Consider the following 57,671-nt stretch of genomic DNA (forward strand, 5'->3'; position numbering starts at 1 on the left):
GATGGCTGCCCTGAAATCGCTGTCTGGATAAGATTATAAAGTCACCGTAACCTGAACAGTGCTTTCCTTGTACTGGCCCAGTGCATTTCCAACGACTAACCTGAACACATATACGCCGCTCACCATATTGGTAACGGCAGTAGCCGCCGCGTTCGGCGTAACAATAACAGATGCTCCTGTTACAGGCTGGGGGCCTACAGGTTTGGTTTTCCTGAATCCTTGTGTCACGGAGGCGTTGTTGGGCAGATAATAGTTGTTGGTATCTACGTTTGCTATCGCCATTGTGAGGTACTGAACATTTGCATCAGCGCCTGTCAGTGGCCTTGTTACAATGTTGTTGTATCCGTAATCCTGAGGGTTTTCTGTGTATACGTAGTAGCTGTCATAATTGTCACCACCGGCATTATTCCGGGGAGCCATCAAAATATTGCGTTTCAGGATTACCTGTAGATTGTCGGTGCCGGATACACCACCGGATTTATTGTTATATCCGTTGACCCTTACCAGTGCCCCGTTGCCACATCTTGCAAATGTATTTGCTTCTACCGTAACCTGGCCGGGGTGATTTTCTGTGTTATTGGAACCGCTCCTTGCAGCAATGGAGGCCATATCACCGCTCACGTTCGATGCATCTGTATTGTAGCATAGATTGTTTTTGAAGATATGTCCGGTACCGGTGCCATAGAACTGAAAATGTTCTCCCCAGGAATCATGGGTGATATTGTCGTGAACGTTGCTGGTTTCAGATCGTCCACCGATTAGAATCCCACCGTTATGATTGGCTCTGTCAGGAACATTGACAGATGCCCAGTTGACCACTTCATTCTGAAAGACTTCTATATTCTTACAGGCTGAAATCTGGATACCATCTTTACCGGTATTTAGTATTCGGCCGTTCCACACCCTGACATTACTGATCATAATGGGTTGCTTGTAGCGGTTGCTGTCGGCCGGAGGCGCATCGTATGGACTCTGATTATAGGGCGTGTTACTGATTAAGTCCCAATAGGTAGCGGTGTGCCCGATGTATAGTCCTTCATTGTAGGGGTTGTCGATGATAAAGTCGTGGATCAGTATATCCTGCAATGTTGTATTGGGATACCATGTCGCACTTTGTCCGGATACGGGATCCGTCTTTGCCACGATGCAGGTGCCTCCCTGTGTCGCGGTAAAATAACAGATCTCGAATTTCTCGGAAAATGCATCAAATGACAGGTTCCTGTAAGCAGAGCGATAAGGTTCGCCACCGCCGTCGGTATTGATTTCAGATCCTGTAAACAGCAGATTGTTCCAGTGGGTGCCGGCAAAAATGAAGTGTTTAGCGTTGGAGGTTTGCAAAGCATAAGCTGGTCCTCCATTGGCGGCCCAGGTAGTATTACCGATCCGCGTGACCTGGCCGGCCGGATTCCTGAATACGATGGGATTGGCCGGTGTGCCCTGCACATTGTCTAATCTTACAGACCTGAAATTTCCTTCCAGTATGATCAGATCACCGGGCAGGGTATTCGTATTGTCAAAGACGATATCTCCGGCTCCGGAGGGAGTGAAGGTCCTTGTCCTCAGCGGAGTAAATGATCCTCCGTTAAACCCGGTGCCAATGGGCTCTACGGGGCCGGATTGTTTCGTCCAGAGATACGATGTAATGGTGCTGTTCGGATCACTGGCGGTTGCCTGTAAGTTGGTATTCGCTACAGAGATGGCTTGATGCTGCCCTGCATCCACTACAATGGCGTTGGTAGTATCATTTGCCCAGGCGGGGAATCCGTCTGCGGCAACTGTCAGCATTTGCCCGACCGTTCCGATCGGGATCCGGCGCATACTTCCGTCTGCCGCACGGGCGTACATATCGCCATAGGCATCTTCGCTGTTTGTCTCTGTAATTAATGCGTCCATCAACGCATTTGTAAATTGGAGGGTGTCGGTATGGGACATGTCTTCGGATTCTTCATGCAGCGCTTTCGATGGCTGCTCTTTCTTTAGGGTCATTTTGTTCGGAATTTAGTTTGAGGTTATTCCACTAATATACCAGACGCCTACGCACCCTATTTACGCAGCGTGAAACGTTCCATACAGCCGCATAAAAGCTAAAAACACAAAGGGACAGACTTGCGTCTATCCCTTTGTGGCGGTGGGTATTCACCGGTTCATTTACAGCGGTACGGATTCATTAATCCTTCAGTCCGAGGTAAGCTTTTACTTCCTGGTAGTTGTTCCAGTTGATCGCATTGCTTTTCCTGGCAGCAGTGCCGCCCGGTATAAGGATATATCGGTATTGATGCAATTTTGTACCAGCATTATTTTGCACGGTACTAATATCCCCGTTGGAATCTAATTGTATGGTTTGTTGATAAGCAACGTACTTGATGTAAAGGCCGCTTTTTAAATCGGTATATGGCAGAGGTGTGATCACCGGATCAGCAGCGGTGCTCAGGTTGATATATACCTTCAGTTCACCTTTGGTCAGAATGTTGGTCGTTAACTTAGGAGCTGTGATATCCGCGTAGTAACCTAACGTATCAATTTTACCACCGGCGAGATGGACAGTATCAGGCTTATAGGCAACATCGAGCCAGTCGGAATAGATAACATTGACAGTGCCGGTATCTCCTTTAGGACCGGTAGGGCCGCCGGCGCCGTTATCGCCCTTGTCGCCTTTATCGCCTTTGGGTCCCTGCTGACCAGCAGGACCGGGATCACCGCTTTTACTACAGGATGAAATAGATAATACGGCTGTTGCTATTAACAACAGAAACGAGAGGGAATACATTAAACGTTTCATGGATCAGATAATTTAAATTTTGGAGGTTTATATAAAAGTTGGCAGAAACGATCTGAACAGGTTGATTCGGTATAGGGCTCTCTGATTGCTAACGACACCGGTGTAAATATAAAGAAAAACACCGATGGCCGGTGATTATCAGGACAGGGGAAACTTCCTTCAGGGTGGCAAACCCGGTATGTGGGAAAAATCATCGTATCTATTTCTTAATACAACACCAGGCTATCATCCTGTGGATGACCTTTCTCATCTTCATAATACGTATACGCGCCGGTTAATTCACCTGAAACATACAGCTGCAAACATACTTCTATAACATATGTTTCGGCTTTCGTTTCATAAAAGCTGATTTTTACTTCACTATCCTTTACCATGACGGATGTCCAGGGCACGCCAAGTTCTTCCTGCAAAAATTTATTTTCCTCAAAGCCAACACATGTTGACAGGCTCTCTCTGGCTTTTATATAAAGAGCATGTAGTTTTTCTGTAGAGCATTCAATTTGCATACCTGTTGTTTAATGAAACATGATTCGTTGAGGTCAGACAGCGGGTAACCGGGGCAAGGATTTGCATTCAAAAAAAAAGAGATGATCGTAATGATCATCTCTTTTAGCTGGCGGAGAAGAAGGGATTCGAACCCTTGATAGGCTTTCACCTATACACACTTTCCAGGCGTGCCAGTTCAACCACTCCTGCACTTCTCCGTGACTATCTTTGAAACGTTGCTGAAGGGGTTGAGTCTTCCGTTTCAGGGTTGCAAAGATAATCCTTTCCTTTTATTTTCCAAGTTTTTTTTAGGCCTTGTCATAGAGCTTCCAGATGAATCCGCCGATAAGCCCGCCAACAATGGGTCCTACGATGAATATCCAGAGATGTGCCAGTGCGTCGCCACCAACGAAGAGGGCTGGTCCGATGCTACGGGCGGGGTTTACAGACACGCCGGTGATGGGGATGCCCACGATGTGGATCATGGTCAGGGAGAGGCCGATGGCCACGCCTGCGAGTGCGCCGTTGCTGTTGTTTTTGCTGGTAGCGCCATGGATCACTACCAGGAAGATAGCGGTAAAGACGATTTCAAAGATCAGGCCGCTGGCTACATTGTAGTGGTCCTGATAGTTGTCGCCGATGCCGTTCTGCCCCAGTCCGTTGGCCGCGAGGGAATACTCGGCCCTGCCTCCTGCGATGCAGTAAAGGAGGCCTGCAGCGACGATCGCACCCAGTATCTGTGCAACGATGTAGGCGCCGGCATCTTTACCGGAGATCTTGCCGGTGGCCAGCATGGAGATGGTGATGGCCGGATTGATATGGCATCCGGAGATATGCCCGATGGCATATACCATCGTGAGCACCGACAGACCGAAGGCAAAAGAAATGCCCAGAAGACCTACATGACTACCGGCGATTACGGCGCTGCCGCAACCGATCAGCACCAGCACCAGCGTGCCGAAGAATTCTGCAATGAACTTTTGCGTTAACGAAACATTCATACTTTGGAGTTTTGTGGTGATAGAAAGCGTTTACAGATAAGGGATGGAATAGGCTTGATAATTAAATATAGAAAAAAAATTACAATAAAAAAGCAGAAAGTATACTGTTTCAATACTTTCTGCTTTAACTCTCTTTTATATTCGTATTAATACACTTCTATCGGCGTCAGTTCACCACGCAGGGACGTTTCGATCATTTTCCTGCTTTCTTCTTTGGTAAGGCCCTGTCCCAATACAAACATCAGCTTGGTCACCGCGGCTTCGAACGTCATATCGTGACCGCTCACTACGCCCGCTTCTACCAGGTGCTGGCTGGTTTCATATTTGCCCAGTTCTACGGAGCCGCCATCACATTGCGTGATGTCTACTACGATGGCACCATTGTCAATTACTTTTTTGATGCTTTGGATAAACCACGGTTGGGTGTTGGTATTGCCACTGCCGAAAGTCTCCATGATCACGCCTTTCAGGCCGGGAACACTGAGAATGGCTTCCACGGCGCTACGGGTAATGCCGGGAAACAACTTCAGCACAGTGATATTGGTCTCCAGTTCCTTATGCACTTTCAAGGGTGCGGCAGGCGTTGGCAGGATGAATTGTTGTTTGTATTTGATATCGATGCCTGCTTCTGCCAGCTGTGGATAGTTCATGGTATAAAACGCCTCAAATTTTTCAGCGTTATATTTTTTGGAACGGTTGCCACGGAACAGGGAGAAGTCGAAATAAATACATACTTCCGGTACCATCGATGCCCGGCTGCCGTTGTTATGCCGGGAGCAGGCTATTTCCATCGCGGTGATAATGTTCTCCTTCGCATCGGTACGGATTTTACCGATGGGTAGCTGTGAGCCGGTAAGGATAACGGGTTTGGAGAGATTCTCCAACATGAAGCTCAGCGCAGAGGCGGTAAACGCCATGGTATCTGAGCCGTGAAGGATCACAAATCCATCGTAACGGTCGTAGCGGTCTTCAATGATACTGGCCAGTTCCACCCATATCTCCGGCTGCATGTCAGAGGAGTCGATAGGTGGGTTGAACGCATACACGTAAAAATCGATCCCCATCCGGTATAGCTCCGGTAAATTGTTTCTTATTTCATTGAAGCCGATCGGGCGGAGCGCTTTGGTTTTGTCATCGTAGATCATGCCTACTGTGCCGCCCGTGTAGATTATCAGAATTTTACTCATTGTCTAACTGCCAGTTGCCTGCAAAGGTACCCTCTAAACAGTTAGAGCGTTTTGAATAATTTCCGCGCATTGCTGCTGGTAATAGCGGCTACGTCTTCTATTTTTAGATTTTTTATATCTGCCACCTTTTCGCCGATCAGCGGGATATAGGCACTTTCATTGCGTTTGCCACGATAAGGCACCGGTGCCAGGTAAGGAGCGTCTGTTTCCAGTACAATGTGCTTCAGGTCAATGTTTTCGATGATTTTGTCGAGGCCGGATTTTTTAAAAGTGACCACTCCCCCGATACCCAGACAGAATCCCAGGTCGATGATCTCTCTGGCTTCTTCCAGCGTGCCGGAAAAACAGTGGAATACACCGCTGAGATTGCCGTCCTGCAGGGATTTTACTTCGTTTATGCATTCCCGTGTGGCCTCGCGGCTGTGGATGGATACCGGCAGCTTGTATTGTTTCGCCAGTTGCAGCTGCTCCCGGAATGCCTGGTACTGCTGCTCTGCCAACGACTTGTCCCAGTAAAAATCCAGTCCTATCTCCCCAATGGCTTTGAAAGAGCGGTGTATCAGCCAGTCTTTGACCAGCCGCAGCTGGTTTTCCACGTCGGGCTTCACATAACAGGGGTGCAGCCCCATCATGGCAAAACAGTTTTTGGGATACGCAGCTTCCAGCTTCAACATGGCGGTAATGGAGGATTCGTCAATATTGGGCAACAGTAAAGTCGTTACCCCTGCATCCAGGGCACGCTTTACCATCTCCTGCTGATCAGCCAGAAATTCATCCGAGTACAAGTGTGCGTGCGTATCGATCCAAAACATGATAAAAATATTTATTAAATTTTTATTTTTTATAATATTTAATAGGTACCTTAGTTTCGCAAAGGTAAATCCTGAAAAACCTAATTTAAAAAAACTATACCATGAAAAGCTATTTCAGTACAAATCGTGTGCTGGCAGGTACCATTGCCGTTGTGGCGGTGGCAACCCTTTTCTTCGCCTGCAAAAAGGAAGTGACCACCGATGCGGTGACCAATAACGAAAACGATAACAATACCCTGGTAGTGGCTTCTCATGAAACACAGGTACAGGGCATGTACAGCGATCTGTTTGAAACGGCTGCTATCGCGGCGGTAGACCAGAACGTGGCCGGCAACGTCCGTAAAGCGGATTATGCTGATTATGCCAACGTGACCGGCTGCCCTTCCATCCTCATCAGCAGTGCAGATCCCACCGTATGGCCCAAACAACTGGTCATCGATTATGGTGATGCCTGCCGGGACAATTACGGCGTTACCCGCAGCGGTAAGGTATATATCAATTTTACCGGTTTCCTGTTTAGTAACGGTACCCGCGTAGAGATCACCCTGGAAGGATATAAATACAACGGTATCCCCGTTGCCGGTAAGAACGTGATCTCCGGTATCAGCTATAATACTATTACCGGTGTTAAATACACGTCAGAGATCACAGATGGCCGTGTAAGCTACGCTGATACCCTGATTGTAGGCTATGCCAGCAAAAAGACCGTAACACAAACCGCCGGAGGAGGCACGCCCACACCGAATGATAACGTATATAGCCTCGAAGGTAATGCTGCTATTACTTACGTAAAAGGTGGTCCTGCCGGCAGCGCTACCATCACCACCCAATCTCCGTTGATAAAGGCAACAGCCTGCAAATGGGTCAGCCAGGGCAAGTTGCTGGTGGCTTACAACAGCCTCTCCGCGGTGATTGACTATGGTAACGGGGTTTGTGATGATAAAGCGACTATCACCATCAACGGTGATAAGGTAAGAGAAGTGACCTTAAAATAATTTTTACAAAAAGATAATATCGTAGCCCGGGGCTTTGGGTCCCGGGTTTTTTATTTAGCGGATGGCTGCCATGTTGTAACCCTGTTTTTTGCAGTGCTCCAACACCCGCGGCAAGGCGTAAGACATCCGGTCCCAGGCCTTGGTGCTGTCATGAAACACCACAATGGAGCCAGGCCTCATTTTAAAAACCACGTTCTGTACACAGGCTTCGCCATCTATCTCCTGATCAAAATCCGCGCTCAGCACGTCCCACATGATGATCTTGGTACCGGGAACGGTCTGCTTCAGCTGTTTTATCTGAAAAGGCGTAATTCTGCCATAGGGCGGCCTGAAAAGCGGAGAGGTAATGTATTTGCGGGCTTCCAGAATATTCTCTATATACTTGTCGGTACTGGTTTTCCAGCCGTTCACATGATTATGGGTATGATTACCCGTGCTATGCCCCGCTTCCAGTATCTGCTGATAAATATCGGGATGCTCCACTACATTTTTACCGATACAGAAAAACGTGCCCTGGGCATCGTATTTTTTCAGCTGCTCCAGGATGAATGGCGTGGCTTCCGGATGGGGGCCATCATCGAAGGTCAGATATACGGTGTTGTTTGCCGGAGAAAGGTCCCAGATGCAGCTTTTGTACAAAGCTTTCAGGATGCCGGGTGTTTTGGTAAGATAGAACAAGCGCTTTGACTTTTAGCAGTGAGCTGATGACCGCAAGATAGGTTAAAAGCACTAAAGCTGATGACAGAAACCTAAAGGCTATTTCCTTACCTTTGCGATCTATGGATAACAAAAAAGTAAGAGTGCGTTTTGCCCCCAGTCCTACTGGTGGCCTACATCTTGGAGGTGTACGCACTGTATTGTTCAACTATTTGTTTGCAAAGCAGCATAAAGGCGACTTTATCCTGCGTATCGAAGATACTGACCAGACCCGCTATGTACCGGGTGCGGAAGAATATATTAATGAAACGCTGCGCTGGTGTGGCCTCTCCCCTGACGAAAGTCCTGCTGTAGGTGGTCCTTACGCCCCTTACCGCCAGAGCGAACGTAAACCGCTGTACCGCCAATATGCGGAGCAACTGGTGCTGTCCGGTCATGCCTATTACGCCTTTGACACACCGGAAGAACTGGAAAGCATGCGTGAAAGGCTGAAAACGCCTGAGAACCCGCAGCCTCAGTACAACCACAAGATCAGGGAAAAAATGCGTAACTCCTTCTCCCTCTCTGAAGCAGAAGTGAAGGAGCTGCTGGCCAACAATACCCCGCACGTTATTCGTATTAAAATGCCTGCCGACCAGGAGATGACCTTTACCGATATGATCCGCGGTGAAGTGACTTTTAACACCGGTCAGGTAGATGATAAAGTATTGCTGAAAGCGGATGGTATGCCTACCTATCACCTCGCCGTGGTGGTAGACGATTACCTGATGAAAATTACCCACGCTTTCCGTGGCGAGGAATGGCTGCCTTCTGCGCCCGTTCACATCCTGCTGTGGAAATACCTGGGCTGGGAAGCAGACATGCCGCAGTGGGCGCATCTGCCGCTGATCCTCAAACCAGACGGTAACGGTAAACTGAGCAAACGCGATGGCGATCGCCTCGGTTTCCCGGTATATGCCATGAACTGGACAGATCCGCGCTCCAATGAATTCACCAAAGGTTTCCGCGAACTGGGATTCCTGCCGGAAGCTTTCATCAACATGCTGGCGATGCTCGGCTGGAACGACGGTACAGAACAGGAGATCTTCTCCCTGGAAGAACTGGTCAACAAGTTCTCCATCGACCGCGTACACAAAGCCGGCGCTAAATTCGACTATGAAAAGGCGAAGTGGTTCAACCACCAATACCTGCATCATAAAGACAACGAAAGCCTGGCCCGTCTCTTTGCTCCCGTGCTGGAAGAAAAAGGCGTCAAAGCCGCACCTGAATATGTTGCCACTGTAGCCGGACTGGTGAAAGAACGCTGCTATTTTGTGAATGAAATATGGGACCACGGCTTCTTTTTCTTCGAAGCGCCTGCCGCTTACGATGAAGCTGCGGTAAAACCCAAATGGAACGCAGACAAAGCCGCTTTCTTCGCTGCCTGGGCAGAAAAGCTGGATGATGTTTCCGCCTTTACTGCACCTGAGCTGGAAGCCAGCTTCAAAGCGCTCGCAGCAGAGAAAAACATCAAAATGGGCGAACTGCAGCTGCCATTCCGTATTATGCTGACCGGTGGCAAATTCGGCCCTCCGGTATTTGATATTGCGGCCACGATAGGCCTCACAGAAACCCGCACCCGCATTGCCAAAGGTGTAGCGGCTTTTAACAGCTGACTGAATGAATGACCATAAAGAGAAACGCCCCGTTGATAGCATATCAACGGGGCGTTCTCTTGTATAATACAGCTTTTAGGCTTTGCTTTTCTCTTTAGCCCAGGCGTCTTTCAGGGTAACGGTCCTGTTGAACACCACTTTTTCAGGCGTGCTGTCAGGATCTACGGTGAAATAACCCTTACGCATAAACTGGAAGCGGTCGCCTGGCTTTGCCTGCAGCAGAGACGGCTCTACATAGGCTTCTTTGATCACCTGCAGGGAATCCGGGTTGAGGAAATCTTTGAAATCGCCTTCTTCTGCGCCGGGGTTCTCTGATTTAAAGAGACGGTCATACAGCCGTACTTCCGCAGTAGCGGCATGTTCAGCGCTTACCCAGTGGATGGTGCCTTTTACGGTCATGCCGCTGTTGTCGCCGCCGCTTTTGGTGTCCGGCAGATAGCTGGCGTAGATGGTGGTGATGTTGCCATCAGCATCTTTTTCCACGCTTTCACCTTTGATGATGTAGGCGTTTTTCAGGCGTACATGCAAACCGGGGCCCAGTCGGAAGAATTTCTTCGGAGGCTCTTCCATGAAGTCTTCCCGCTCGATATAAAGCGTTTTGCTGAAATGCAGGGTACGGCTGCCGGCAGTGGCGTCTTCCGGATTGTTTTCGGCGTTCATTTCTTCCACCTGTCCGTCCGGATAGTTAGTGATCACCAGTTTAACCGGGTCCAGTACGGCCATCACGCGATTGGCTGTTTTATTCAGCTCTTCGCGGACACAGAATTCGAGCAGGCCGATGTCGATCATCTGCTCGCGCTTCTGTACGCCCACCCGCTCGCAAAACTGACGGATGCTGGCAGGGGTATAGCCGCGGCGGCGCAGGCCGCTGATAGTAGGCATGCGGGGATCATCCCAGCCGCTTACATATTTCTCTTCCACCAGCTGTTTCAGTTTTCGTTTACTCATCACCGTATAGTTCAGGTTCAGACGGGAAAACTCATACTGATGGCTGGGGAATATTTCCAGTTCTTTGATGAACCAGTCGTACAGTGCACGGTGGGGAATAAACTCCAGCGTACAGAGGGAATGGGTAATATTTTCAATGCTGTCGCTCTGGCCATGGGCGAAATCGTACATCGGGTAGATGCACCATTTGTCGCCGGTACGGTGGTGATGCGCATGTTTGATCCGGTACATAAGCGGGTCACGCATGTGCATATTAGGAGAGGCCAGGTCCACTTTAGCGCGGAGTGTTTTCTCTCCGTCTTTGAATTCGCCGGCGCGCATCCGGGCAAACAGGTCCAGGTTCTCTTCTACCGACCTGCTTCTGGCAGGGGTAGGCGTACCTGGCGTGGTAGGCGTGCCTTTGCTGGCCGCAATTTCTTCGGCAGTAGCATCTTCCACATATGCCAGCCCCTTTTTGATCAGCGTTACGGCAAATTCATATATCTGCTCAAAATAATCGGAGGCATACAGTTCCTTGTCCCACTCATAGCCCAGCCAGCGGATGTCTGCTTTGATAGAATCCACATACTCGGTGTCTTCTGTGACAGGGTTGGTATCGTCAAAGCGGAGATTGGTTTTGCCATTGTATTTCTGGGCCAGGCCAAAGTTCAATGCAATAGACTTGGCATGTCCTATATGGAGATAGCCGTTGGGTTCGGGCGGAAAACGTGTCAGCACACGTCCGCCATTGACGCCGTTAGCAATGTCGTCTTCTACGATCTGTTCTATAAAATTGAGTGACCTTTCTTCGCTCATAAGAAAAATTAAATATGTCTGCAAAGGTAGCAAAAATAGCGCTTAGCTTTTAGTTACGGCTAATCCTTATCTTTACGACCTTAATTTTTAAGAATGGTCAACCAGTTAAATCGTCCTGTTCGTGTGTTGGTAGCTAAAGTCGGCCTCGATGGCCACGATCGCGGCGCTAAAGTGATCGCAGCCGCCCTCCGCGATGCCGGTATGGAAGTTATTTACACCGGATTAAGACAAACCCCCGAAATGGTGGTCAATGCCGCCCTCCAGGAAGACGTGGACGCTATCGGTATCAGTATCCTTTCCGGTGCACATATGACTGTTTTTCCTAAAGTGATAGCCCTCATGAAAGAAAAAGGGATGAACGATGTACTGCTCACCGGCGGCGGCATTATCCCTGACGCAGACATGCAGCAGCTGCAGGAAATGGGCGTCGGTAAACTGTTTCCGCCGGGGACCCATACCAAAGACATCTCCGACTATATCACCACCTGGGTGGCCGGTCACAGAAATTTTTAACTTTTTTTTCGTGTAGCCGTAACATTTCCACGGGCGGGTCGTCTTCTCGGTATAAATCACCAAGAATCTAAGAAACCACAACCGCCATTTTTATGAGATACAAGTTATACCCGTCCCTGTTACTGCTGCTGTTATGCACTATCGGCGCATTCGCCCAGGAACAAACAGATTCCACGGACAATAAAAAGACTGCCGATGGGGCGATCTCCATCTCTTTTGGAAGATACCCTAAGAAGCGGGACAATATCTACGTTACCAGCGGCCTGTCGGGCATGCTCTCCTTTGCAGACATGAAGCAGAACGGAGAACATATGCGTAACATCCCGCGTTTCAGCTTCATCTTTAATTATCATGTGAACTTTAACAAGGATTTTACCCGTCACTTCGGGGCATTCACCGGCCTGGAATTCAAAAACATAGGGCTGATCTCCAAACCTACGGATTCCCTGAAGCTGAAACAAAGGGTATACACCATGGGCGTACCACTCGGTCTTAAAATCGGAGACGTGACCGGAGGTACCTTCTTCTTCTTTGGCGGTGAGCTGGACCTGGCCTTCAACTACAAAGAGAAACAATTTGTGGACGGCAAAAAAGTACACAAATTCAACGAGTGGTTTAGCGACCGTACCCCGCTGATCATGCCGTCCTTGTTTGCCGGCCTGCGTGTTCATGGCTTCGGGCTTAAAGTACAGTACTACCCGCAGAACTTCTTTAACCGCGATTTCAGCTATGGGTCCGGCGCTAATAAAGTATATCCATACAGAAACACAGATGCCAACCTGGTATTCGTCACCTTCGGTTATAACTTCAATGGTGTCAAGTATTTTAAAGTGCCCAAGAAAAGACACTACATGAGAATGAAAAGTGGAAAAGCACAAATTGAGGTGAACTATTAGCCGTTAAAAACGTTATTCTTCATAAGTCCCGTAGCAGGCCCCGGTTTGCTACGGGATTTTTTTGTGCAGTGATCAACCAAAAAAACCTCAAATACAGGCTATATGAAGAAATACTTACTCCTCTTTGCCACCTTTTTACTGTTAACCCTGTCCGTCCGGGCGCAGTTTGAAATCGGTGTTTCCGGCGGGTATGTCAATAACTATGTACATACGAATGCCGGCTATCGCGCTTTTACGCAGTATCGCCAGTACGGCGGCTTTGTGGCGGGCCTGGTGCTGCAGTATCGTTTCAACGACTGGCTGGCTATACAGGCAGACCCGTCGTATATCCGGAAAAGTTATGAGCTTCGCCGGGATCATTTTTTCGCCGGTATTTACCAGTATAACCTCAACGGCTATCTGCAATTACCCATCATGGCCCATTGCTCGTTTGGCGGACAGAAGTGGAGAGGTTTCGTCAATGCCGGCGGCTACGGCGCCTACTGGATCAGCGGGCGCATACAGGGCGCTATGGCCAATGTATTTAGCAACAGCCCCGATGTTCCTGCCAACCAGCAAACATCAGATTATTACCGGTACAATGAGGCTTATCGCTACGATGAAAAGTATACTTTCGACAGCCGCCGTGACCGGCGGATGGAATGGGGCCTCGTAGCGGGTGGCGGCGTGGAATATCTGCTGGCGGAGCGTTTTCGCCTTTTCGTGGAAGCCCGCTATTATTACGGGCTCACTGATCAACAGAAAAATTACATGATAGATCAGGTGCCCCGGTATAACGATAGTTATGTATTGCAGGCCGGATGCCTGTTTAACCTCCGCCGCCTTTTCCATGGCGATGCCCAATAATTGTTACTCACTTTTAATTTTTTATGAAGATGAAATCTCCTGTCAGCTATATACTGCCTCTCCTGCTGCTGATGACCATGGCCTGCCGGAAAGACCTGCCGCAGCTCAATGATCCGCAGAACTACGTCAACGCCAATTTCAACGAGGTGTTCGACGGCTTCTGGACCGGCATGAACAACAATTATGTTTTCTGGGATATCGATACGGTCAACTGGGACCAGGTGTACCGCACCTATAAACCTCTCTTTGCCAAACTGAATGTCAATGATTCCAACGATGTGCGCAAAGCGTATACGTACTTCAAACAAATGACATCCGGGCTGGTAGACTCCCACTATAATATTTCTTTTGCTGATACATGGCTCAAAGATTCCAACTCCGTTAACCCGGCTTTCCAGCGAAAGATGCACAGCCCGGACTTTCATCCACGCATCAGTATTTTTCATTTTTATGATACTATCCCCAGGCACTACCTGGATGCGGGGCGCCGTGGATTTACCAATACGCCTGATAAACAGTATGTGGCCGTTTCCGGCACTATCAATCAGAATATCCTGTATCTGTTTTTCAACGGCTTCAGCCTTAAAACGCTTTTTAATACAGATACCATCAACGGCGTAAAGCTGGTAGAGCAGTATTTCTTCAATGCCCTGGCCAACCGGACAGACCTGAAAGGAATTATCATTGACGTACGTGGTAACGGGGGCGGGGACCTGGATGACCTTAACTTCCTGCTGGGAAAAATGATCACGCAACCGCTTCAATTTGGTTATACCCGGTCCAAGCTGGGCAACGGACGGCTGGACTATACCCCCTGGGCACCGGCTTATGTGGGGCCGCAGCCAGGCAGCAAAGCCATTACCATCCCCATTGTGATGCTGGCCGACGCCTGGTCCATAAGTATGGCCGAAATGACTACTATGGCCGTAAAAGCCATGCCCAACGGGCATTTTGTGGGAGAACGCACCTGGGGCGCCAACGGTCCGCTGACGGGCAACAAATTTTATAACGGCGGTCAGTTCAGCACCGGCTGGCTCAATCTTGTGTATACCTCCTCCCTGATGTTTAAGTACAAAGACGGTAATATCTACGAGGGAGTCGGATTCCCGCCGGATATGGCCGTGCCTTACAACCCGGCAGCGTTGAAAGCGGGCCGTGACCTGCAACTGGAGGCAGCCCTCAGCCTGATTCATTAGTTATCGAATATTGCTTAATATTGGTAAACTAAAAAAGAAGGCCATGTACCAGACATTAAGTACACAACTGGATAATAATATTCTGATCGTGACGATCAACCGCCCGGAAAAGATGAATGCGCTCAATCAGCAGATGATGGGAGAACTGGGTCTGGTGATCGATGAAATTTACCGGAATAAAGATATCAAAGGGGCCATCCTCACGGGGGCTGGCGAAAAAGCCTTTGTGGCAGGCGCTGATATCAGCGAATTCCTCACCCTTTCCCCCAAACAGGGTGAAGAGCTGGCGAAAAGCGGCCACGTGGTATTTCAGCGGATAGAATACTCGCCGAAGCCTATCATCGCGGCTGTCAACGGTTTCGCGCTGGGCGGTGGCTGTGAACTGGCTATGGCCTGCCATTTCCGCCTCGCCAGTGAAAACGCGAAATTCGGCCAGCCGGAAGTGAACCTGGGCCTGATACCCGGCTATGGCGGCACCCAGCGGCTTACCCAGCTGATTGGCAAAGGCAAAGCCACAGAGCTGATGATGACCGGCGACATGCTGACCGCCGCAGAGGCGCTGGCATGGGGACTGGTGAATCATGTGGTGAAACAGGAGGAACTGCTGCCCAAAGCCATGGCCATCCTTCAGAAAATACAAACTAAAGCCCCGCTGGCCGTAGCCCGCGTGGTAAAATGCGTGAATGCCGCTGTAGACAAGGACGTAGACGGCTGGGAAACCGAAATACGTGAATTCGCGGCCTGTTTCGCTACCAAAGACCTGCAGGAAGGCGCTGAAGCTTTTATTCAGAAAAGACAGGCAAATTTTAAGGGAGAATAGCCAGAACAGTTTACTTTTGCTGCATTAATTCATAAAAGCTTAAGCCATGGAATTTAGAATAGAGAAAGACACGATGGGTGAAGTACAGGTGCCTGTAAACGCCTATTACGGTGCTCAAACACAGCGCTCCATTGAAAATTTCAAGATCGCCCAGGATATCAACAAAATGCCGAAAGAAATTATCAGGGCATTTGCTTACCTGAAGAAAGCGGCAGCGCTCACCAATCTGGATGCAGGCGTGCTGCCAAAAGAAAAAAGTGATCTGATTGGTCAGGTGTGCGATGAAATACTGGAGGGTAAACTGGATAATGAGTTTCCGCTGGTAGTATGGCAAACAGGTTCCGGTACCCAGTCCAACATGAACGTGAATGAAGTAGTGGCTTACCGCGCTCACGTTATTCACGGTGGTCAGCTCACTGATAAAGAGAAGTTCGTTCACCCGAATGACGATGTGAATAAATCTCAATCTTCTAACGATACCTTCCCTACTGCGATGCACATCGCGGCGTATAAAATGCTGGTGGAAACAACGATCCCCGGTATTAAAAAACTCCGTGATACGCTGGCTAAAAAAGCAGAAGCCTTCAAACATGTGGTGAAAATCGGTCGTACCCACTTCATGGACGCTACGCCCCTCACCCTTGGACAGGAAATCAGCGGTTACGTGGCCCAGCTGGACCACGGTCTGAGAGCGATCAACAACACGCTGTCTCACCTGAGTGAACTGGCCCTCGGCGGTACTGCCGTAGGTACCGGTATCAACACCCCGAAAGGTTACTCCGAAAACGTAGCGGCACACATCGCCAAACTGACCGGACTGCCTTTCATCACCGCTCCCAACAAATTTGAAGCACTGGCGGCACACGATGCTATCGTGGAAGCACACGGCGCACTGAAAACAGTAGCGGTGAGCCTGATGAAAATCGCCAACGACGTGCGTATGCTCAGCTCCGGCCCCCGCGCAGGCATCGGCGAAATCCATATTCCCGACAACGAGCCAGGATCTTCCATCATGCCGGGTAAAGTAAACCCGACTCAGTGCGAAGCCCTCACCATGATCGCTGCACAGGTAATGGGTAACGACGTGGCCATCTCTGTTGGCGGCGCCAACGGCCACTTCGAACTCAACGTGTTCAAACCGGTGATGATCTTCAACTTCCTGCACTCTGCCCGCCTCATCGGTGAAGGCTGCGTAAGCTTCAACGATAAATGCGCTGAAGGTATCGAACCTATCGAAGCCAACATCCGCAAACACGTGGAAAACTCCCTGATGCTGGTGACTGCCCTCAATACCAAAATTGGGTATTACAAAGCAGCAGAAATCGCGCAGAAAGCACACAAGGAAGGTACCACACTGAAAGAAATGGCCGTGAAACTGGGCTATGTTACTCCCGAACAATTCGACGAGTGGGTAGTACCCGGCAACATGGTCGGCGAAATCAAATAAACATACCGTTTGATCATATTACGGATTTGTGTGGTGTCAAAAGCCCGCAAATCCGTATTTTTTTTGACCCTGTCTTAACCGCACGCAGATGAACATACTCTTTTTCAGCACCCAACCCTACGACATCACCTATTTTAATCAGGCCAATCAAAACAATGCCCATCATTTCCGCTTCCTGGAATACCCGCTCAATGAAGACAATACCGCACTGATCAAAGATGAAACAGCCGTCTGTGTATTTGTGAACGATAAAGTAGATGCTGCCGTTATCGGTCAACTGAAAGAAAAAGGTATCCGCCTGATTGCATTGCGATGCGCCGGCTTTAATAACGTAGACCTCAAAGCGGCTGAGGACGCGGGCATTAAAGTGGTACGGGTACCGGCCTATTCCCCGCATGCGGTGGCTGAGCATGCCGTCACATTATTGCTGGCACTGAACCGAAAAATCTATAAATCGTATAACCGTGTACGTGATAATAATTTTACGCTGGGCGGACTGGATGGATTTGACGTGTATGGTAAAACAGTCGGTGTGATTGGTACTGGTAATATCGGTGCGGTATTTTGCCGTATCATGCTGGGCTTCGGTTGTAGGGTACTGGCACACGATGTATACAACAATGAAGAACTGATGAAAGCCGGCGTTACTTATGTGTCATCAGAAACGATCATGGCGGAATCGGACATCATCTCCCTGCATTGTCCATTAACGCCCGACACCAGACATCTTATCAACGCACACACCATCAATCAGATGAAACGCGGCGTGGTACTCATTAATACCAGCCGTGGCGGCCTGATAGATACCAAATCGGTGGTAGAAGCGCTGAAAAACGGGCACATAGGCGCCCTCGGCATCGATGTATACGAACAGGAAGAACAACTTTTCTTCCAGAACTTCTCCGGCACCATCATCCAGGATGATGTGCTCTCCCGCCTCACCACTTTCCCCAACGTACTGGTAACGGCCCATCAGGGATTTTTTACCAGAGAAGCGCTCACACAAATTGCAGAAACAACATTGGCAAATATCAACGCTTTCGAAAAAAACGAACCGCTGAAAAATGCGTTATAATCGCCCCAGGTTCCCAGGGCTGAAGCCCTGGGCTACAATGTGATCCAGAGCTTATCATGGATCATTTACAAAGTAAAGGCCGCATAAACGAGGTTTATGCGGCCTTTACTTTAGCATCTCGCTCTTTGAGACAATTGAACACATGTAGCCCAGGGCTTCAGCCCCTGGGAGGATTATTTTTTAAACACGTTGTCCCATGTAATAGTGAGGTAATACAAACCACGGATGGTAGGCCCGCCAACATATTGGAAGTACGCTGTATTCAACAGGTTGGAGGCACCCACTTTGAAAGATGTTTTGATTTTAGGGACGCGGTAGGTTACCTGTGCATCTACGGTGCTGTAGGCTGGCACGTCTGCGTTGCCAAAGAGGTTTTGCCAGTAGAAGGTATCCTGCCAGTGCCATACCACGTTGAAGCCTATATTTTTAAAGAGATTTCTGTTACCGATGCTGATGTTGGTAAACCATTCAGGGGTGTTAAAACCCGGTACCAGTGCGTCGTCTTTGGTTTTGTCCTGTGCCAGTTTGTTGAAGTTGGCGTTGCCGCTTACGGTATAGTTTTTATAGATATCGTAGGTAACGGCTACGGCAAAGCCATAGTTGTTAACGGTAGATTTACTGTTGGTCCACACGCGGTAGCGGTTTTGCAGTGTTTTATCGAGCATCTGGTTCAGCACGGCGGCATCCGGTGAATGAACGTTACCGGTTTGTGGCACTACCGCTTCAATCTGACCGATAAAATTCTTGTAGGAGCTATAGTAGCCATCTACATCGATGAATAACTTGTTGTCCAGCAATACCGCTTTATAGCCGGCTTCGAAGGAAGTAATTTCTTCCGGTACGATAGGATCGAGATTGGCCACTTTGAGGATGCCTGCGTTTTTAGCGGCAGCGGCATCTTTGCTGATATGTTCCGCGTTGATGGTTTTGTTTACTGCTACGTTGAACGCATCAACAGAAGTGGTGAGGTAGGAATTTTTGAAATAGCCCAGTCCTTCTTCGATGAAGGCAAGGCCGCCTACACGCCGCACCTGTCCGTTGTTTACAAAAGAGTAAGCCTCAAACAGGGAGGGGAAGCGGAACCCATTTTGCCATGATACGCGGAAGTTGTGTTTATCCTTCACGGAATATACGGCAGCGATACGCGGATTTACTTTTCCGGCGAACTGTTCGTTTTTGTCGTAACGCAGGGAGCCGGTGAGTTTCAGCGCGTCATGGAAGAAGGATTTGCTGATCTGTGCGAAGCCACCAACTTTGCCGTACCAGATATGTTTACCGCCTTCCTGATTGCGTTTGTCGAGTGGCAGGCTGAAATCCACGAAGTTATTGCCATCGGGGATGATTTCGTAGGTGCGGTAGTCTGCGCCTACCAGTACATCGGCGAAGTGGACGTATTTACGCAGGTTCCAGGTGCCTTCTGTATGATAAAAGCGGCTTTTTTGCTTTAGGGCGGCGCCGCCGGTAGTATTGAGCGGATTTTTGGAGGTGGGGTAAATGTCCCAGTCGTTGATGGTTTTGATTTTATCCCGCTGTGCTTCAAAGGCGGCGGTGCCGGGTTCAAAGCGGCCGGCATCTGCGAAGGCGCGGGCTGCTTTATGGGCAGCTACGAGGTCCTGGCCTTGTGTCAAGGCGTTGTTAAGGCCGGTGGTATAATCTTTCTGCCACACTTTGTCCGACTTAAAGGATTTCTCCAGATTATCGGCCAGCGGGTTCATGTTGTAGGAGTCGCCGGTATTCTCTATGGAGATGTAGGAGCGCACGGTGAAATCAGGATGTACGACTTCCAGTTTGTGGTTGGAAACGGTAACGCCTCTGAGGCCGATGCGGTTACCACGCTGGAAGAAGCCGTCCATCTGTCCCCAGCGGGAAGCGAGGGAGATCTCCATTTTGTTTTTCAGCCGGAAGTTGAGGGAGCCGTCTATTTTGGTATTGCGAACGGTGTAGTCGCCTACGAGGTCTTTTTCCCAGTAGCCGGTGCGGTGTACGGTGTAAGCGCGACCGTCTTTGTCGGTGATGGGGATATTGCCCTGATCGGCGTATTTGTTCCAGTTATCGGCAGCGATGTTGTTGTCGCCGCTGAGCTGCGGAAAATCAGGGTTGATCTTACTTTGCGGTGTGAAATCATCGTGGCTGTCGGCATACCAGTCGGTGCCCTGCATGTAGCTGGCGTTGATTTTCCAGGCAAACCATTTGGAATAGGCCTGTGCATAGCGTACAGCCGTTTCCGTGAGTGGCTTGGGGCTGCTGCCTTTACCATCGAAATGGTTGAACGCGATTTTCTGGTATACGCTGACACCCTGATAATCGAAAGGATTTTTGGTGACGAGGTTAGACATGCCGTTGATGGCGTTCATGCCATACAGTGCGGAAGACGCGCCCGGGGTGACTTCCACGCTTTGTATGTCCAACTCCGTAGGCCCGATGGCGTTACCCAGCGGAACGCCGAGGGTGGCCGCCTGATTGTCGACACCATCTACCAGTTGCATAAACCGGAAGTTGTTGGGCACGTTAAAGCCGCGGGTATTGAATACTTTGAAGGTGAGGCCGGCAGTCGTCATCTGTACGCCTTTGAGGTTGCCTAATGCGTCGTAGAAGGTGGACGAAGGCGTTTCTTTCAGGGCCCGGATATCCAGTTTTTCGATGGCTACCGGCGAGCGCAACAGCTTCTCCTGCTGCCGGGAGGCGGATACCACTACCTCGTTGACCAGCAGCGACTGGGTAAATAATTGTATGGCTACTCTGCTGTTACTGTTTTTAACTTCAAACTCCTGGGGCTGATAGCCAATCAAACGGATCACCAGCTTCAGTGGGAAACGGGTGTTGGTCGTCAGCTGAAAACGGCCCAAGCTATCGGTGGTAGTGCCGAAGGAAGTGCCTTTTATCTGTACAGAAGCGCCCGGCAGGCCGGCGCTGTGGTCATCAGTGATTTTGCCCTCAATAACGTAGGAGCCGTTGAGTTGAGCTTGTAATAGGGTTGGACTGAGTACCAGAGCCAAAATGAGGATTTTGGCCAGTATCGGAAAGAACTTTTGCATGATGTGGTAAAAGTTATAACATTATATAGATCCTGGATTGTGATAAAAGTGATAGGGAGCGCCGGAAAGCCCGATGTTGTGCCTCAACATCGGTGTAGCAACAATGTATGTACAGTTTCAAAAGCCATATAGTCTATAGAATTAGTAGACAAATATAAAACGGGGAATTTTTATTTCAAAACGATGACAGAAAATAAATTGCAAATGATTGATAATGAGTAGAAATAATTTTCGATTTTTTGATTTCGGGATTTTGGGGAGATATCCGGGCTGTCTATCAGACAGACAAAGAGAGCAATTTTTGGATGTTTTGATTTTCAATTTTTTGATTTGGGGAGATCGTTGGGCGCTCTGTCGAAGGTATGAATACTGACCTGAAACAATTGCGAATGGGTGATTTTGGAAGATAGCGGGGCTTTTTATGGGAAGTATAAATACAACCCGCGATAATAATTTAGGGATTCCCTGATTTTCTGTTTTCTGATCTGTCTCTTCAAATCAAAAAATCGAAAATCAAAAAATCCCTAAATAAAATATCAAAATCAAAAAATATCCAAATGTCTAAATCTTCACGGCTGTCTTCTCCTGTTGCTGGGCAGTATGACGGGCAAAGAACCGTTTCTGGAACAGCAGGATGGTGATGACGCCAATAGAAATAGCAGCATCAGCGATGTTGAACACCGGGCGGAAGAATACAAAGTAATCGCCGCCTTTGAAGGGCACCCAGCTGGGCAGATAACCTTCATAAATCGGGAAGTACAGCATATCCACCACACGGCCGTGGAGGAAGCTGCCATAACCGCCACCGGAAGGCATAAACTTCGCTACCTCGTAGCCGATGCTATCGTTGAAAATCAGGCCATAGAACATGCTATCTATCAGGTTGCCCGCTGCGCCCGCCAGGATAAGGGAGCCACAGATCAGCAATCCGATGCTGTATTTTTCCCGGATGAGCTTTTTCATGTATATGAAGCCAGCGACTACCGCTACTAACCGGAAGGTGGTCAACAGGATCTTGCCGAAATCTCCGCCGAACTTAAGGCCATAGGCCATTCCTTCATTTTCGATGAAATGGATACGGAACCAGTTAGGGAAAATGATAAACTCCTGCTGCATAAACATGTGCGTCTTGATCCAGAATTTCAGCGTCTGATCAATAACCAGGATAAGGATAACAATAAATACTACGTGACGATATTTCAACTGATATTAAAATTTTGTCAAAAATAACAGATTATTTCAAAGTCCGAAGCCTGCAATATCATTATTCCTGAAAATATACCCGTTTCACCCGCTGTGAAATTCCTGTTAATATTTCATAGGCAATGGTGTCCGCCCAGTTGGCCAACTGCTGTACTGGCAGGTCCTGGCCGAAAACGATCACCTCGTCGCCTTCCAGTATATCCGGGATATGGGTGACGTCCAGCATCAGCATGTCCATGGCCACCGTACCGATAACAGGGGCGAATTTGCCGCGGATGAGCATTTTGCCTACGCCGTTGCCCAGTCTGCGCGGATAACCATCGGCATAACCAATACGCACAGTAGCGGTCACCGCAGGCGCTTTGGCTGTCCAGCGACCGCCATAACCCACGGCATCGCCGGGTTCCAGGTGTTTAAGCTGTGCCACGGTGGTTTTCAGGGTGCTGACATTCCGCAGCTGCTCCTGCATACCGTTGCCGGAATCGAGGCCATACATGCCAATGCCTAATCTTACCATGTCCAGATGGAGGTCCGGATGCCGGGTAATACCGGAACTGTTGGAAATATGGCGGATAACCGTATAGCTCAGCGCTTTCTGCAGCTCATGGCTCATTTCATAGAACAAACGGCCCTGTTGCTGTGTCTGCGCGTCTTTTTCAGGATCTTCGCTGGAGGCCAGGTGACTGAAAATAGACTGCACTTTCAGCAGCTGGTTGGCTGTCAGGGCCTGCGCCAGCGCCGGAATATCCTTTTTCACGAAGCCAAGACGATGCATGCCCGTGTCCAGCTTGATATGGATAGGGAATTCGGTTTTACCGGCCGCACTCACCTCTTCCATAAACTGCAGCAGGATACTCATGGAGTAAATTTCCGGCTCAAGGTTCCAGTGCAGAATGGCGTCAAAGCTGGCTGGCTCGGGATTCATCACCATGATCGGCATGGTAATGCCGGCACGGCGCAGTTCCACGCCTTCATCGGCATAAGCTACCGCGAGATAATCCACCCCATGGAATTGCAGGAGATTGGCTATTTCAAAGCTGCCGCTGCCATAGGAGAACGCTTTCACCATGGCCATCAGTTTGGTGCCGGGCTTTAGCAACGACTGGTATTGCTTCACATTATGGGCAATAGCTGACAGGTTGATCTCCAGAATAGTCTGATGCGCTTTCTGTTCCAGCAGTTTACCGATGCGTTCAAACTGGAAGACACGGGAGCCCTTTACCAGAATAGTTTCGTTCTCGAAATCATCGGCATTGAACTGCTGTACATATTCATCGGTCGTGCTAAAAAACTGTGTTTTTAAGCCGTCTACCTGCTGGAAGCTTTTTTTCTCCCGGCCGATGTTTTTCCCGATGGCGATTAGTTTGTTTATGCTTTTTTTCTGTAACAGGTCGGCTACTTCTTCATACAGAGTAGCGTCGCTTTTACCACTTTGCAGGATATCGCTGAGGATCACGGTGCGGGTGGCGTGCTGTTGCTGCTGTTGCAGGAAATCGAGCGCGATGGTCAGGGAGCCCAGATCAAGGTTGTAAGCGTCGTTGATCACGGAGCTGTTGTTGATGCCCTGTTTCAGTTCCAGTCGCATGGCCACATTGCTCAGCAGGTCCATCCGTTGCTGTATCACTTCCTGCTCCTTGCCGAGGTACAGCATGAGCGCCCAGCAGTGAATGGCATTTTCGATGGAGCCTTCATCCACAAAGGGAATATTGATATGCAGTGTTTCCTGTTTGTACAGCGCCTCAATGCGGGTCTGGTTATCGTTTTTCTCGATGGTAACGATACGGAGGTCAGCGTCTGTTTTGCGGGACCAGGAGAACAATTCCGGGCCACCACCCCCACCTTCCTGTGTTTCTTTCTTGCCTACCTGATTGTGGAAAGACAACACGCATTCGTTCAATGCGAGGTAGTCTTTACAATAGATAAGGATATCACTTTTAGCAAAGAGGACCAGCTTTTCGTTGATCTTCTGGCGGATATTCAGAAACCCTTCACTGTGTGCTTCGCCGATATTGGTGAAGATGCCCACGGTAGGACGGATGATCTTCTCCAGGTTCACCATCTCGCCAGGCTGTGAAATGCCGGCTTCAAAAATGGCCAGCTGATGTTCAGGTTTCATCTGCCATACAGAGAGCGGCACGCCTATCTGGGAGTTGTAGCTCTTCGGGCTGCGCACAATGTTGTAATCCTTTTCGAGCAACTGATACAGCCATTCCTTCACGATGGTTTTACCGTTGCTGCCGGTGATACCTATAACCGGTATGTGGAAATGTTGGCGGTGGAAGGCTACCAGCGCGTGCAACGCCTGTAAGGTATCTTTTACCAGAATAAAGTTGGCTTTAGGATATTTCTCTAAAGGCACGGGCTCACTCACAATGAAGTTGCTGACCCCTTTGCGGTACAGCTCTTCAATATACTGATGAGCGTTGCGCCGGGGGCTAACAAGGGGTATGAACAGAGATGTTTCCGGAAAACTCAACTTCCGGCTGTCCAGTAAGAGATGTTCAATTTCAGAAAATCCGGTCTCTTGCAACAATTCCCCTTTGAGCGTCTTGTTAATGCTTGCTGCGTTATACACTTTTATCAGATTTGAATAATCATTAACCACTGCTATGACTCTGAAGCAGTCGTTTTATTACTAGGCTTTTCTTTCCGGTAAATCATTTTTCTGATGATGGAGGGAGTACCAGATAGACCCTCCCAGACAAAGAACAATCACCAACAGCGATATATATACCGGTATATGGATAAAGTAATCTGCCAGCATTTTCAGTCCAATGTATATCAGTACGATGGCAATACCCTGGGGCAGATAATCAAATTTATCCACCGCCCCTCTCAACAAAAAGAACAGAGACCTTAATCCCAGTACCGCAAATATGTTGGAGGTGTACACCACGACCGGTTGTTGTGATATGGCAAATACCGCCGGAATAGAATCCAGGGCGAAAATAATATCGGTTACGGCAAGCATCACGACTACTACAGATAACGTAGTCAGATACACCTTATTATTTTTGCGGACCACAAATTTTCCATGTGCCTCTTCATGGGTCACCCGCAGGTATTTGTTCATAAACCGATAGGCCACGTTTTCTTCCGGTTTAAACTCATCATCAGTTTTCGCTTTAAACATTTTAAAACCGGTATACAGCAGAAATGCACCAAAAATGTACAATATCCAGTGAAACCGGGCGATCAGCACCACTCCCACACTGATGAAAATAGCCCGGAAGACCAACGCCATCAGGATACCTATCAATAATACACGCGAGTAGTGCTCTTCCTTTATTTTAAAGAAGCTGAAAATGAGAATAAATACAAAAATATTGTCCATCGAGAGTGATTTCTCCATGAGGTAGGCACTCATGAAGTTGATGGCTGTCTCTGCACCATCTTCAAACCACATAAATCCAAAGAACAATACGGCAAGTCCTACCCAGAAAATGCTCTGCCACAGAGCTGTTTTTAGCGTTGTTTTGGTGTTTTTCTTACTGAATAAACCTAAGTCAAAAACTAAAGCCAGGACTATCACAATGCCGAAAATGAGATATGTCCACTGGATGGGTGTCATTAGACGCTCGCTTTTTGTGAAGGGCAAAGATATGTATTTCTCCACGCAAAGGCGTCACGCAAAGACGCAAAGCAGCCAGGCAGCAAAGTGCATATAAAAAAAATAAAAGCGGATGACGCCGGTCATCGTTTATTATATGGTAATAAAGTAATATTTTAGAAAGCAGCTAAATCCTTTACCACGCTGGTTCTTCGCTCTCTTCTTAATCTTTTTCTCTTTGCGCCTTTGCTGCTTCGCGCCTTTGCGTGCTATTCCGCGAACTTACGCTGGCGCACAAACTGGAATACCATCGCAAAAAGCAATACCAGTCCTATCGGTACCAGAAAGCAGATGGCCTGCCATTTTGTTTTTTCTTTTTTGATTTTTTCCGTGTCGAGCAACCGGAGGGCAAGCTCCTTGTTACGGCTTTCCATCATACCACTTTTGCCGCTCAGATATTCGAGACAGTTAAGAAAAAACTCTTTATTGGCAAAGGCAAAGCCCGGATTAAACTCATTGATGCCCATCTGCAGAGGCCCGTCTTTACGGGATACGGCATTGGCGATCAGGTCACCATCACTGACAACGATCATCTGATTAACGGTATCCGCTGTTTCCCGGAAGGGTTGGCCGCTTACCTGCTGAAAAGCAGCCATAGTGGCCTGGTCCAGGCGGTTGCGGAACAGGGAGGTGAAATGTCCTTCCAGCAATACGGCGGCAGGAATATGCTGCTCGCGGTATTCCCGGATATTGGGCTTCGTTTTTACGATGTCCCAGCTAACCTGCGCCGGTATACGTACACGGCGACTGCTGCGCGACGTGGTCAGCAAAATGGTTTTCTTTACCCCTTCTACTTTCACCGTGTCCATTGAGCTGACAAAGCGGCTCAGTACCATATCCATATTTTTTACAATAGGATGTGCGCCGGTAGGTGTCAGCATCGGAAAATAAGGGAACGGTACCGGCTGTATCTGTGGCCTGTTGCCCACATTACCTACTACGAGCGGCACCATATCGGACTGCAGGTCCTGCACCAGGTCCTGATTGATGCGCACTCCATAGCGAAACAGCAGGTCTTCCAGATTCAGGCCTCTGTCGAAAGCGAGGAATTCCGATCGCTGGTGCAGGCTGTCCATGGCGGCGTTGGTTTCATCAAGAAACCACAACACTTTTCCACCATTCATGACATACTGATCGATCTTTAATTTGTCCTGATCACTGAAAGCCGCTGCCGGCTTAGCAAACAGGATGATATTAAAATCATGCGGGATAGCCGGAACGGATTGAAGGGTCAGCGTATCCAGCCCATAACCGGATTGCAACGTGGTGAGAGCATCGTATACTTCTGCGCCCAGCGATTCGCCGTGGCCCAGCATGTACCCTATCAGGGGCTTTTTTTCTTCCTGCAATTTGCTGATGGCATTGGCAAACTGATACTCCAGCAAGGCTTCCGAGCTGTTCATGGTTTGCATGGGATCTTGCCCGCCCTGATTTTTCAACAGGTTCACGCCGATCGTTTTCCCTTTGTAATGTACCAGGGCGCCGGGGAAGATGAGTTTTTCGGAATAGCTGTCGTTCGCATCTTCCTGCACTTTCATGTTAAACGGCATGATGCCCTGCGCGGTAAGCTCGCCGAAGAACTTCATGCGGGCGGAGTCTGAAAGGCCCTGACCGGGATTGATGAAGGTAACGCGGATATTTTGTTTGCCGTGTTCCCGGAATTCGTCCAGCAGTTCCTGCGTAGATTGCGCCAGTTGTTTGAAGGTGGCGGGATAATCCCCTTTCAGGAACACCTCGATATCTACCGGACTGTTGAGCTGCCGGAGCAGCTGTTTGGTGCCGCTGGTGAGTGTATATCTTTTTTCAGCAGTCAGGTCCCATCTGCCGTGGAAGTAGGCCGCGGCTATATTCACACCAATAAGTACCAGGATAATGACCAGTGCCCGCTGTATATATTTTTTTCGTTTAGCCATACTGTTTATATTAACCGTTCTGCCAGAGTTTTCTTTGTAGGGATAATTTGGTGAGATACAACATCAGGCCAATGACGCTGATAAAGTAGATGATATCGCGGCTGTCGATCACCCCCCGGCTGATAGACGTGTAGTGGAAGCGGATACCGGCCATTTGCAGGTAGTAGTCGGCGCCACCGCTGAAAGCAGGGATTTTACTGAGCGCATCGAAGCCGTTATAAAAGATATAGCTGGTGAAAACGGCAATCAGAAAGGCGATCATGGCGTTGGCGGTAAGCGAAGAGGCCCAGAGACCGATAGCGGTGAACACAGCCCCCAGCAGGAACAGTCCGGTGTAGGCGCCCAGTATGCCGCCATTGTCGAGCTGCTGCGGGTTTACGCTCAACTGCCGCACTGCGATATAATATACTACCGTTGGTATCAGGGAGATACCTACAATGAGGAGGCTGCCCCAGAATTTACCCATCACAATCTGCCACCAGCTGAGAGGTTTGGTGCTCAACAGCTCCATGGTGCCTGTTTTGAATTCATCGGCAAAGCAGCGCATGGTGATAGCGGGTATGAGTAGCAGGTAGATCAGCGGGGCCAGGTCGAACAGCGGGTCCAGATTGGCGTAACCGGTATCAAGCAGGCTGGTATCCGGGAATACAAAGAGGAACAGGCCGTTTGCCAGTAAAAACAGCACGATGGCCACATAACCAGTGACGCTGCTGAAAAACTGGTTTATCTCTTTCTTAAAGATGGCAAGCATGGACAGTTGTGTAAGGATTAGGATACATAAAAATACAAATATATAAGATTATGGTTGCCGGGAAGAAAATCATGGATGTGCCCAGGAAGCGCTATCCCGGAGATGTCCTTCCTGGTACATTTCCCAGAGGGGGCTTTGTGCCCGCAGCTGTTGAACGGTACTGGTCACGGTACGGATAGCATAATCGATTTGTTCGTCGGTGGTGAACCTGCCTAATGCGAAGCGCAGGGAGGCATGGGCGAGGTCGTCGCCGATACCCAGGGCTTTCAGCACATAGCTGGGTTCCATGGAGGCCGCCGTACAGGCGGAGCCGGAAGAGAGTGCAATCGTTTTGTTGAATCCCATCAGTAAGGTGGTGCCTTCTATATATTTAAAGGAAATATTCATGACATGCGGCAGCCGGTGCTCAACGGAACCATTCACATACGCCTGTTCTATTTGTAATAACGCATCCTGCAGGCGGTTTCGCATGAGCGACAGCCTTTTTGCGTCGGATGTCATTTCCTGTTGGGCCAGTTCACAGGCTTTGCCCAGTCCTACGATACCGGGCACATTGAGGGTGCCGGAGCGCATGCCGCGTTCATGGCCGCCGCCGTCCATCTGGGCGGTGAGTTTTACCCGCGGATCGCGGCGCCTTACATAGAGAGCGCCTACGCCTTTGGGGCCGTACATTTTATGGGCGCTGAGGGTGAGCAGGTCAATATGATCGTTGAGCACATGCACCGGTATTTTGCCCACGGCCTGTGATGCATCACAGAGATAAATGATGCCATGTTTTTTCGCCATGGCGCCAATCGTCTGTACCGGATGAATGACACCGGTTTCATTGTTGGCGTACATAAAGGCGATGAGGATGGTCTGCGGGGTGATGGCCGCTTCCAGCGCTTCCGGATCGGGAAGGCCTTCACTGTTGACCGGCAGGTAAGTCACTACGGCGCCTTTTTTCTCCAGATGTTTGCAGGTGTCCAGTACGGCCTTGTGTTCCGTCTGACAGGTGATGATATGATTGCCTTTAGCAGCATAGGTTTCATATACTCCTTTGATGGCGAGGTTGACCGCTTCTGTGGCGCCGGACGTAAACACGATCTCCTGTGGGTGCGCGCCTATCAGCCGGGCTACCTGCTCACGGGCCTGGTCTACGGCCGCTTCCGCTGACCAGCCAAAAGCATGACTGCGACTTGCCGCATTCCCAAACATCACGGTGAAATAGGGCAACATGGCTTCCAGTACCCGCGGGTCACAGGGCGTGGTGGCGTTGTTGTCCAGGTAAACGGGCAAGTCTAACATATTCTCTTTATTTTTTATATCATCTCCCAAACAATCCAAATCTACGACATAAGTTCTATTTTTACCGGGTTAGGAAAAACAGTCATTCATCATACCGGTAAAAGAATTTCGCATGTTAAAAGTAGAGCATATCGGGATCGCAGTAACATCCCTCGACGTGTCCATCCCGCTATTTGAGAAACTATTAAACACCCCTTGCTATAAAAAGGAAGAGGTGGGCAGCGAACAGGTGCTGACCGCCTTTTTTCAACAGGGAGAAACCAAGATAGAGCTATTGGAGGCTACCGGGCCGGACAGTGCCATTGCAAAGTTTTTAGCCAAAAAAGGAGAAGGAATGCATCACATCGCTTTCGAGGTGGCGGATATTTATGCCGAGATGGCCAGATTGCAACAGGAAGGTTTTGTTTTGCTCCAGGAAACACCAAAAAAAGGAGCCGATAACAAGCTAATTTGCTTTTTACACCCCAAAAATACCAATGGTGTGCTGATCGAAATTTGTCAAGATATCAAATAACGAATTAGTTATACATAATTAAAATTAATAATTAAATTTATTTTAATTTTTTTTCCATTTTAGCAATCCAAACAGTTCATGTGATACGTAGATAATATGAACGACCCCGAAAGGGACCCAAAAAAACCAAAATCAGGAATAATAATTGCCCAAAATTTTTTGACTTTTTTGAACAAATATATTTTCTGATACGTTATCTCAATAAAAGACAATCAAAAACAAAAAATAAAAAAAGACAGATCCTTTATTAACTCAAGATATTATAAAACTTATGGTTAATATATGCTGTAAGTTTTCACGATTACTCTAAAGTTGGCATAGGTTATGAACACCTGCGGGTTTTTTAGCTTGCAGGTCTTTTTTTTTAGCTAAGTCCACACTTTCCCCTTTCGTTCTTTTTATCATTTAAAAAAGAAACAAACTTCAAAAAGGGCGGATAGTTTATAGGATATCTAAGATGGCAATGAAGGCAGTGGATGTGTTTAGTTCGCTAACCAGATTTTTATCACAGCTGCATTACAGGTTACTATCGTTGTTGATGGTACATTCATGCTGTACCTCAGTCGCTGCATATATGCGTTCAGGGTATTAAACGCATTTGTTTTCAGATTATTGTAACGAAGCGTCTATTGATACCAGGCTAAATAACTGATATAATAAAAGCCCCTGCTGATCATCAGCAGGGGCTTTTGTATAGAGGGTAAAGAAATGTTTAGTTGAAGATATACCGGATACCCACCTGGCCCTGCCAGCGGGAAAGCGTATTGGTATTATCTCTCCAGGAATTGGTAACCGGGATCTGGTTGTCCTTGTCCTGATAAGGGAAAGAGAAGGCCGGCGCAGCGGTTGGTTTACCGGTAGCATCACGGAGCTGTCCTTCATATTTCAGGAAGTTAGGCACGTTGGCGATCTGGTAAGTTCCCCATCTTCTGTTCAGCAGATTACCGAAGTTGATGATATCAAAAGTAAGGCGCAGCGTGTGTTTGTTTTTCTGCTTGCCGCTGAACACAAAGATATCCTGTGTGATGTTCAGGTCCATACGTTTGAAGAACGGCAACACTACTGCGTTACGTTCTGCATATTGACCGCGGTGGTGGCTCAGGTAATCATCCTGTTTGATGAAGTTGTCCAGCTGATTCCAGATAACCGTTTCGCTGCGTTTATCCACCGGATTGTTGCCGTCGAAGTTTTTATCGCCATAACCTACCGGTACCAGTTTGATATCATTTTTGGTAGCCGGAATGAAGATCAGGTCGTTGTTACCGCCGGAGCCGTCGTTATTGAGATCTCCGTTGTAGGTATAGGAAATCGCGCCATTGGGAGCGGCTTCAAACACCATACCGACAGAGGTGGCGAAGTGTTTCGCCCAATTGAAACGGTACGTAGCTGCAGCAATAATGCGGTGCGGCAGATAGTAGTTGGAATAACCCAGCGATGCTTCATTCGGATCACCGCTTACAGGACGATCACGCCAGTTGCCCTGGGCAATGGTACCGCCGTCGTTGATGGAGCGTGACTTGCTGTAGGTATAGGCAGCGCTCAGGTACAGGTTAGGCAGATTTTTCTGCACCTGTAATGTAACGAAATAAGAATAGCCTTTGCTGGTATTGCGCATCAGGATAGCATCGCTGATATTCGGATTACCGAGGCTGGTGCCGGCGCCGTAAATTTTAGTGCCGCTGTAGCGCAAACGATGGTCCGGCGTGCTGTCCAGCTGAAGCCCCGTAGCCGGCAGGTTCACGTTCTGGAAGTATACGGCATTGATGTCTTTAGAGTAGTTACCTTCCAGAGTGGCCACGATACCCCATGGCAACTGACGGTCTACTGCCAGCGTAGCTTTCAATACCTGTGGATATTTGAAATTGGGATCAATCACTGCAATGTTGTATTGTTTGGATGGCTCTGTGGTAACTACACGGTACTTGCCCGGGTCTGCATTGAAGGCATACGGAATAGTAGAACCGGGATTGTTGGGATCTGTCTGCGCCACAAAAGAGCCAAACTGCACCCCGTTGTTACCAGCCTGATTGCTCAGCCATACTGCCGGCGGAGGGCCGGAGAACAGGCCAATGCCGCCACGTACCTGCGTTTTGCCATCATGTGTGGCATCCCAGTTGAAGCCGATGCGTGGAGAAAACATCGGTTTGGTTTTAGGCGCACGGCCTACGTCCAGATGGATGCCATCGCGGAATGTCAGGGTTGTCAGCGAATCGTTTCTGTCGAAAGTGCTGCCAATAACGGGGACGTCTATACGTAAACCATAGGTCAGCGTGAAGTGGTTGGTGATGCTCCATTTGTCCTGGATGAAAGCGCCCAGTTCCAGCTGGTTGATTTTCGCGTAAGGGAAAGAACCGTCCTTCGTGGTAGTATATGACAGTGCATAACGGGAGGCTGTGAGGGCGCCGGTTTTAGCGCTGGCATAGAAATCGGTCATCGAGTTGAAACGGTAGTTGCCCATATAATTAGGCGCAAAACCATTCAGGAACGTTTTATAGTAATTCTGCGTACCGATGGTGATTTCGTGTTTGCCACGATAGAGGTTATAGATATCAGATAACTGGAACACGTTCGTGTTCAGTTTGTTGTTGTAGGTAAAGGGTTCGTAGCCGAAGGCGGTGTAGCTGTTGCCTTGTCCGTCGAGGATATCCACCAGCGGGAATTCTTTGGCCGACAGTGGTGTTCTGAAATCGCGCATAGCGGAGAAGCCTACCTGCAGTTTATTGGAGGCGCGGTTGCCGATACGGGTGTTCAGTTCTGCAATGAAAATATTGAAGTTATTATTGATGGTATAGCCGCTGCCGCTGAAAGGCAGACCCGTGTTGCTGGGCTGGCGGCCTGCTCCCGGTGCGCCGCTGTTGCTGGCGGGGATGTCTTTATAAGACTTCAGGTAGTTGTACTTGAAGGTAAACGTATTGTTTTCGTTTACGTTCCAGTCTAATTTAACCGTGATTTTATCGCTGGAAGTGCGGTAGGTATAATCCTGATAGTCGCCGGGGTTGTACTGGTAGTTGTCGATGAGGAACTGGCGCAGGGCGTTCAGTGTATCGGCTACTGCCCTGGAAACGTTGCCGGTGGCCGGAGCGCCGGCCTTGCTGTTAGCGACCAGGCTGGTGGCGGGGGCGGTGATCCTTTCCTGTTCAGCGCTTACGAAGAAGAACAGTTTGTTCTGCTGGATAGCGCCACCAACGCTAAATCCGCGCAGGTTGTAGTCGAAAACCGGTTTCGTAACGGTGGCATTGCCTACTTTCAGTCCCTGCAGTCCGGGCGACTGAATATAAGTGTACACAGCACCTTTGAATTGGTTGGTACCGCTTTTGGTGACGCTGTTGATACCGGCGCCGGAGAAGCCGCCTTGTTTCACATCATAGGGAGAAACGTTTACCTGTATCTGCTCCAGTGCTTCGAGGCTGATTGGCTGGGAGGCTGTCTGGGAGCCGAGTGTAGGCTGCAGACCGAAAGAGTTGTTAAAGTTGGCGCCATCCACCGTGATGTTGTTGAGCTGATTGCTTCTGCCGCCGATATTAAGGCCGTTAGCGGAAGGTGTGAGTTTGGTAAAGTCCTGCATGGAGCGGGTGATGGTGGGCAGACGGTCCATCTGCGCACGGGTGATCACTTCCTGGCTGCCGGTGCGGGCTTTGTTGATTACTTTGCTTTGTGCGGCGGTTTTCACCACAATTTCATTCAGGGTGCTGGTGCTTTGTTGCAGCTTGATGTCTGCCTTGTATTCCTGTCCCAGCTGGAGGAATATGTTTTCCCTTTTTTCATCTTTGAAACCGATGTAGGAAATGGTGAGCACGTAAGGGCCGCCTACGCGGAGGTTGGGCAGGTTAAAGCGTCCGTCTTTGCGGGATACGGTCACATAACGTGTTCCGGTTGGCTGATGCAGGGCCACGATGCTCGCTCCCGGCACGGGACCGTCGGCACTGCCGATGATGCCGGCAATGTCAGCGGTAGTTTCCTGGGCAAAAATCAAAGCAGGGATTAGCAGTATGCAGACGAGCATACAGAGGGTTTTACACCAATTGTTCTTGTGCATTACGATTCAGATTTTGGGCAAATATCAAATGAGAAATAATAGCATTAAAAATAATACAATTATGAAATCATTAATATTTCGCCCAAAAAATCTGCACAAAAAAATTATGCTAACACTTTTTCCATACCGGTGCTGCGGGAGCCTTTGATCAGGATGTGGGTGTCCTGAAACTGTTGCTGCTGAAGCCATTTGCCGGCTTCAGCGGAGGTGTCCAGATAGATGTAAGGATGGTTGACCTTTTTGAAATCACCACCCACCAGTACCACCGCTTCCCAGTGGTGACGTTGTAACTGTTCCACCAACGCTTCATGTTCTTTAATGCTGTCGGTGCCCAGTTCCATCATGGCGCCCAGCATCAGTACTTTTTTAGGTGACGCGATGCCCACGAAGTTGTCGATGGCCGCTTTCATGCTGGAAGGGTTAGCATTATAGGCGTCCATGATGATGGTGTTGGTGCCTTGCTGCATCACCTGCGAACGATTGTTGGACGGCGTATAGGCGGCGATGGCGGGGCCGATTTTTTCTGCCGGTACTTTAAAGTGGCTGGCTACGGCCACGGCGGCCATTACGTTAGGGAAGTTATAAGCGCCGGTAAGTTTGGTTTGTATGAATCCGATGTTGTTGCTGGCTACTTCCACTCCCAGCAGCGCTTTGTCTGCCGCGGGGGCGCCGGTGTAGTCGGCGTCTTTACTGCCATAGGTGACAACGTGGGAGATGCCTTTGCTCATTTCCATGAGATAAGGGTAGTCGTTGCAAACGAACACGGTGCCATTGTTGGCGCGCAGGTAATCGTACAGTTCTCCTTTGGCGATGCGCACACCTTCTTCGCTGCCGAAGCCCTCCAGGTGGGCTTTGCCGATATTGGTGATGATACCGTGTGTGGGCAGTGCAATGGTACAGTAGCTGGCGATCTCTTTCTGATGGCTGGCGCCCATTTCAATCACGGCTATCTGCACATCCGGTTTGATGGCCAGGATGGTCAGCGGCACACCAATATGATTATTGAGGTTACCGATGGTAGCGAATGTTTTGAAGCCGGCAGACAGGGCGGCGTTGACCAGTTCTTTCGTAGTGGTTTTACCGTTAGTACCCGTAATAGCGAGGAAAGGAATGTTTAATTGTTTCCGGTGCCACAGCGCGAGCGCCTGTAAGGTTTCCAGGGCATTATCCACCAGCGCCATTTTGTCTGGCTGCGTGTAGTAGGCAGCTTCGTCCACAACAGCGAAAGCAGCGCCCATTTCCAGCGCTTTGGCAGCAAATTCGTTGCCGTTGAAATTGTCTCCTTTCAGGGCAAAGAAAATATCATTCGGTTGCAACTTGCGGGTGTCTGTCTGAATGCTGCTATACTGCAGATAGATATGATAGATTTGTTCTATGGTCACGGGTGGAAGATTTTCTGCAAAATAACAACTAAATCCAAATAGTGTAACCCTGGCAACCCATTCACTGCATCTTTCGTATCAGATACAGGTCAATAAAACATTATGAAAAAGAAAACCCAACTTCTGTTAGCGGGAGTTATCCTGCTGGCAGCCTGTAAAAATGAACAGGCTCCGGCACCGGTAATCCCGAATGAGGGCCTCGACTGTCAAAAAGCCCGTATTGTTACCACTTACGCGTATCAGGCCATACAGGTCAACTGCACCTCCCGCGGATGCCACACCGGCGCTATTCCCCGGGGCCGTGCGGATTTCTCTACCCCGGACAACCTGAAGGCCTACATTACAGCGTCCCGGGCAGTTTTTACCCAGCGTGTCACCAGCGCCCAGGCGGATATGCCACCATCAAGGTTTCCGGCATTGTCCAAAGGTATGAAAGACTCCCTAGCCTGCTGGATAGAAAAAGGTATGCCTGATCAGTAAACCCAAATCTTTTGCTCATGAAAAACCTGTTCCTTCTTTTCTCTTTGGTGATGATCACCAGTGCGGTATCAGCGCAGGACGTTTTCTCCTGCAGGAATACCCGGTTCTCTTTCTTCTCATCAGCACCGCTGGAAGATATAGAGGCTAAAACAGACAAAGGCGTGTCTGCTATCAATGTAAAAACAGGCGCCATTTATTTTAAAGTGCCGATCGCTTCTTTCCAGTTCCGGAAAAAGCTGATGCAGGACCATTTCAACCAAAATTATCTGGAGAGCGACAAATTTCCATTTGCTGAATTCAAAGGGAAAGTGGTGGAAAACGCAGACCTCAGCCGCAACGGTACCTACGAGGTAATCGTGGAAGGTACACTGAACCTGCACGGGGTGGACAAAGCCTACCGCGAAAAAGGCACCATCACCGTGAAAGACGGTAACATCACTGCCGGTTCTACTTTCAATATCCGCGTGGCAGATCATCGTATCGATGTGCCCTCCATGGTGGTGAAAAACGTGGCAGAAGTAGTGGCGGTAACTGTTAACGCTGTGTATACCGCAGCCGTAAACCGCTAATCCTTGTAATCATTATTTAAACATACCCATGAAAATTATTGCATTTCTGTTGCTGTGTACGAGCATCAGCGTATATGGTCAGGCCCGGCAGGACCTGAGCCATCTCTTCGATTCTACCGGTCCCGCACATCCGAAAGTGTTATACACCTACAAAGGCACCCGCATTATTATGGGGCATTCAACGGACATGTTGCGTAAACATGAGCTGGACTTCCGGGTGGACCACCGCTTCGGCGACCTGGCCGGTGAATTTGGCGGCGCCAAAACATTTTATGGTATCGATAATTCCACCGATATCCGTATCGGACTGGAATATGGTATCTCCGACCGGCTGATGGCGGGCTTAGGTCGCTCCAAAGGTTCGGGAGAACAGCACCAGCTGATTGACCTGCTGGTGAAATATAAGCTGGTAGAGCAAACACAGGATAGTCACGTGCCGGTGTCTGTCGCTCTGCTGGGTACCGCGGTCATGTCCTGTATGACATCGGAAGAAGACCCGCATAAGGCCGCCTGGTTTGGCGATGGGTCTGACAGGATGAGTTATGTGGCGCAGGGCATTGTATCCCGTAAGTTCGGCGACAAGCTGGCGTTTTCACTGTCCCCTACCTATGTGCACCGTAACCGCGTAGGGTATATGGACATGAACAATCTCTTTGCCCTCGGTGTAGGCGGCCGGTTGAAAGTGTCCAAACGGATCGGCATTGTGGCGGAGTACTTCTACCCGTTCCGCTCGCAGGCCAGCCGTGACTATTACAAATCACAGGGCATCACTTTCTATAACCCGCTGGGGGTGGGACTGGAAATAGAAACAGGGGGCCACGTGTTCCACATCAACTTTACCAACTCCTCCGCTATCCAGGAAACACAGTTTATTCCTGAAACCACCACATCGTGGTTGCAGGGACAGTTCCGCTGGGGTTTCAATATTTCCCGTAGATTTACGTTATTCGGGAAAAAGGATTGGAAAAAATAAAATGCCGTATACAAGTTGATTCCGGACTGGCCCGCATTGCCGCCAAAGTGATGCGGGTAAAAGCAGTGGCCATGGTACTGGGGCGCACCATACACCTATATGGGGCGTCCCGGTTGGAGTTTCTGGCCGATATAGCCTGGGTCAGGCACGAAGCCTGCCATGTGAGGCAGTACCGGCAGTATGGCATGATAGGTTTCCTGGCCCGGTATCTGTATCAATCTGCCCGGTGGGGATATTATCATAATCCGCTGGAAGTGGCCGCCAGAAAGGCAGAAGCTGACCCGGGCATGCTGGAGGGAATAGAAATTATTTAAAAAATCGTTAAAGTGTTGCGGAAAACATAATTTTTATACCCACTGGCTTTATTTTTCTTATTTTTACGTCAAAGGTTGATTTTATGGTTAAGAAGGTAACAGAGGGAATCACTATCAGCGTGGAAACATTCTACCAGCCGGATTATTCTAATCCTATTGGAAGCGAATTCATGTTTGCTTACCGCATCACCATTGAAAACAACAATACTTTCCCCATCAAATTACTGCGTCGCCACTGGTACATCATCGATTCCAACGGTACCCACCGCGAAGTGGAGGGTGAAGGAGTTGTAGGCGTACAGCCACTATTGGCCCCCGGTGAGACTTATCAATATGTCTCGGGATCCAATCTCCGCACTGAAATAGGAAAGATGTACGGTACCTACCAAATGGAAAACCAACTGGATAAGAAAATCTTTGAAGTAAGGATTCCTGAATTCCAGATGGTTGTTCCCTTTAAGCTCAACTAATCTTTACGGTCTGTACTTAGACGCCTTGAATATTTCCAGTAGATTTTTCGACTCCATCAATTGCTGAACGCTGACGTCAGCATGTTTTTCCATGTATTTGTTCACGATCTCGTAGCCCACGAAGTATCCGATTTTTCCGGGAGATCCTTCAGGCATGCCCTGGGTGGCCGGTGCATCGTTCATGAAAAGATTGATCTGTTGCCAGTCTGTTGTGTATAACAGGTTGTTCTGTACAAAAAACTGCCAGACCAGCTTTTCATTATCACGACACCACTGCAGCTGCTCCTTCGTATAGCCGAAACGGATAGAGTCGGGCGTATTGGGAAGGACTTTGGAGAGGAAATACTGTTGTTTGCCGGCCTCGATCATCTGCTCCAGCAGGCCGCCACCATTGCGGGGCGCCGGATACAACTGCTGTTGCAGCACCTGCATACAGTTGGTTGTGATATATTCCGGTGCAAAACGGCGGATCATATAGTCGGGATAGTCCGGTATCTGGGCGTAAGGGGCAAAATCGGCTCCCATGTACATGTCCAGGCCTATCCCCAGAATGGAGTCGATCGTAATGGCACCATAATTGGCAATACCGGAGGTGAAAGTAACTACTTTGGGGGGATGAAAAGCAGGGATGTAGTATTTCGTATAGCGAAAAGCCTCTTCCAGCTGTTTTTGCAGCGTGCCGCCGCCGGCATATTTTTGAGACACGGCGGTCTCCAGTTGCCGGAAATCGCGGTTGGTCAGGAAAAGCCGCAGCTGACGCTGTACCTCCTGGCTGCTGTCGGTATAAGCGCCGAAGTTCATGATCTCTGAGATGTAGATGGGCATGAAAAGCGGATAAGCCTGGTGCAGTCGGGACATGCCCGGTTGAATATCGTTGGTGTCGATCGTAAACAGCGCCGAATCGAACCGCTGGATACTAACGTTCATGGGTATATGGCTTACGTCCGGCGTTTTATTGCCGGTGTTGCAGGCGTACAGTAACAGTGCCGCGAGGCAGCCGGTCAGCAGGGAATATGTAGGGTTGTTTCGCATTCAGTAAAATTACGAATTACAGATTACGAATTACGAATTGAGGGTTGTTTATTAGGCTATTACTTAGTAAACGGTCTTGTAATGAGTTCACCTTCGTAATTCGTAATCCGTAATTCGTAATTGATTTTCGTAATTTCATCGTTAAAATGAATCATATGAAGCGGTTTTTTTTGCTGGCATTAACATTAGGGATAGCAACAGCAGGGATGGCACAGAGCGGACGGGGTGACTTTACCCGCAAAGTGCGGCTGGGCTTTAAACTAGATCCGATGATCTCGATACTGAAGCCGCAGGAATCGGGGGTGAGCCGCAACAGCTCCAAAGCAGGGCTGGGTTTTGGGCTGATGGCCGATTTTAGCCTGAACGAAGCCGGTAACTATGCGCTGGCCTCAGGATTTAACGTGGTGCTGGGCGGTAGTAAACTAAAATATGATGCCGGCAAAGGATTAGGCGATTTTAAGGCCAATCCGGCAGAATACAATATGAAACTCACTTACATTGAGATACCACTGGCGCTGAAGCTGAAAACCACGTCGTCCAACGACCTTAATTTCTGGGGACAGTTCGGTACCTATTTCGCTTTCCCGGTAAGCGGAAGGGCGGATGTCATCTCCCTGAATGAAACACATGACAGGGTAAACATACTGCCGGAAATGAACCGCATCAATATCGGCATGCTGATCGGCGCCGGCGTGGAATACCCGCTGGGAGAAACCCTCACCGGCATTATCGGCCTCACCTACCAGAACGGCTTCGTGGACGTTACCCGAAATGCTAAATGGAACGATGGTAAGGTAAATATGAATAGCTTTGCGCTGCGGCTGGGCGTATATTTTTAACAACAGCCGATCTAAACTTTTTTCAAGGGTATGAAAATTATACTGGCACAACAGAACTATCATATAGGCAATTTTGAACACAATACACAGAAGATCATTGAAGGAATAGCAGCAGCTAAGGCACAGGGCGCAGACCTGGTGGTGTTTTCTGAACTGTGTATATGTGGTTATCCTCCGCGTGATTTCCTGGAGTTTGAAGATTTTATCCTGCAGTGTTATCACGCCATAGACGTGATCAAAGCACATACGCAGGATATCGCCGTGCTGGTAGGCTGCCCTGCCCGCAATCCGCAACGGGAAGGCAAGGACCTGTTCAACGCAGCCTGGTTCCTGCATGAAGGGGAAGTAAAGCAGGTAGTACACAAAACCCTGCTTCCCACCTATGATGTTTTCGATGAATATCGCTATTTCGAGCCGTCTTACGAGTGGAACATCATTCCGTTTAAAGGGAAAAAACTGGCGGTGACCATCTGTGAAGACATCTGGAACCTGGGCGATAACCCGCTGTACCGCATCTGCCCTATGGATATGCTGATGGGACAAGAGCCGGATGTGATGATCAACCTCTCCGCTTCTCCGTTTGATTACGATCATGATGAAGACCGTAAAGAGATCATCCGTGCCAATGTGCTGAAATATAAGCTGCCCATGTATTACTGCAATACGGTGGGCTCTCAGACAGAAATCGTATTTGACGGCGGTTCTCTGATCTTCGATGCTGCCGGCAACGTGGCGAAGGTGCTGCCCTACTTCACCGAAGCGATGGGTGGTATGGACCTGGAAGACCTGCTCTCCAAAGGCGAGGCTCCTGCCGAAATGGTGACTTTCACCCCGCTGACAGAATTATTGTTCGATCACAACATTAACCGGATATACGATGCGCTGGTGCTGGGCATCCGTGATTATTTCACCAAGATGGGCTTCAAAAAGGCCATCCTGGGCTCTTCCGGCGGTATCGACAGCGCTGTGACCCTCGCCATTGCCTGCGATGCGCTGGGCAGCGAGAACGTGCGCGCCGTGCTGATGCCTTCTCCCTATTCTACCGAACACTCTGTAGATGATGCCGTGGCGTTGTCCAAAAACCTGAACAATCCTTACGACATTATCCGCATCAACGATATCTACGAAAGCTTCCTGACCACGCTGGAGCCGTATTTCAAAGGACTGCCCTTTAATGTGGCAGAAGAAAATACCCAGTCCCGCATCCGCGGTAACCTGCTGATGGGGCTTTCCAACAAATTCGGATATATTTTGTTGAATACTTCCAATAAAAGTGAGCTGTCTACCGGCTACGGCACCCTTTACGGCGATATGGCCGGCGGGCTGTCTGTACTGGGCGATGTTTACAAAATGCAGGTATACGCGCTCGCGCGGTACATCAACCGGGATAAAGAGATCATTCCGGTAAATATCATTGACAAGGCCCCTTCTGCAGAGCTGCGCCCTAATCAAAAGGACAGCGACAGCCTGCCGGACTATACGGTGCTGGACAGATTACTGTACCAGTACATCGAACGCCGTCAGGGACCTAAAGAAATTATTGCTCAGGGATTTGACTCCGCTTTGGTTTCGCGGGCCTTAAAGATGGTCAACACCAATGAATATAAAAGGAATCAATTCTGCCCTATCATCCGTGTATCTTCAAAAGCCTTTGGTGTGGGTCGCAGGATACCGATAGTAGGTAAATATCTCAGCTAAATGCTATTTTTCTATCTTTGAGCAAATTTTTTAATAATACAACATGTTACAAGTACCGTTTATACGTCAAAATAAAGAACTGGTATTAGAGCGTCTCGCCCTGAAAAACTTTAAAGAAACAAACCTGGTCGACGACGTGCTGGCACTGGACGACAAGCGTAAGCGCCTTACCCAGGAATATGATGAAACACAAGCGCAGGTAAACAGTCTCTCCAAAGAGATCGGTAAACTGATGGCGCAGGGTAAAAAAGAAGAAGGTGAAGCACAACGTGCTGCCGTAAACGCCCTGAAAGAGAAGCTGGGACCGGTGAATGAAGAGCTGAACGCTACCGAAAAAGCACTGCACGATACCCTGGTAAAGCTGCCTAACCTGCCTGCTGCCATCGTTCCTCCCGGCAAAACACCGGAAGAGAACGTGGAAGTGCGCCGTGGTGGCGATATCCCTACGCTGGCCGCTGATGCGGTGCCTCACTGGGACCTCGCAAAAAAATACCAGCTGATCGATTTCGAACTGGGTAATAAAATCACCGGCAGCGGCTTCCCTGTTTTCCAGAAACAAGGCGCCCGGCTGCAACGTGCGATGATACAGTATTTCCTGGACTTTAACCTGGATAACGGGTATACGGAATACGCTCCTCCTTACCTGGTAAACGAAGCGTCTGCCTTTGGCACCGGCCAGCTGCCCGACAAAGAAGGACAGATGTACCATGCTACAGAGGACAACTATTTCCTGATCCCGACAGCAGAAGTACCGCTGACCAACATCTACCGCGATGAAATCGTGAAAGATACTGACCTGCCGATCAGAATGACCGGTTATACCCCCTGCTTCCGCCGTGAAGCCGGTTCTTATGGTAAAGACGTACGTGGCCTTAACAGGGTGCACCAGTTTGATAAAGTTGAGCTGGTACAGATCGTACATCCGGAGAAATCTTACGAAGCGCTGGACGAAATGGTAGCGCATGTGGAAAAGCTGCTCAACAGTCTTCAGCTGCCTTACCGCATTCTGCGGCTGTGTGGCGGTGATATGAGTTTTGCGTCTGCCATTACCTACGATTTTGAAGTGTACAGCGCAGCGCAGCAGAAATGGCTGGAGGTGAGCTCTGTATCTAATTTCGAGACCTACCAGACCAACCGCATGAAGATCCGTTTCAAGGAAGCCAATGGCAAGCCGCAGCTGACCCATTCCCTGAATGGCAGCTCTTTGGCCCTGCCCCGTATCATGGCTTGTGTGCTGGAAAACAACCAGACAGAAGCGGGTATTCCGTTGCCGGCAGTACTGCACCGTTATTTCGGCGCAGACAAAATTGCATAAATACCATCTGTTTTTGATGATAAAGAGCAGCCCTAAACCGGCTGCTTTTTTTTATTTTCGTACCATGAGACATTTTTTGCCCAACGGAGCAGAACTGATCATCCGGCCGCCGGTGGTGGAAGACGCCCTCGGCTTGCTGCGTAATTTCCAGCGGATGACGCAGGAAACAGATTTCCTGTTGTTCACCCCCGGAGAAGCCCTGGAGCTGAATGAAAAATCAGAAGAAGATTTTATCAAAACCTACCTGAAGAATCCTGACCAGCTGATGCTGGTGGCTATAGTAAATGATACGCTGGTAGGCTCTATCACCGTCAACCACAGTGGGTACTATAAAAGAGGCCATACCGCCGAAATGGGGATCGCCGTGGAACGCGCCTGGAGCGGGCTGGGCATCGGTCGCCGCCTGATGACCGCTATGCTGCGCTGGGCGGAACAACATGAAAAAATACAGCTCTTATACCTGCAGGTGTACGGCTCCAACGACAAAGCCATGCATCTCTATCGTAACTTCGGTTTCCTGGAATGCGGCCGTATGCCCTATGCCATACAACAGAAAGAAGGACAATATGTAGACCTGGTGACGATGTACCGCCGGGTAAAACCATGATCATAAAGAGGATTTGTTATGCAACGATATGACCGACAGACAAGACTGGAAGGCTTTGGCCCGGAAAAACAACGTTTATTGCAGGCCGCGTCCGTGCTGGTGATAGGTGCCGGCGGACTGGGCGTGCCGGTATTGCAATATCTAACGGCAATGGGCATAGGAAAAATAGGCATTGTGGAGCATGATACCGTATCAATTACCAATCTGCAAAGGCAGGTGCTCTATCATACCGCCGATCAGGGGAAACCCAAACTGGCGCTGGCCGCAGCAAGGCTGCAGCAGCTGAATCCGGAGGTACAGCTGGTGCCTCACGATACCTGGCTTACAACGGATAATGCGCTGGACATCATCGGTGCTTATGACGTGGTGGTGGACTGTTCCGATAATTTTGGTACCCGTTATCTGGTAAACGATGCCTGCGTTATTGCCGGTAAACCGCTGGTATACGGCGCCATCTACAAATACGAAGGGCAGCTGAGTGTGTTTAACTACCAGGGCGGCGCCACCTATCGCTGTATTTTCCCTGAAGCACCGGAGTCCGGCGAGATGCTGAATTGCAGCGAGATCGGTGTGCTGGGTGTATTGCCGGGCATCATTGGTTGTTATCAGGCCAACGAAGCGGTAAAGGTGATTACCGGTATTGGTACCCCGTTGAAAAATCAGCTGCTTACGATCGATACATTACATAATACACACCTTACTTTTAATATTACACCGGTAGCCGCCAATCAGCAGATCACGCATTTGGCAGACAACTACCAACAAACTGTTTGTGAAGTGAATAATCTGCAATCCCTGTCCGTAGAACAGCTACATCAGTGGCTACAGGAAGGTAATGTCCAACTGCTGGATGTGAGAGAAGACGACGAATGGGAAATCTGCCATCTGCCGCAGGCCATTCATATCCCTATGGGACAGGTACCGGGCCGTGTGAGCGACCTGCAGCCGGAGATGCCGTTGGCGGTGCTGTGCCATCATGGTATGCGCAGCCGGGCCGTGGGGCAGCGTTTGGTGGAGATGGGCTTCAGGCAGGTGTATAATGTGGAAGGAGGTATTCATGCCTGGGCCTGCGCGATTGATGACCAGATGCAAACTTATTAATGTGACCATAGAACTCTGTCTCCTTTTTTTTCTGGTAGCGTTGGTGTATTCCGCAGCCGGTTTCGGCGGCGGTTCCAGCTATCTGGCAATCCTGGCCCTGTGGGGCATCGATTTTCAACTGATGAAATCCACAGCGTTATTATGCAATGTGGCGGTGGTGGCGGGGGGCGTTTATCATTTCTATAAAAGTGGACATCTCCCCATGAAAAAGGCGCTCTTATTGTCTTTCGTGAGTGTGCCACTGGCTTTCGTAGGCAGCTATCTGCCGCTTAAGCAGGAGACTTTTTTCCTGTTGCTGGGTGTGGCGCTCACATTGGCAGCGGTGTTTATGTGTTACCGGCTATTCTTCGAGCGTAACCAGCAAACAGAAACCCTGCGGGAAGGCAACGGTGCCCTATATGGATGTATCGGCGGCGCCATTGGGCTGCTGTCCGGTATGACCGGCATCGGTGGCGGTATTTATCTGGCGCCGGTATTGCGGCTGGGCAAGTATGATACCGCTAAAAATGTAGCGGGACTGAGCAGTTTCTTTATCCTTGTTAATTCCATCGCGGGGCTGCTGGGGCAGGCCGCTAAAAAAGCAATTGTCTTTGAACCTGCTTTCGCCGGACCGCTCCTATTGGCGGTGATCATCGGTGGGCAGATCGGTGCTCGGCTGAGTGCCCGTGTGCTGAAACCCAAATGGGTGGCCGGTGCTACGGCGGTGTTGATTTTGTATGCAGGCGTCAGAATGCTCATCAAATAATTACGAATTACAAATTACGAATTACGAATTGAGGGCTGCTTTTGGGACCTCTACTTAGTAAACCGCCCAAAAACGAATTCGTAATTCGTAACTCGTAATTCGTCATTAATTTTTATCCTCCTATAACAGACATGCTTTCCGGCGCGGTGGTGTGCAATCGTTCGGCTTCAAACCCGTTGGCAGCGCGATGATGCAGCGCCTGCTGAATAGCGGGTAATAACGCTTCTCCTGACCGCATCAGGTCTTTTACGTTGAGAACATCGTGGCCGTAGAGACAGGTTTTTACACTACCGGTAGCGGATATACGAAGTCTGTTGCAGGTACCGCAGAAGGTGCGGCTATAGGCGGGTATCACTCCGATGTTGCCGGAATGGCCGGGAATATGATAGTTGAGCGCCGTGGAATGAGGCGCGTCTGGTAATTTATGCAGGGTGTATTTTTCGCGGAGGGTATCGAGGATCGTTTCGAAATTCCAGTTGATGCCTGAAAAAGCATGTCCCTGGCCGTTGAAGGGCATTTCCTCAATAAATCTCACCGCTATTGGTTGCTCGCGGGTAAGGGCCGCAAAGTCTGCCAGTTCATCTGTATTTACCCGGTCCATCACCACCACATTGATCTTCACTTGTAGCTGATGGGCCAGCAGGCTGTCCAGCGTTTGTGTCACTGCGGCGAACTGGTCGCGGCGCGTGATTTGCTGAAAGCGCGCGGGCTGTAGCGTATCGAGACTGAGATTGACATGGGTGATGTCCAGTGCTTTCAGATCGGGAATATAAGGGCGGGTGAGTACGCCGTTGGTGGTGATCGCTATCTGCTGTATGCCGGGAATGGCTTTTATTTTAGCCAGCAGGGGGATAAGACCAGGGCGGAGGAACGGTTCGCCTCCGGTGATCCTCACTTTGGAGATGCCGGCAGCTGCCAGTGTTTCCAGCAGGGTGATGATTTCGGCATCGGTAAGCAGGGCGGACGATTTGACAAAACGCATCTGTTCCGGCATGCAGTAGGTGCAGCGGAGATTACAACGGTCTGTTACAGACAATCTAACGTAATCGATTATACGATGATGGGCGTCCGTCAGCATGGTTAGCAGTTTTTGCCTGCATTCGGATTTTCAAAAGCCTGGCTGTCATCTTCATTCCTCGGGGAAAGGCACTGGAAGTCCTTTTCCACCAGCACTTTCAGCTCGGAGCCGTCAGGATTGGGAAGTATCAGTTCAAAGCCTACCTGGTCCGGCGCATACCATTGTTGTAACTGTTCTGCGGGCAGTAACAGATGCACGCCATCATGCTCCATTTTAATCACCGGGTCGGTGATGTTTTTCGACCGTACACAAAAATGCAGCACGGCAGCACCGATATGGGTGATGGACTCCACTTTGCCGGTGCTTTCCAGCAATTCCACATCTGTTTTGTCCAACCGGTAACGGATGCTGTTCCCTCTTATCCTGATCTTCATAGAAAGTGATTTTCTCCGGTATTAAAAGTACTATTTTATCGCTGCTATATTGTAGTTTTAACCAACAAATTTCATTGTATGGGCCTTCTGCTTTTTGGTGTGGCAAAAGATATTGCCGGTGCGGCGCTGGTTGGTTTCCCGGAAACGGTGACCAATGTGGCGGAATTGAAACAATGGCTGTATGACCGTTATCCGGCCATGCAGCAGCTCAGTTCCCTGATGGTGGCGGTGAACCGGGAGTATGCGGCCGATACGCAAATCATCCGTGCGGGTGATGAAGTAGCTGTTATACCGCCGGTGAGCGGCGGCTAGTGCACGCAAAGGATGCAAAGAGAGCAAAGCGCGCAAAAGGAGAAAGGAGTAGAGCGGAGATTGCACGCAAAGACGCTAAGCAGCAAAGGCGCTAAGCAGTAAAGAAGGTGCAAAGGCCGGATTTTAAAGATAATTATGGATACATTAATAGCCATCAGAGATACCATCACCGTACAGGAAGCGCTGGACTTTATTCAGTCGCCGGAATGCGGCGGGGAAGTGATCTTCACCGGTACGGTGCGGAATGATACCCGTGGCCGCGGCGTGACGAAATTGTTTTATGAATGTTATGAGGCGATGGCCCTTAGCGAAATGCAGAAAATCGCGGACCGCGTACAGGCACAGTGGGATGTTAAGAAGCTGGTGATGCTGCATGCCATTGGCGACAAATATCCCGGCGATATCGCGGTGGTAATTGCCGTTGCTTCAGCGCATCGCGGTATTGCTTTCGACGCCTGTGAATTTACCATCGATACACTGAAAGAAACGGTGCCTATCTGGAAGAAAGAGTTTTTTACGGACGGAGAGATTGGTCAGTGACCTGCTTCATGGCCGTAGCCTTTTCTTCCGGCGTATTGGCATTGTATTGTTCGGCTGCATAAGGATTGTGTAACACCCGGATATCTGTATTGAGTAAGGTTTTGCGGGGACAGTTTTTGCCGGACGCCACATTTTGCAACAAGGCACGCAGACCGGCCGGCTCCCAGATAGCGATCAGTGGCTCGGGCAGGTCGTTCACCGGACTGATGAAGGCGGTGGCAGCCTGTTGTGTAGCACGCTCCCGTACAAGTATGTCGAGGCTTTGCCGGCTGATCAGCGGAAGATCACAGGCCAGTACTAGCCAGGCGGTGTCCGGTTGCAGCTGGTGCGCACTGAGCAGGCCCGCGGAAGGGCCGCCATAAGGTACGCTGTCTGGTATCAACCGGGAATAGTGTTCGAAATCTGTTTGTTGATCTGTCCGGCAGGACAGATATGTTTCCAGTCCAAAAGATATCAGTAAATCCGCCAGGTACTGCCACTGGGGCATACCATGATAGTTGATCCTGCTTTTGTTTTCCTGCATCCGGGTACTTTGTCCGCCGCAGAGTACCAGTCCTTTCAATGGTGCGATGTTGTTCCCCGCCATATTTTACGCTTTTCAAAAAATCAGTCATTTCTCTGCGCCTTTGCTGCTTAGTGCCTTAGCAAGCAACAATCGCCGATCGCTCCAATCTCCTCCTTTCTTTGCGCTCTTTCTTACTTCTTCGCGCCCTCTGCGAGGTCCTGTTTGCCGCCGGTTTTACTGATCAGCCGGGTTTGCCGGATGATCATTTCCTGTGTGAAAGCTTTGCACATATCGTAGATCGTGAGCGCCGCTATGCTGGCGCCGGTGAGGGCTTCCATTTCCACGCCTGTTTTGCCCGTGGTCTTTACCGTGCAACGGATAATAGCTTCTTCGTCTTCAAGATGTATTTGTACATCGCAGCCATCGAGTAATAAGGTATGGCAGAGCGGAATGAGGTCCGGCGTTTTTTTGGCGGCCATGATACCGGCGATGATGGCCGTCTGGAACACAGCGCCCTTGCGGGTTTGAATATCATTGTCGCGGAACTGTTCCCGCACCAGCGCGGGTAAATACACCCGGCTTTCGGCAACGGCTACACGATAAGTGCTGCCTTTGCCGCTCACATCTACCATTGCCGGTTGACCGGAAGGATCGAGATGGGTAAAATCGCTGCTTGATGGATTGGCCATAATATCATAAATTTAATCACTTTCACCTGTACAAAAATAATACAAAATGATGCTGACTGTTGCTGCTGCGTATACTGCCGTATTACAGACCGTGAGGGACATGGGCACCGAAGTGCTGCCATTTGAAGCGGCCACCGGACGCGTATTGCGTGAGCCCGTTAAGGCCGACAGGCCCTTCCCGCCGTTTGACCGGGTTACGATGGATGGTATCGCCATCCTGTACGACAGCTATGCACGTGGGCAACATATTTTTGGTGTGGAAGATATACAGGCGGCGGGCGCTCCCCGGCTGCAGTTGTCCAATACCGCCAATTGTATCGAAGTGATGACCGGCGCCATATTACCGGAACTGACAGACAGCGTGATACCCTACGAGCAGCTGCAAGCCACTGACCACGAAGGTTTCCGCCGTTTTACCATCACCGGCGAGGTAACGCAGGGACAGAACATTCACCGCAAAGGGTCAGACGTGGCGCAGGAAACAGTGCTGCTATCACCGGGCACCCTGATCGGCCCTGCGGAAGCAGGCGTACTGGCCACGGTAGGCAAAACACAGGTGCAGGTGGCACGGCTGCCACGTGTAGCCGTGATAGCTACCGGTAATGAGCTGGTGCCGGTAGATGCCACACCGGAAGAACACCAGGTGCGCATCTCCAATATATATAGCCTGATGGCTTCTCTACAGCAATGCGGTATTACCGCAGTATACGTGCACCTGCCGGATGAAGAGGCTGCGATGCACGAGCTGCTGGAACCATTATTGCAGGAGACAGATGTGTGGATCAGTTCCGGAGCAGTATCTGCCGGGAAATATGATTACCTGCCGACGGTATTGCAGCGGTTGGGCATGCAGCAGCGCTTTCATAAAGTACAACAAAGACCGGGAAAACCTTTCCTGTTCGGCACTTTCGCCAACGGGCCTGTAGTTTTTGCTTTGCCGGGTAATCCGGTTTCCGGCTTCATGTGTTTTTACCGTTATGTGCAGCCCTGGCTGAAAGCTGCTATGGGAGCGCAGGAAGAAGCACCTGTTTATGCTGTGTTGCAGGAAAAGGTGATTTTTAATCCGCCACTGGAATATTATCTTCCTGTTAAGTTGCAGTCGCTGCCCGATGGTACCATGGGGGCCATCCCACAGCCTTACCATGGCTCAGGAGACCTTGCCAGCCTGCTGCATGCCGATGCCTTCATGGCGCTTCCACCGGATCAGAACATCTTTGAAAAAGGAAGTTGTTATCCTGTCTGGAAATTTCGTTAAACCCGGGCGCAAAAACGTAGTCTTAGATTAAAATATTTACGTATGCCTGTAGTTGCCAAAAAACTGGAAATGCAACATCTCGCCTGGCGTGCCGGCTTCGGTGAAACCCTGCCCGTCATCTCCGACTGGGAAAGAAGGCGGCGGAAAGAAATCGTGAATAAAGTATTGATCGGTCCTAAACGGGCTGAACTGGAATCGATAGATGTTATCAACGCCACCGACCTGCCGGACTACAGGCGTTCAAAAGATATGACGGCCGAACAACGCAAAACCGTCAATGAAATGAACACCCAGGGCATCAAAGACCTCAACGTGGCCTGGATGAACATGATGCAGAAAAGCGATCACCCGCTGCGCGAAAAGATGAGCCTCTTCTGGCACGGCCACTTCGCCTGCCGCACGCAGAATGTGTTGTTCAACCAGCAGCTGATCAGCGAGATCAGAAACAATGCCTTAGGCAACTTCGGCGATCTGCTCACTGCCGTCTCCAAGTCGCCGGCCATGCTGCAGTTCCTCAACAATCAGCAAAACCGGAAACAACATCCCAACGAAAATTTCGCCCGCGAAGTAATGGAACTGTTTACCATGGGGCGCGGCCACTACGCTGAAACGGATATTAAAGAAGCCGCCCGCGCCTTTACCGGGTGGGGCTTTGATGAAGAAGGCCAGTTCGTGTTCCGTGAAAAACAGCATGATGACGGGATCAAAAATATTCTGGGCAAAAGCGGCAACTATAATGGTGATGATGTCCTGAAGATCTTACTGGAACAAAAACAAACCGCTGTTTTTATCACCACCAAAATATTCAGGTATTTTGTAGACGATACACCGGATGATACCCTTATCCAGTCTCTCTCCGAGAAATTCTACCACTCGGGTTATGATATCAAAACCCTGATGCGGGAGATATTTATGGCTGACTGGTTTTATGATAGTAAATACATTGGCAACCGCATCAAATCGCCGGTGGAACTGTTGGTAGGCATACGCCGCACCGTTCCCATGGCTTTTGAGCAGGAAGAAGTGATGCTGGTATTTCAGCGTATACTCGGACAGATGCTGTTTTATCCGCCGAATGTGGCCGGCTGGCCCGGCGGCCGCAGCTGGATAGACAGTTCCAGCCTGATGTTCCGGTTAAGAGTACCGCAGGTGATCCTGTATTCGCAGGTGCTGAACATACGGCCTAAAGAACTGACGCCGGAAATGGGCGATGGCGGCAATTATAAAATGACCCTTCAGATCAATGATTTCCTGAAAAGGCAATTCGCCAAAAAGGTAAATGCACGGATCAACTGGGACCCTTATGTGCAGGGCTACAGCGATGTTCCACGCGAAAACCTGGCGGATACCATCGCCGGCGTGTTGTTACAACAGTCCGGCAATGTGAAAAAAACGCTGCTGGAAAAATATGCGGACACCAGCTCGCGCGAAGGGTATATCAAAACCGTGACCATTGATGTGATGAGCACTCCGGAATATCAACTTTGTTAATCATTCACCAGAAAGCTATTAGTTATGTTAATACTTAACAGGCGTCGTTTTTTACAGGTAGGTTCCCTGGCTTCCGCGGCAGTGCTGATGCCTAAGTTTCTGAAAGCCCTTGAAACCGGTGCACTGGTGCCTCCCGGCAATAAAGTACTGGTGATTGTGCAATTATCCGGTGGCAATGATGGCCTCAATACCATCATCCCTTATCGCAATGATATTTATTACCGCTCCCGCCCGGCATTAGGCATTAAGCGGGAAACAGCTTTATCCCTGAATGATGATCTGGGCATACATCCATCTCTGGACGGCCTGAAAGCCTTATACGACGATGGTTCCATGGGCATCCTCAATAATGTGGGATATCCCAACCCCGACCGTTCGCACTTCCGCTCTATGGATATCTGGCATTCCGCCAGTCAGGCCAATGAAATATGGAACGATGGCTGGGTAGGCCGCTACCTCGATGCCCAGTGCAACGGTTGTGATAAACCCACGCAGGCGCTGGAAATAGATGATACCCTGAGCCTCGCGCTGAAAGGCGAGCATAATAAAGGACTGGCGCTCACCGATCCGGGGCGTCTTTCCAATACCAGTAACGACCGGTTTTTCAAAGACCTGTTGCAACAGCATGCGCATGAAGATGAACACCACAATGTGGAATATCTCTACAAAACCATGGGGGAAACCATTTCTTCTGCAGCCTATATCCAGCAACAGTTTAAGACGTATCAGTCCAAAGAAAATTACCCGGGCACTGAACTGGGACGCAATATGCGCACCATTGCCAACCTGATCATGTCCGATATCAATACCAAAGTGTATTATGTATCACACGGCAGTTTTGATACCCATGTAAACCAGCAGGACCAGCAGGCGCGGCTCTTTAAACAATTGAGCGAAGCCCTGACCGTTTTTACCGGTGATCTTAAAAAGAACAACCGTTTTCAGGACGTAGTGGTAATGACCTTTTCCGAGTTCGGGCGCAGGGTGAGCCAGAATGCCAGTGGTGGAACTGACCACGGTACGGCTAATAACATGTTCCTGATCGGAGGTGGTTTAAAACGGCAGGGGGTATTAAATGAAGGGCCGGACCTGATGAACCTGAAAGATGGGGACTTGCAGTATAAGGTGGATTTTAAAAGCGTGTATGCCACCCTGTTGGATAAGTGGCTGGGGGCCAACGATAAGATGATCCTGAAGCAGGATTACGCCAAACTGGACTTTATATAAAACAACATTTCATCCTGTAAATAGCAGCTTATAGAAACACAGCCCCGGGGGATTTACTCCCGGGGCTGTTAATTTTATTGGGCTGTAACGGTGTAAATCGCTCTGAAGGCTGCATTTTTGATGGTACGGCTGCCGCCTACCCCGCTGAGGTCTCGCACTGTGCCGGAGAAGGTCCCTTCCACCGTGATACTGTTGCTGGAAGTAACGGTGAGGAAGCAGTCGGCACTGCCCTGTGAGCTATAAGTGGCGGGATAGCCGCCGCTGTTGATCACTACCAGGATGCTGTTGCCTGCCTTGCTGCAGGGATATACTCCCGGAGGGAAAGGTATTGTCAGTCCCGCCATAGTGATGTTAACGATATCGTTGTTAACAGTTCGTCCGTTAATTTCCAGTCTATAGTAATCGTTGTTGGGATCATCGTCCTGAAAGTTAGGAGCGTATGCTATTCCTTTGGGATTTTCGCTGAGATAGATTTTATTATCCAGCCTTACGGAAACAAACTTACGGTCTTTGCTATCGTCTTTATCTTTTCCGCAGGAGCTGCCGAGGATTACAACGGCACTGAGTAATGCGGTTACAAGTATGCGCATAGGTACTTATTATAGAAAGATGTAATAAAAATTCCGATAAAAATAATCAATTTCAGATAGAAAAACGGATGCCGGCCCGGTATTGTTACATTCCGGTGCCGGCATCTTCAGATATCCTGATAAGTTGACTGCTATGCTTTGCGGGCGGTGCGATAAAGATACCAGCCCATAAAGGCGAAGAAAGCACATCCCAGTACAAAGTAGCCACCGTGGCCCAATATACCGGCGAGACCTTCTTCCATGTTGAGTTTGGCGAGTATGGCGGCCGAGCTGTCGAACCCGGCGAGTATGGCGATAATTACACCAGCCACCGCGCCGCCGGCCACCAGACCGGTAGCAAACAGGTTGCCTTTGCCCAGTTCTTCTTCCGCGGCGGAAGCGTGGACGTTGGCTTTTTTGTTTTTATGGTCTACCACACCACGGATAGCGCCACCGATGAAGATGGGCAAAGTGGTAGACAGCGGCAGGTAGGCACCTACGGCGAAGGAAAGGGAATTGATATTACACAGCTCCATGGTGATAGCGAGGAAAACGCCCACCAGCACAAACTGCCAGTCGAGATTGAATGACAGGATGCCTTTCGCCAGTGTAGCCATGAGCGTGCCTTGTGGCGCCGGATAATAGGCGCTGCCGATAGCATGTTCGGTCACGCCTTTGCTGATCATCTCAGCAGTAGGTTTGTCGAGGAATTTTACGGTCAGCCCGATGATGATGGAAGACACGATGGCGCCGATGAACAGGGCCAGCTGCTGGTACATAGGCGTAGCGCCCACGATGTAGCCGGATTTCAGGTCCTGCGAAGTGCCACCGGCATTGGCCGCGGCGATGCAGATCATACCGCCAACCACGAGGGCCATAGGCTCATATACTTTACCGGTCCAGCCTACAGCGATGAATACCAGGCAGGTACCCATCAATGTGGCGATGGTCATACCGGAGATAGGATTGTTGGAAGAACCGATAAGGCCTACGATACGGCTGGACACCGTGACGAAGAAAGCGCCGAAGACTACCACCAGCAAACCTACCAGCATTTTTTTGCCGATAGAATCGCCCGGCAGCTGAGGCAGGAAGGCCATCAGGAGGATGAGGGCGATGCTGCCAAACAGTACTACTTTGAGGCTCAGGTCTCTTTCTGTTCTTAATACGTTGGTAGCCGCTTCGCCGCCTTCTTTACGGTCTTTGATAGCGCCGATGCTGCCTTTAAAAGAAGAGATGATGGTAGGGATGGTTTTCAGCAGGGTAATGAAGCCGCCTGCTGCTACTGCTCCCGCGCCGATCTGGCGTACATAGGCATAATATACCGCTGAGGAATAATCTGCGAAAGTATGGGTCACGGGGTCCCAGTTGCCTTGTCCGCCGGGTGTTTGCAGGCTGGCGAGGTAACCGATTTTTACCAGTTGGGAGGCTATCACATCGCCTGGCAGCAGAGAGGCCAGCAACGGAATGAGGGCCAGCCAGGAGAGTACGCCGCCGGCCACCAGTACGCCCGCAATACGGGGACCGATGATATAACCCACACCCATATACTCCGGTGTGATGTCTGCGCTGATTTTGGCAGAAGGAAAAAACTTGCTGGTTTGTTTGGTCATGTAAGCCGGTGTTTCGGCGATGACATGTAATATCTTCTGGAAGATAGCATAGGCAAAGGCGAAGCCGAGGCCATAGAAAGCGGTACGGGCAAAGTCGCCTCCTTTTTCACCGGCAATGAGCACGTCGCCACAGGCGGTGCCTTCCGGGTATGGGAGGGTTTTGTGTTCCTTCACGATCAGCGACCGGCGCAGGGGGATCATCATCAGGGTGCCGAGGATACCACCGAAGATGGCCAGAATGAGGATGGTGAAGTAGTTAAAGAACTGGGCGCCACCGCCATCGCTGAGAAACAGAAAGCCCGGCAGGGTGAATACTACGCCGGCAGCAATGGATTCACCGGCGGAACCGGTGGTCTGGATGATGTTATTCTCCAGAATGGTGGTGTTGAAAAATTTCCTGCCTAAGGTAATGGCAATTACGGCAATCGGGATAGATGCGGAAACAGTAAGACCGGCTTTCAGCGCGAGGTATACGGTAGCAGCGCCAAAGATAATACCGAAGATGCAGCCCAGTAAAATGGATTTGAGGGTAAATTCTTTCATTTGTGCGCCTGGCGGCACAAAAGGTTTGAAATTGTTGTCAGCCATATTGTAAGGTAATAGTGTTAAGGGTTGAAATTTACGAATTACGGCTTACTTACCATATATAAAAAGGAAGACCGGAACAATTTCGCTTGTTCCGGTCTTCCTTTTTATACATAAGAGGTATGTCTGTTATCTTACACCGTGCATCCATTTTTTCAGGAAGGTAGTAGATATGAACAGCAGTACTGCCGCACCTCCTGGCAGGATCACGAACACCATAAAGAACTCATAGAGGTTATGGATCGTGTAACCGGCGAAGGTTGGGTAGTGGGTGGCCAGTTTCAGTTCCTGTAATTTATCCAGTTGCTGTGCCGTGGCGGTGATAGTGCCGTCCAGAATGCCTTTCAGGTCTATATTGTTCTTGGTGGCCAGGTCAAATTTATCCTGTGTGGGTGGCAGCAGGGCGCCGAGCGTACCTGCCAGCGCATAGCCGGCGGCGTTAGCGAGGAACCATACGCCCATCAGCAGGGAGGAGAAACGGTGAGGAGCCAGTTTAGATACCAGTGACAGGCCTATTGGAGACAGGCACAGCTCACCGAGGGTATGGAACAGGTACATCACGATCAGCCAGATCACACCGAGTTTCTGACCGGGTCCGAGGTTTTTCACCTGCAGCGCGATGATGAAGAAGCCAAATGCCAGCAGTGCCAGTCCGATGGACTGTTTTACCGGGGAAATCGGCTCCATATTGCGGTTGTTCAGTTTTACCCACAGCCAGCTGAAAGGCAGGGCAAATACGATAATGAATACAGAGTTGAAGTTCTGGATAAGGCTGGGCGGTAATTCCCACCACAGGAAGTGGCGGTCTGTCTGGTAGTCGGCCACAAAAGTGAGAGAGGAACCGGCCTGTTCAAAACATGCCCAGAAGAAGATCACAAAGAAGGCCACAAAGTAGATCACGAGGATACGTTGTCTTTCTACTTTGGTAATACTTTTATCCGTCAGGATCAGCACTGCAAGGCTGATGCCGGAGGCGTAGATGAAGGGATATAACCAGGACTTGATCGGGTTAGGATCGAGGGAGAGATAGTGAATGATGAAGAACAGTGCTATCAGCAGGCCTACGACGCCCAGGATAGCGCCTTGGGAGAATTTGGCTTTGTCTGCTTCGCCTTCGTTGAGGTGGGCGGTTGGTTTGCTGAAATCCGGTTTAGCGCCAATTGGCTTGCCATCAGGAGTAACGATGAACTTGTCTTTCAGGAAGTAGAACATAATGGAACCGAGGAACATCGCGATGCCGGCGGCCAGGAAGCCCCATTTGAAAGCACCTACCATACGCACATTATCTACTTTCACATCGCCCAGGGTAGAGCAGATAGACATTCCGAGGAAAGCGCCCACATTGATACCCATGTAGAAGATGGTAAAGGCACCATCGAGGCGGCTGTCGTTTTTAGGATACAGCTGGCCTACCATGGAGGAAATATTGGGTTTGAAGAAACCGTTGCCAA

51 protein-coding genes and 1 tRNA gene (1 of these 52 only partly in view) are annotated in these 57,671 nt (G+C 49.6%); 26 read left to right on the plus strand and 26 right to left on the minus strand.

Going from position 1 to position 57,671, the window contains the following annotated elements:
- Positions 1 to 33: 33 nt before the first annotated feature.
- From ICL55_RS13300 to ICL55_RS13330, 7 genes are all read right to left on the minus strand, one after another.
- The gene (locus ICL55_RS13300; protein ID WP_188097822.1) at positions 34 to 1,986 is read right to left on the minus strand and encodes a hypothetical protein; all 1,953 of its coding nucleotides are present in this window, start codon (positions 1,984 to 1,986) and stop codon (positions 34 to 36) included.
- 181 nt (positions 1,987 to 2,167) lie between these two features.
- Positions 2,168 to 2,779 carry a collagen-like triple helix repeat-containing protein gene (locus ICL55_RS13305; protein WP_188098415.1) on the minus strand — a complete coding sequence of 204 codons (612 nt, stop codon included), beginning with the start codon at positions 2,777 to 2,779 and terminating at the stop codon, positions 2,168 to 2,170.
- Positions 2,780 to 2,985: 206 nt separating this feature from the next.
- Positions 2,986 to 3,285, minus strand: a complete 300-nt coding sequence (locus tag ICL55_RS13310) for a hypothetical protein (RefSeq protein WP_188097824.1) — start codon at positions 3,283 to 3,285, stop codon at positions 2,986 to 2,988.
- 108 nt (positions 3,286 to 3,393) lie between these two features.
- Positions 3,394 to 3,483 (minus strand) — tRNA-Ser (locus tag ICL55_RS13315).
- A 90-nt stretch (positions 3,484 to 3,573) separates the two neighbouring features.
- Entirely contained in the window at positions 3,574 to 4,266 is a 693-nt protein-coding gene (gene aqpZ / locus ICL55_RS13320; protein ID WP_188097826.1) for an aquaporin Z, read from the minus strand.
- A 146-nt stretch (positions 4,267 to 4,412) separates the two neighbouring features.
- On the minus strand, positions 4,413 to 5,453 hold the full coding sequence (locus ICL55_RS13325) for an asparaginase (RefSeq protein ID WP_188097829.1): 1,041 nt from the start codon (positions 5,451 to 5,453) through the stop codon (positions 4,413 to 4,415).
- A 41-nt stretch (positions 5,454 to 5,494) separates the two neighbouring features.
- Positions 5,495 to 6,265: a TatD family hydrolase gene (locus ICL55_RS13330; protein WP_188097831.1), complete on the minus strand. Its 771-nt coding sequence runs from the start codon at positions 6,263 to 6,265 to the stop codon at positions 5,495 to 5,497.
- 101 nt (positions 6,266 to 6,366) lie between these two features.
- On the opposite strand from ICL55_RS13330, the gene ICL55_RS13335 reads away from it, so the two are divergent.
- The gene (locus tag ICL55_RS13335) at positions 6,367 to 7,260 is read left to right on the plus strand and encodes a hypothetical protein (RefSeq protein WP_188097833.1); all 894 of its coding nucleotides are present in this window, start codon (positions 6,367 to 6,369) and stop codon (positions 7,258 to 7,260) included.
- 54 nt (positions 7,261 to 7,314) lie between these two features.
- On the opposite strand, the gene ICL55_RS13340 is transcribed toward ICL55_RS13335, so the two are convergent.
- On the minus strand, positions 7,315 to 7,938 hold the full coding sequence (locus ICL55_RS13340) for a polysaccharide deacetylase family protein (RefSeq protein ID WP_188097835.1): 624 nt from the start codon (positions 7,936 to 7,938) through the stop codon (positions 7,315 to 7,317).
- A 101-nt stretch (positions 7,939 to 8,039) separates the two neighbouring features.
- On the opposite strand from ICL55_RS13340, the gene gltX reads away from it, so the two are divergent.
- Positions 8,040 to 9,572 carry a glutamate--tRNA ligase gene (gene gltX, locus ICL55_RS13345; RefSeq protein WP_188097837.1) on the plus strand — a complete coding sequence of 511 codons (1,533 nt, stop codon included), beginning with the start codon at positions 8,040 to 8,042 and terminating at the stop codon, positions 9,570 to 9,572.
- A gap of 75 nt (positions 9,573 to 9,647) precedes the next feature.
- Here the strand turns inward: gltX and ICL55_RS13350 are convergent, their stop codons facing one another.
- Positions 9,648 to 11,315, minus strand: coding sequence for a glutamine--tRNA ligase/YqeY domain fusion protein (locus ICL55_RS13350; protein ID WP_188097839.1), 1,668 nt, complete (start codon positions 11,313 to 11,315; stop codon positions 9,648 to 9,650).
- 93 nt (positions 11,316 to 11,408) lie between these two features.
- On the opposite strand from ICL55_RS13350, the gene ICL55_RS13355 reads away from it, so the two are divergent.
- From ICL55_RS13355 to ICL55_RS13385, 7 genes are all read left to right on the plus strand, one after another.
- On the plus strand, positions 11,409 to 11,828 hold the full coding sequence (locus tag ICL55_RS13355) for a cobalamin B12-binding domain-containing protein (RefSeq protein WP_169223758.1): 420 nt from the start codon (positions 11,409 to 11,411) through the stop codon (positions 11,826 to 11,828).
- 92 nt (positions 11,829 to 11,920) lie between these two features.
- The gene (locus ICL55_RS13360) at positions 11,921 to 12,724 is read left to right on the plus strand and encodes a hypothetical protein (protein WP_188097841.1); all 804 of its coding nucleotides are present in this window, start codon (positions 11,921 to 11,923) and stop codon (positions 12,722 to 12,724) included.
- Between the two features lie 102 nt (positions 12,725 to 12,826).
- Positions 12,827 to 13,570 carry a porin family protein gene (locus tag ICL55_RS13365; protein ID WP_188097843.1) on the plus strand — a complete coding sequence of 248 codons (744 nt, stop codon included), beginning with the start codon at positions 12,827 to 12,829 and terminating at the stop codon, positions 13,568 to 13,570.
- 23 nt (positions 13,571 to 13,593) lie between these two features.
- Positions 13,594 to 14,766, plus strand: coding sequence for a S41 family peptidase (locus tag ICL55_RS13370; protein ID WP_188097845.1), 1,173 nt, complete (start codon positions 13,594 to 13,596; stop codon positions 14,764 to 14,766).
- Positions 14,767 to 14,809: 43 nt separating this feature from the next.
- Positions 14,810 to 15,586, plus strand: a complete 777-nt coding sequence (locus ICL55_RS13375) for an enoyl-CoA hydratase/isomerase family protein (protein WP_188097848.1) — start codon at positions 14,810 to 14,812, stop codon at positions 15,584 to 15,586.
- Between the two features lie 46 nt (positions 15,587 to 15,632).
- On the plus strand, positions 15,633 to 17,033 hold the full coding sequence (gene fumC / locus ICL55_RS13380) for a class II fumarate hydratase (protein ID WP_188097850.1): 1,401 nt from the start codon (positions 15,633 to 15,635) through the stop codon (positions 17,031 to 17,033).
- 88 nt (positions 17,034 to 17,121) lie between these two features.
- On the plus strand, positions 17,122 to 18,108 hold the full coding sequence (locus ICL55_RS13385; RefSeq protein ID WP_188097852.1) for a 2-hydroxyacid dehydrogenase: 987 nt from the start codon (positions 17,122 to 17,124) through the stop codon (positions 18,106 to 18,108).
- A 173-nt stretch (positions 18,109 to 18,281) separates the two neighbouring features.
- Here ICL55_RS13385 and ICL55_RS13390 read toward each other — a convergent pair whose 3' ends face one another.
- The 7 genes from ICL55_RS13390 to ICL55_RS13420 form a co-directional block, all read right to left on the minus strand.
- Positions 18,282 to 21,143, minus strand: a complete 2,862-nt coding sequence (locus tag ICL55_RS13390) for a TonB-dependent receptor (protein WP_188097853.1) — start codon at positions 21,141 to 21,143, stop codon at positions 18,282 to 18,284.
- A 561-nt stretch (positions 21,144 to 21,704) separates the two neighbouring features.
- A complete protein-coding gene (locus tag ICL55_RS13395; protein WP_188097855.1) occupies positions 21,705 to 22,346 on the minus strand; it encodes a lipoprotein signal peptidase in 642 nt (213 codons plus the stop codon).
- 61 nt (positions 22,347 to 22,407) lie between these two features.
- Positions 22,408 to 24,921, minus strand: a complete 2,514-nt coding sequence (locus tag ICL55_RS13400; RefSeq protein WP_188097857.1) for a bifunctional UDP-N-acetylmuramoyl-tripeptide:D-alanyl-D-alanine ligase/alanine racemase — start codon at positions 24,919 to 24,921, stop codon at positions 22,408 to 22,410.
- Between the two features lie 60 nt (positions 24,922 to 24,981).
- Positions 24,982 to 25,917, minus strand: coding sequence for a TerC/Alx family metal homeostasis membrane protein (locus ICL55_RS13405; protein WP_188097859.1), 936 nt, complete (start codon positions 25,915 to 25,917; stop codon positions 24,982 to 24,984).
- A gap of 248 nt (positions 25,918 to 26,165) precedes the next feature.
- Positions 26,166 to 27,869 carry a gliding motility-associated ABC transporter substrate-binding protein GldG gene (gldG, locus tag ICL55_RS13410; RefSeq protein ID WP_188097862.1) on the minus strand — a complete coding sequence of 568 codons (1,704 nt, stop codon included), beginning with the start codon at positions 27,867 to 27,869 and terminating at the stop codon, positions 26,166 to 26,168.
- A 10-nt stretch (positions 27,870 to 27,879) separates the two neighbouring features.
- Entirely contained in the window at positions 27,880 to 28,620 is a 741-nt protein-coding gene (gene gldF, locus ICL55_RS13415) for a gliding motility-associated ABC transporter permease subunit GldF (RefSeq protein WP_188097864.1), read from the minus strand.
- Positions 28,621 to 28,689: 69 nt separating this feature from the next.
- Positions 28,690 to 29,907 (minus strand): IscS subfamily cysteine desulfurase, encoded by a 1,218-nt coding sequence (locus tag ICL55_RS13420; protein WP_188097865.1) that lies wholly within the window; start codon positions 29,905 to 29,907, stop codon positions 28,690 to 28,692.
- A 112-nt stretch (positions 29,908 to 30,019) separates the two neighbouring features.
- Here ICL55_RS13420 and mce point away from each other — a divergent pair, with 112 nt between their 5' ends.
- Positions 30,020 to 30,421: a methylmalonyl-CoA epimerase gene (gene mce / locus ICL55_RS13425; protein WP_188097868.1), complete on the plus strand. Its 402-nt coding sequence runs from the start codon at positions 30,020 to 30,022 to the stop codon at positions 30,419 to 30,421.
- 712 nt (positions 30,422 to 31,133) lie between these two features.
- Here mce and ICL55_RS13430 read toward each other — a convergent pair.
- Positions 31,134 to 34,424 (minus strand): TonB-dependent receptor, encoded by a 3,291-nt coding sequence (locus ICL55_RS13430; protein WP_246496254.1) that lies wholly within the window; start codon positions 34,422 to 34,424, stop codon positions 31,134 to 31,136.
- A 137-nt stretch (positions 34,425 to 34,561) separates the two neighbouring features.
- A complete protein-coding gene (locus ICL55_RS13435; RefSeq protein WP_188097871.1) occupies positions 34,562 to 35,839 on the minus strand; it encodes a UDP-N-acetylmuramoyl-tripeptide--D-alanyl-D-alanine ligase in 1,278 nt (425 codons plus the stop codon).
- A gap of 102 nt (positions 35,840 to 35,941) precedes the next feature.
- On the opposite strand from ICL55_RS13435, the gene ICL55_RS13440 reads away from it, so the two are divergent.
- The 5 genes from ICL55_RS13440 to apaG all read left to right on the plus strand — a co-directional run bounded on the left by ICL55_RS13440 (position 35,942) and on the right by apaG (position 38,645).
- A complete protein-coding gene (locus ICL55_RS13440; protein ID WP_188097873.1) occupies positions 35,942 to 36,319 on the plus strand; it encodes a hypothetical protein in 378 nt (125 codons plus the stop codon).
- A gap of 17 nt (positions 36,320 to 36,336) precedes the next feature.
- Positions 36,337 to 36,888 (plus strand): YceI family protein, encoded by a 552-nt coding sequence (locus ICL55_RS13445; RefSeq protein ID WP_188097875.1) that lies wholly within the window; start codon positions 36,337 to 36,339, stop codon positions 36,886 to 36,888.
- Positions 36,889 to 36,916: 28 nt separating this feature from the next.
- Entirely contained in the window at positions 36,917 to 37,861 is a 945-nt protein-coding gene (locus tag ICL55_RS13450) for a DUF5777 family beta-barrel protein (protein WP_188097877.1), read from the plus strand.
- Positions 37,849 to 38,175 carry a DUF4157 domain-containing protein gene (locus ICL55_RS13455; protein ID WP_246496256.1) on the plus strand — a complete coding sequence of 109 codons (327 nt, stop codon included), beginning with the start codon at positions 37,849 to 37,851 and terminating at the stop codon, positions 38,173 to 38,175. The genes ICL55_RS13450 and ICL55_RS13455 overlap by 13 nt, the downstream gene beginning before the upstream one ends.
- A gap of 83 nt (positions 38,176 to 38,258) precedes the next feature.
- Positions 38,259 to 38,645, plus strand: a complete 387-nt coding sequence (gene apaG / locus ICL55_RS13460) for a Co2+/Mg2+ efflux protein ApaG (RefSeq protein WP_078669198.1) — start codon at positions 38,259 to 38,261, stop codon at positions 38,643 to 38,645.
- Positions 38,646 to 38,648: 3 nt separating this feature from the next.
- Here apaG and gldB read toward each other — a convergent pair whose 3' ends face one another.
- Positions 38,649 to 39,677 (minus strand): gliding motility lipoprotein GldB, encoded by a 1,029-nt coding sequence (gene gldB, locus ICL55_RS13465; RefSeq protein WP_188097879.1) that lies wholly within the window; start codon positions 39,675 to 39,677, stop codon positions 38,649 to 38,651.
- 155 nt (positions 39,678 to 39,832) lie between these two features.
- Between gldB and ICL55_RS13470 the strand changes: the two genes are divergently transcribed.
- From ICL55_RS13470 to ICL55_RS13495, 6 genes are all read left to right on the plus strand, one after another.
- A complete protein-coding gene (locus tag ICL55_RS13470; protein ID WP_188097881.1) occupies positions 39,833 to 40,516 on the plus strand; it encodes a porin family protein in 684 nt (227 codons plus the stop codon).
- 30 nt (positions 40,517 to 40,546) lie between these two features.
- Positions 40,547 to 42,214, plus strand: coding sequence for an NAD+ synthase (locus ICL55_RS13475; RefSeq protein ID WP_188097883.1), 1,668 nt, complete (start codon positions 40,547 to 40,549; stop codon positions 42,212 to 42,214).
- 43 nt (positions 42,215 to 42,257) lie between these two features.
- Entirely contained in the window at positions 42,258 to 43,529 is a 1,272-nt protein-coding gene (gene serS / locus ICL55_RS13480) for a serine--tRNA ligase (RefSeq protein WP_188097885.1), read from the plus strand.
- Between the two features lie 64 nt (positions 43,530 to 43,593).
- Entirely contained in the window at positions 43,594 to 44,136 is a 543-nt protein-coding gene (locus ICL55_RS13485; RefSeq protein ID WP_188097887.1) for a GNAT family N-acetyltransferase, read from the plus strand.
- Positions 44,137 to 44,154: 18 nt separating this feature from the next.
- Positions 44,155 to 45,237 (plus strand): HesA/MoeB/ThiF family protein, encoded by a 1,083-nt coding sequence (locus tag ICL55_RS13490; RefSeq protein WP_188097890.1) that lies wholly within the window; start codon positions 44,155 to 44,157, stop codon positions 45,235 to 45,237.
- A gap of 1 nt (position 45,238) precedes the next feature.
- The gene (locus ICL55_RS13495) at positions 45,239 to 45,982 is read left to right on the plus strand and encodes a TSUP family transporter (protein ID WP_188097891.1); all 744 of its coding nucleotides are present in this window, start codon (positions 45,239 to 45,241) and stop codon (positions 45,980 to 45,982) included.
- Positions 45,983 to 46,094: 112 nt separating this feature from the next.
- On the opposite strand, the gene moaA is transcribed toward ICL55_RS13495, so the two are convergent.
- Both moaA and ICL55_RS13505 read right to left on the minus strand, forming a co-directional pair.
- On the minus strand, positions 46,095 to 47,060 hold the full coding sequence (gene moaA / locus ICL55_RS13500) for a GTP 3',8-cyclase MoaA (RefSeq protein ID WP_188097893.1): 966 nt from the start codon (positions 47,058 to 47,060) through the stop codon (positions 46,095 to 46,097).
- A 2-nt stretch (positions 47,061 to 47,062) separates the two neighbouring features.
- Positions 47,063 to 47,434 carry a DUF7009 family protein gene (locus ICL55_RS13505; protein ID WP_188097895.1) on the minus strand — a complete coding sequence of 124 codons (372 nt, stop codon included), beginning with the start codon at positions 47,432 to 47,434 and terminating at the stop codon, positions 47,063 to 47,065.
- Positions 47,435 to 47,512: 78 nt separating this feature from the next.
- Between ICL55_RS13505 and moaD the strand changes: the two genes are divergently transcribed.
- The gene (moaD, locus tag ICL55_RS13510; protein ID WP_188097897.1) at positions 47,513 to 47,746 is read left to right on the plus strand and encodes a molybdopterin converting factor subunit 1; all 234 of its coding nucleotides are present in this window, start codon (positions 47,513 to 47,515) and stop codon (positions 47,744 to 47,746) included.
- Between the two features lie 135 nt (positions 47,747 to 47,881).
- A complete protein-coding gene (locus ICL55_RS13515) occupies positions 47,882 to 48,286 on the plus strand; it encodes a molybdopterin synthase catalytic subunit (RefSeq protein WP_188097899.1) in 405 nt (134 codons plus the stop codon).
- On the opposite strand, the gene ICL55_RS13520 is transcribed toward ICL55_RS13515, so the two are convergent.
- Complete coding sequence (locus ICL55_RS13520) at positions 48,261 to 48,872, minus strand: NTP transferase domain-containing protein (protein ID WP_188097901.1); 612 nt, start codon at positions 48,870 to 48,872, stop codon at positions 48,261 to 48,263. The two genes, ICL55_RS13515 and ICL55_RS13520, sit on opposite strands and share 26 nt — an antisense overlap.
- Positions 48,873 to 48,982: 110 nt before the next feature.
- Entirely contained in the window at positions 48,983 to 49,480 is a 498-nt protein-coding gene (gene moaC / locus ICL55_RS13525; RefSeq protein ID WP_188097903.1) for a cyclic pyranopterin monophosphate synthase MoaC, read from the minus strand.
- 46 nt (positions 49,481 to 49,526) lie between these two features.
- Here moaC and ICL55_RS13530 point away from each other — a divergent pair, with 46 nt between their 5' ends.
- The 3 genes from ICL55_RS13530 to ICL55_RS13540 are packed head-to-tail and all read left to right on the plus strand — an operon-like array spanning position 49,527 to position 53,453.
- Positions 49,527 to 50,735 carry a molybdopterin molybdotransferase MoeA gene (locus ICL55_RS13530; protein WP_223151422.1) on the plus strand — a complete coding sequence of 403 codons (1,209 nt, stop codon included), beginning with the start codon at positions 49,527 to 49,529 and terminating at the stop codon, positions 50,733 to 50,735.
- 42 nt (positions 50,736 to 50,777) lie between these two features.
- Complete coding sequence (locus ICL55_RS13535) at positions 50,778 to 52,226, plus strand: DUF1800 domain-containing protein (protein ID WP_246496264.1); 1,449 nt, start codon at positions 50,778 to 50,780, stop codon at positions 52,224 to 52,226.
- A 24-nt stretch (positions 52,227 to 52,250) separates the two neighbouring features.
- On the plus strand, positions 52,251 to 53,453 hold the full coding sequence (locus tag ICL55_RS13540) for a DUF1501 domain-containing protein (RefSeq protein ID WP_188097906.1): 1,203 nt from the start codon (positions 52,251 to 52,253) through the stop codon (positions 53,451 to 53,453).
- Positions 53,454 to 53,527: 74 nt separating this feature from the next.
- Here the strand turns inward: ICL55_RS13540 and ICL55_RS13545 are convergent, their stop codons facing one another.
- From ICL55_RS13545 to ICL55_RS13555, 3 genes are all read right to left on the minus strand, one after another.
- Positions 53,528 to 54,043 carry a hypothetical protein gene (locus tag ICL55_RS13545; RefSeq protein WP_188097908.1) on the minus strand — a complete coding sequence of 172 codons (516 nt, stop codon included), beginning with the start codon at positions 54,041 to 54,043 and terminating at the stop codon, positions 53,528 to 53,530.
- A 131-nt stretch (positions 54,044 to 54,174) separates the two neighbouring features.
- The gene (locus ICL55_RS13550; RefSeq protein ID WP_188097910.1) at positions 54,175 to 56,223 is read right to left on the minus strand and encodes an OPT family oligopeptide transporter; all 2,049 of its coding nucleotides are present in this window, start codon (positions 56,221 to 56,223) and stop codon (positions 54,175 to 54,177) included.
- A gap of 126 nt (positions 56,224 to 56,349) precedes the next feature.
- Positions 56,350 to 57,671, minus strand: the 3' portion of a protein-coding gene (locus ICL55_RS13555) for a peptide MFS transporter (RefSeq protein ID WP_223151423.1). It continues 391 nt past the right edge of the window; 1,322 of the gene's 1,713 nt are visible here — the last part of the coding sequence; its start codon lies off the right edge, out of view — the gene reads right to left on this strand; its stop codon occupies positions 56,350 to 56,352.

The organism is Chitinophaga varians (assembly GCF_014529945.1).
GTDB classification, from domain to species: Bacteria; Bacteroidota; Bacteroidia; order Chitinophagales; family Chitinophagaceae; genus Chitinophaga; species Chitinophaga varians.

Bases quoted from the DNA above. Each gene is read 5' to 3' on its own strand.
- ICL55_RS13360 (WP_188097841.1), top strand. From the start codon at position 11,921: ATGAGATACAAGTTATACCCGTCCCTGTTACTGCTGCTGTTATGCACT.
- ICL55_RS13405 (WP_188097859.1), bottom strand. From the start codon at position 25,917: ATGACACCCATCCAGTGGACATATCTCATTTTCGGCATTGTGATAGTC.
- ICL55_RS13470 (WP_188097881.1), top strand. From the start codon at position 39,833: ATGAAGCGGTTTTTTTTGCTGGCATTAACATTAGGGATAGCAACAGCA.
- ICL55_RS13305 (WP_188098415.1), bottom strand. From the start codon at position 2,779: ATGAAACGTTTAATGTATTCCCTCTCGTTTCTGTTGTTAATAGCAACA.
- apaG (WP_078669198.1), top strand. From the start codon at position 38,259: ATGGTTAAGAAGGTAACAGAGGGAATCACTATCAGCGTGGAAACATTC.
- ICL55_RS13485 (WP_188097887.1), top strand. From the start codon at position 43,594: ATGAGACATTTTTTGCCCAACGGAGCAGAACTGATCATCCGGCCGCCG.
- ICL55_RS13310 (WP_188097824.1), bottom strand. From the start codon at position 3,285: ATGCAAATTGAATGCTCTACAGAAAAACTACATGCTCTTTATATAAAA.
- moaC (WP_188097903.1), bottom strand. From the start codon at position 49,480: ATGGCCAATCCATCAAGCAGCGATTTTACCCATCTCGATCCTTCCGGT.
- ICL55_RS13440 (WP_188097873.1), top strand. From the start codon at position 35,942: ATGAAAAAGAAAACCCAACTTCTGTTAGCGGGAGTTATCCTGCTGGCA.
- fumC (WP_188097850.1), top strand. From the start codon at position 15,633: ATGGAATTTAGAATAGAGAAAGACACGATGGGTGAAGTACAGGTGCCT.
- ICL55_RS13445 (WP_188097875.1), top strand. From the start codon at position 36,337: ATGAAAAACCTGTTCCTTCTTTTCTCTTTGGTGATGATCACCAGTGCG.
- ICL55_RS13375 (WP_188097848.1), top strand. From the start codon at position 14,810: ATGTACCAGACATTAAGTACACAACTGGATAATAATATTCTGATCGTG.
- gltX (WP_188097837.1), top strand. From the start codon at position 8,040: ATGGATAACAAAAAAGTAAGAGTGCGTTTTGCCCCCAGTCCTACTGGT.
- ICL55_RS13530 (WP_223151422.1), top strand. From the start codon at position 49,527: ATGATGCTGACTGTTGCTGCTGCGTATACTGCCGTATTACAGACCGTG.
- ICL55_RS13505 (WP_188097895.1), bottom strand. From the start codon at position 47,434: ATGAAGATCAGGATAAGAGGGAACAGCATCCGTTACCGGTTGGACAAA.
- ICL55_RS13300 (WP_188097822.1), bottom strand. From the start codon at position 1,986: ATGACCCTAAAGAAAGAGCAGCCATCGAAAGCGCTGCATGAAGAATCC.
- ICL55_RS13475 (WP_188097883.1), top strand. From the start codon at position 40,547: ATGAAAATTATACTGGCACAACAGAACTATCATATAGGCAATTTTGAA.
- serS (WP_188097885.1), top strand. From the start codon at position 42,258: ATGTTACAAGTACCGTTTATACGTCAAAATAAAGAACTGGTATTAGAG.
- moaA (WP_188097893.1), bottom strand. From the start codon at position 47,060: ATGCTGACGGACGCCCATCATCGTATAATCGATTACGTTAGATTGTCT.
- ICL55_RS13535 (WP_246496264.1), top strand. From the start codon at position 50,778: ATGCCTGTAGTTGCCAAAAAACTGGAAATGCAACATCTCGCCTGGCGT.
- ICL55_RS13350 (WP_188097839.1), bottom strand. From the start codon at position 11,315: ATGAGCGAAGAAAGGTCACTCAATTTTATAGAACAGATCGTAGAAGAC.
- ICL55_RS13355 (WP_169223758.1), top strand. From the start codon at position 11,409: ATGGTCAACCAGTTAAATCGTCCTGTTCGTGTGTTGGTAGCTAAAGTC.
- ICL55_RS13390 (WP_188097853.1), bottom strand. From the start codon at position 21,143: ATGCAAAAGTTCTTTCCGATACTGGCCAAAATCCTCATTTTGGCTCTG.
- ICL55_RS13385 (WP_188097852.1), top strand. From the start codon at position 17,122: ATGAACATACTCTTTTTCAGCACCCAACCCTACGACATCACCTATTTT.
- ICL55_RS13515 (WP_188097899.1), top strand. From the start codon at position 47,882: ATGGATACATTAATAGCCATCAGAGATACCATCACCGTACAGGAAGCG.
- ICL55_RS13420 (WP_188097865.1), bottom strand. From the start codon at position 29,907: ATGTTAGACTTGCCCGTTTACCTGGACAACAACGCCACCACGCCCTGT.
- ICL55_RS13550 (WP_188097910.1), bottom strand. From the start codon at position 56,223: ATGGCTGACAACAATTTCAAACCTTTTGTGCCGCCAGGCGCACAAATG.
- ICL55_RS13370 (WP_188097845.1), top strand. From the start codon at position 13,594: ATGAAGATGAAATCTCCTGTCAGCTATATACTGCCTCTCCTGCTGCTG.
- ICL55_RS13325 (WP_188097829.1), bottom strand. From the start codon at position 5,453: ATGAGTAAAATTCTGATAATCTACACGGGCGGCACAGTAGGCATGATC.
- ICL55_RS13490 (WP_188097890.1), top strand. From the start codon at position 44,155: ATGCAACGATATGACCGACAGACAAGACTGGAAGGCTTTGGCCCGGAA.
- ICL55_RS13430 (WP_246496254.1), bottom strand. From the start codon at position 34,424: ATGCTCGTCTGCATACTGCTAATCCCTGCTTTGATTTTTGCCCAGGAA.
- mce (WP_188097868.1), top strand. From the start codon at position 30,020: ATGTTAAAAGTAGAGCATATCGGGATCGCAGTAACATCCCTCGACGTG.
- ICL55_RS13545 (WP_188097908.1), bottom strand. From the start codon at position 54,043: ATGCGCATACTTGTAACCGCATTACTCAGTGCCGTTGTAATCCTCGGC.
- ICL55_RS13330 (WP_188097831.1), bottom strand. From the start codon at position 6,265: ATGTTTTGGATCGATACGCACGCACACTTGTACTCGGATGAATTTCTG.
- ICL55_RS13520 (WP_188097901.1), bottom strand. From the start codon at position 48,872: ATGGCGGGGAACAACATCGCACCATTGAAAGGACTGGTACTCTGCGGC.
- ICL55_RS13540 (WP_188097906.1), top strand. From the start codon at position 52,251: ATGTTAATACTTAACAGGCGTCGTTTTTTACAGGTAGGTTCCCTGGCT.
- ICL55_RS13335 (WP_188097833.1), top strand. From the start codon at position 6,367: ATGAAAAGCTATTTCAGTACAAATCGTGTGCTGGCAGGTACCATTGCC.
- aqpZ (WP_188097826.1), bottom strand. From the start codon at position 4,266: ATGAATGTTTCGTTAACGCAAAAGTTCATTGCAGAATTCTTCGGCACG.
- gldF (WP_188097864.1), bottom strand. From the start codon at position 28,620: ATGCTTGCCATCTTTAAGAAAGAGATAAACCAGTTTTTCAGCAGCGTC.
- gldG (WP_188097862.1), bottom strand. From the start codon at position 27,869: ATGGCTAAACGAAAAAAATATATACAGCGGGCACTGGTCATTATCCTG.
- gldB (WP_188097879.1), bottom strand. From the start codon at position 39,677: ATGCGAAACAACCCTACATATTCCCTGCTGACCGGCTGCCTCGCGGCA.
- moaD (WP_188097897.1), top strand. From the start codon at position 47,513: ATGGGCCTTCTGCTTTTTGGTGTGGCAAAAGATATTGCCGGTGCGGCG.
- ICL55_RS13365 (WP_188097843.1), top strand. From the start codon at position 12,827: ATGAAGAAATACTTACTCCTCTTTGCCACCTTTTTACTGTTAACCCTG.
- ICL55_RS13450 (WP_188097877.1), top strand. From the start codon at position 36,917: ATGAAAATTATTGCATTTCTGTTGCTGTGTACGAGCATCAGCGTATAT.